The sequence below is a fragment of the Acidovorax sacchari genome, assembly GCF_042847045.1.
GTDB classification, from domain to species: Bacteria; Pseudomonadota; Gammaproteobacteria; order Burkholderiales; family Burkholderiaceae_C; genus Paracidovorax; species Paracidovorax sacchari.
Map to the genome: position 1 here is coordinate 2,325,427 of NZ_AP035783.1, position 56,935 is coordinate 2,382,361.

Consider the following 56,935-nt stretch of genomic DNA (forward strand, 5'->3'; position numbering starts at 1 on the left):
TGGAAGCTGGATGACCGCACGGCCAATGGGCTGCGCATGGAGACCGCCATCCAGACGTTTCCTTCCGAGCCGCACACGGCCAGGATCATCGTGATCGCGCTGGGCGCCAACGATGCTTTCGGCATGGTGCCTGCCGATACCTATCGGGCGAATCTCGAAGAGGCGGTGAGCGTGATACGCGCGGCCCGCGCGCGGCCGGTTTTCACGGGGCTGGCGCGCATGCCCGCCGACCGTTTTCCGGCGGAATGGATCGCCAACTGGGAAGCGCTCAACGCCGTGATGCACGATATCGCGCAGCGTGACGGCATCGAGCATGCAGGCTGGGATGCCGACTACCGGGGGGAACAGGATCTCCAGCCCGATTTCGTCCATCGCTCGCAGGAGGCCAGCGACCGTTTCGCTGAATTGCTGATCGCCGCCATCGAGCGCGCGGCGTAGTCAGCCCGCTTCCGCCCGTGCCGAGGTGGGCAGGTACACGCGGGCCGTGAGGCCGCCCCCCGGAGTCTGCTCCATCTGCACGCGGCCTTTCATCAGTTCCACATAGCGGGCCACGATGGCCAGGCCCAACCCGGCGCCCTGGCCGAGCCGCTGGGCCTGCTCGCCCCGGGTCCAGCGCTGGGGCTGGCGCAGGTCCAGGCCGGTGTCCACGCCCGGGCCGTTGTCAGCCACGCGCAGCACGGCCCATGGGGCCGACTGCTCCAGGGTGACGGTGATGCGTGGCGGCTGGCCGCGGCCGTAGCGCAGGGCGTTGTCCAGCAGGTTGTTCAGGATGCCTTCGATCAGCCCGGCCTCGCCACGCACGGCCACGGGCTGGTCCAGGCCCTCGGCGCCCAGGTCCACGCCGAGTTCGTCGGCGCGCGGCAGGTAGCGCAGCAGCACCTTGCGCACGAGGGCTTCCAGCGCAACGGTCTGCAGGGGCAGGGCGATCTCGCCTTCGGCCGCGCGCGCCAGGGCGAGCAACTGGTTCACGGTGCGGCTCGCGCGCTGTTCCGCGTCGGCAATGCCCTGCAGTTCGCTGCGCCAGACGGCAGGGTCGTCCTGGGCCAGTGCGTTGGCGGCCTGCGCCCGGATGCCGGCCAGTGGCGTGCGCAGTTCGTGGGCCACGTTGCCGGCGAATTCGCGCTGGGCCTGCAGACCCAGGCGCACGCGGGCCAGCAGGCCGTCCAGGGCCTCGCCCAGGCGTTGTACATCGCTGGTGCGCGCCTGCGCGGTCAGCGTGCCGGGCAGGGGCTGCAGGTCGGCCGCGTCGCGCTGTGCCATGGCGTCCTGCAGGTCGGCGAGCGGCCGCAGGTCGCGCTCGATGCCGCGCAGCAGCCACGAACCCAGCGCCACGAGCAGCCACAGCTGCGCCAGCACCGAGAACAGCAGCAACCGGCCCAGCAATTGGGCACGCTGCGACGTGGTCTGGGCCATCACCACGGTATAGGCCGGCGGGCCTTCGATATGCAGCGTGGCGCGCCGCAGTTCGCGGCCGTCCAGCACGATGTCGGAGAAGCCGTAGCGGTGGTCTCCGCCCCGGATGCCTCCGCTGGTGCCGCCTGGCAGGCGGTCCGCGGGCAGGCTGTCATCGCCGCCCACGAACTTGCCATTGCCGTCCCACACGGCGAAGCGCACGGATTCATGCTGGTCGAAGCGCAGCAGTTCCGCTTCGCGGGGCGTCAGGTCGAGGTGCAGCGGGCCCTGCGCGCTGCCACGCACGTGCACCGCCAGTGCGTGCGCGTCGTCGAGCAGTGCGCGGTCGAAGGCTTCGGCCACGAAGTGGCCGCCGACCACGAGCACGACAGCGCTGCCCAGGCCCCAGATGAGCAGCAGCGACAGCAGCACGTGGCGGCCGATGCGCTGGCGCAGCGCCGGTTTGCCGGCGGTGCGCGCGTCAGGAGGCATCTTCCTCGAGGGTGTAGCCCAGGCCCCGCAGCGTGCGGATGGCCGCGCCGCTGCCGGCCAGCTTGCGGCGCAGGCGCGAGACGAAGGATTCCAGCGCGTTGTCGCCCAGCGCCTCGCCCGCGTCGGACAGGCGCTGCGACAGGTCGCTCTTGCTCAGCACGCGCCCCGGCGGCGTCATCAGCTCCCAGAGCAGCTCGAACTCGCGCGCCGGCAGCTCCAGCGCCTGCCCCTCCACGCTGCAGCGCCGCGCCTGCCGGTCCAGCTGCAGCCGGCCGACGGTGACGAGGTCGCCGGAGCCGGTGGCACGGCGCGCCAGCGCGCGCAGGCGGGCTTCCACTTCCTTGAGTTCGTACGGCTTGCCCAGGTAGTCGTCGGCGCCCGCGTCCAGGCCGGCGATGCGTTCTTCGGTGCTGTCGCGGGCGCTGAGTACCAGCACCGGCGTGCGGTCCCCACGCGCGCGCGCATTGCGCAGCGCGGCCAGGCCGTTGCCCAGGCCGCTGCGCGCCTGCGGGCCATGGGGCAGGTTGAGGTCCAGCAGCACGGCATCGAAAGGCTGCACCGCCCACCAGTGCTGGGCATCTTCCACGTTCTGGGCGAGTTCGACGCGGTGGCCCGCGCGTTCGAGTCCCTGGGCCATGGTGCGGCTCAGGACGGGATCGTCTTCCACCAGGAGGATGCGCATCGCGGGAACAGGGCAGGGCTACGTGGAAATACGCACGGGCAGGGTCAGCCGGCGATCAGGTTGGGTGGCAATAGTGCCATTGCCAGCATACCCCAGCCACCGGTGCCGCCGCGTGGAAGGAAGGGCGCGGCAGAACCACAGGAGACCGTTTCGATCATGAACAACCGCAATCTCGTCCGGGGCTTCGTCCTCATGGCGCTGGCGCTGGCCTTCGGCCTGCCGTCGGTGCATTACTCGCTGGGCTCGCTCAGCCACGCGGGGCCGGGACTGTTCCCGTTCATCGTCAGCTGCATGCTGTTCGTGATCGGCGGCATCACGGTGCTGCGCGCGCGGCTGGTGGCGCCCGTGCCGCTGAATTTCAACCCGCGCAACATCGCCATCATCCTGACGAGCCTGTGCGGTTTCGCGCTCATCTCGCATTTCGTGAACATGATCGCGGGCATCGTCTTCCTGGTGTTCTGTTCCGGATTCGCCGGCACGTCGTACTCGGTGGCGCGCAACGTGAAGATCGCGGCGGTGCTGATCGCCATCGCCTTCGCGTTCCAGAAGCTGCTGGGCCTGAGCCTGCCGCTGTACTGAGCCGAAGGGAGCACCGACATGGACGTCCTGCACAACCTCGCGTTCGGCTTCGGCCACGCGCTCACGATCCAGAACCTGATGTTCTGCGCCCTGGGCTGCACGGTGGGTACCCTGGTGGGGCTGCTGCCCGGCCTGGGCCCGCTGGCCACCATCAGCCTGCTGTTGCCGCTGACCTATTCGATGGACACGACCGGCGCGCTCATCATGCTCGCCGGCATCTACTATGGCGCGCAATACGGCGACAGCGTGAGCGCGATCACGATGAAGATACCGCACGCCAGCAGCATCGTGGCCTGCATCGACGGCTACCAGATGACGCTCAAAGGCAAGACCGGGCTGGCACTGTTCACTGCGGGGGTGTCGAGCTTCATCGGCGGAACGGTGGCGATCGTGGTGCTGGCCTTCCTGGCGCCCAGCCTGGGCGAGGTGGCGTTCCTCTTCGGGCCGCCCGACTACTGCGCGCTGATGCTCGTGGGCTTCGTGTGCGTGAGCTTCGTGACCACGGGCAGCCTGCTGAACGGCCTGGCCATGTGCCTGGTGGGCGTGTTGCTGGGATCGGTGGGCACCGACGTGAACAGCGGTACGGAGCGCTTCACGCTGGGCCTGCCGTTCCTGGCCGATGGCGTGGGTATCGTGAGCATTGCTCTGGGCTGCTTCGGCATCGCGGAGATCACGAAGAACCTGGATTCGCGCGAGGAGCGCTCGCCCTTCAACGGCAAGATCAAGCTGATTCCGACCTGGGCGGAGTTCAAGCGCATCGTCCCGAGCGCGCTGCGCGGCAGCGTCGTGGGCTCGGCCCTCGGCATCCTGCCCGGCGGAGGCCCGGTGATCGCGCAGTTCGCCGCCTACGCGCTGGACAAGAAGGTCAGCAAGTACAAGCACGAGATCGGCACCGGCTGCATCGAGGGCGTGGCCGGGCAGGCCGCCGCCGACGAGGCCGCGGCGCGCACCAGCTTCATCCCGTTGATGAGCATCGGCATTCCCGAGAACGCCGTGATGGCGCTGATGATGGCCGCGTTCATCATCAAGGGCATCCAGCCCGGTCCCAACATGATCGCCGGCCACCCCGAGCTGTTCTGGGGGCTGGTGGCCAGCATGTGGATCGGCAACTGCTTCCTGCTCATCCTGAACGTGCCGCTGGTGCGCTACTGGCTGTCGGTGTTCAAGATCCCGTACAACGTGCTGTTCCCGGCGATCCTGTTCTTCTGCTGCATCGGTACCTTCAGCATCAACAACAACCTGGACGACATCTACATCACCGTCGTGTTCGGCGTGCTGGGCTACCTGTTCATGCGGCTGGAGCTGGACCCGTCGCCGCTGATGCTGGGCTTCATCCTGGGGCCCATGCTGGAGGAGAACTTCCGCCGTGCCATGCTGCTGTCGCGCGGCAGCTTCGGCGTGTTCATGTCGCGGCCGATCAGCGGCACGCTGCTCAGCCTGGTGGGTGCCTTCATCCTCTGGCAGGTCGTGGCCTTCTTCCGGCAGCGCAAGCAGCCGCAGGCACTACCCGTGCCCGTGGCGGAGCCGGGGGCCTGAACCTCCGGCGGGTGTCCGTTGGCGCCTGCCTCGCGGTGGGCGTCCATCAGGGTAAACAGGGGGCAGCGGAGCGGTGCCGCCTGCACGTGGCGGCGGCATGATCGGCGCTTTCGACAACGCGCAGGATTGCCCATGACCTCCTTCCATTCCAAGGCGGAGTCCCGCCCTTTTGTTGCCGGGCGCCGGCAATTGCTGGTCGCCGGGGCGGCAGCCGGCGGCCTGGGCCTGTGGCCCGGCCTCGCGGGGGCGCAGGCAGCGTGGCCTTCGAAGTCCTTGCGGTTCGTGGTGCCGTTCGCGCCGGGCGGCAGTTCAGAGATCGTCGCTCGCTCCACCGCCGCGGAGCTGTCCAGGACGCTGGGCCAGAACGTGTATGTGGACAACAAGCCCGGCGCCGCCGGCAACATCGCCATGTCCGAGGTGGCGCGTGCGGACGACCAGCACACGATCATCCTGGGGCACATCGGCACGCTGGCCGTCAACCCCTACATCTTCGACAGGCTGCCCTGGTCGCCGAAGGACTTCAAGCCCGTGAGCCTGCTGGCCAAGGTGCCCAGCCTCTACGTGGTGCACCCGGACGTGCCGGCGAAGAACCTGCGCGAGTTCATCGCCCACGCCAAGCGCAATCCCGGCAAGCTGAGCTACGGCTCCGCGGGCAACGGGAGCGCCGGGCATCTGGCGTTCGAGTACCTCAAGATGACCTCCGAGGTTTTCATGCTGCACGTGCCCTACAAGGGGACCGGCCCGATGCTCACCGACCTGCTTTCGGGCCGCGTGGATGCGTCCGCCATCGGTGCCGCCGCCATCATTCCCTTCATCAAGTCCGGCAAGGTCCGCTGCATCGCCACCGGGTCGGCGCAGCGCCTGCCGCAGCTGCCGGACGTACCCACCGTGGCCGAGCAGGGCTTCCCGGGTTTCGAGATGACCCAGTGGTACGGCATGCTCGCGCCCGCCAGCATGTCGCAGGACCATATCGACAAGCTCGCCGCGGAGACCATGAAGGCCGTCAAGGCACCCGAGTCGCAGCGCAGGCTGTCCGGCGACGCGGCCGAGGCGATCGGCGGCACGCCGGCGCAGTTCGCGCAGTTCATCGCGGCCGAGCAGGAGCGCTGGAAGAAAGTCATCGCGCGGGCGCAGATCAAGCCCGACTGAGCGATGCAGCCGGTGCGGGCGCGTGCCAGGGTCAGAACGTATGCATCACGCCGGCCGTGACGCCGGTCGCCGCGCTCTTGTTGGCCGCGCCCTGGTAGCCGCTGCGCCAGTTCGTGCGGTCCAGCTCGGCGTACAGCCGGCTGCGGCGCGACAGCTTGTATTCCGCGAACAGGATGGCGCGGGTATAGCCGTCGCCCTGCAGGCCGCTGCGGTCGCGATCGAGGCGGTACACCGACGCCGTCAGGTCGATGGCCGGGGTCGCGGCCCAGGTGCCGCCGACCGAATGCACGCGCTGCACGGTGCGTGCGGTGGCAGACGTTTCCGCCTTGCTTCGGCCGGTGTTCGCCGTGAGCTTGACGCTGCCGAACTGGTAGGCGACGCCCAGTGTGGCCGCGTCCAGCGCGAGCCCGGCGGGCGACTTGAAGTTCTGGTAGGCCCCGGACACGGTCAGGCCTCCCGCCGCATAGGCCAGGCCTGCGCCGCGGGAGGATTGCAGGCTGGCGCCCGCGGCGTTCTCGCCAAAGCCGTACATGGCCCGTGCAGTCACCGGGCCGAAGCGACCGACGTACTTGAGCGCGTTGTCGAGCCGGTAGGAGCCGTTGGTGGCGCCCGCGGGGCCGTACTCGGTGCCCAGGCCGTGGCTGCTGAGCGCGGTGGTGGCGATGTTCGGGTTGAAGGACGCGAAGCGCATGCCCACCGGATCGACGGGGCTGATGGCATCGGCCAGCAGGTTGGTCTGGCGGCCGGCGGTGACCGTGCCCCAGCCGCCTCCCAGCCCGACGATGGCCGCGCGGTCGAAAAACTTCGTGGCATTGGCCTGGGTGCCGGTATCGAGGTTCAGCCCGGTTTCCAGGTTGAACACGGCATGCAGGCCACCGCCCAGATCCTCGCGGCCGCGCAGGCCGAAGCGGCTGGTGTTGTCCACGCCGCTCGCGATGCCCGTGGCCGAGGTGGGGCTGGGCGCATAGGTCGCCGTCATGCCGGAGGTATGCCGTATGCCGAGATCGGCGATACCGTAGAGGGTGACGCTGCTTTGCGCGGAGGCCAGGAACGGCGCGCAGGCGGCTGCCGCCATCGCGATGCGGTGGAGTTTCATGGTGTGCTTTCAGGAAAACGGGCCGCGCAGCAACGCATCGCCGCCTGCGTGCATGCGCGGCGATGCATCCTGCGATGCCCCGCAGGCTCTTGGAGAAGGACAGGAGGCCGGAAGGGAAGGGCCGGGCACACCGGAAGTGCCCTCGATGCCCCGGGTTCCGTCAGGGCGCGATCAGCGGGCCGCAGCGGGCTCCATGCCGGTGCTGCGCACGATGGCCGCGGCCGCGGGGGCCGCCAGGAAGCGGATCAGGTGGCGCGCCGCCTCCGGCTCCGGCGAGCCGGTCGCCACGCCCGCCGAGAAGAACACGCGCTGCTGCACTTCGTCCGGCAGCGGGCCCACGAAATCCAGCTCCTTGAAGGGCAGCAGTTCGCTCACCTGCTGGAAGCCGATCTCGGCATCGCCGCGCAGCACGACGGCGCCGACCCGTTCGCTGTAGATCTTCTTGGCCTTGTCCTTGATCTGCTCGGCCACGCCCAGGCGCTGGAATAGCTCGGTGGACAGGTAGGTGCCGCTGGCGCTGGCCGAGTAGGCGATCGACCTGGCGTTCAGCAGGGTCTGCCGGAGGGCATCCACGGTGCTGATGTCTGGGCGGGGCGTGCCCTTGCGCACGCTCATGCCGATCATGGAGCGCGCGAGGTCCACGCGGCTGCCCGCCTGCACCTTGCCCTGCTCGATCAGCTTGTCCAGTGCCGAGTCGGCCAGGATCACGATGTCGAACTGCTCGCCCCGCGCCATGCGGCTGGGGATCGAGTCCGGCGCGTTGCCGATGGAGGCGCCGCGCGCCGTGGTGACCTTGTTGCCCGTGGCCTGCTCGTAGAGCGGCACGAGCTGGTCGTAGGCGGCCGAGAAGCCGCCGGAGGTGACGACGCGGATTTCCGCCGCCTGCACGGCCGACGGGGTCGCTGCGCCCAGGGCCAGGCTCAGCGTGAGGGCCGCGGCGCCCAGCAGCGAGCCCAGGGTGCGGCGGCGCAGGCCGGAGGCGGGCAGGGGTTTCGGAAGGGGGGCTTGCATGGTTTGTCTCCTTTTATGGTCTGTTCGAATCCGTCGTGCCAGCCGGCGTCAGTCCGCGGTGATGTTGCGCTCGCGGATGATGCGGGCCCATTTCTCGTTTTCCGCGGCGATGAACTTGCCCAGTTCCTCGCGGCTGCCGGGGGCGGCGGTCTGGCCGTGCTTGAGCAGGTTGTCGCGCACGTCGGGCGCGTTCAGCACCTTCACGAGTTCGGTGTTCCAGCGGTCCAGCAGCGCCTTGGGCGTCTTGCCGGGCGCCACGAAGGCGTACCAGTTGGTGGCGTTGAAGCCGGGGTAGGTCTCGGCGACGGTGGGCACGTTGGGCAGGTAGGCCGGGCGGGTCAGCCCGGTGGTCGCCAGGGCGACCAGCCTGCCGGATTCCAGGTGGGGCAGGGCCGTGGGCGGCGCCGCGTAGAACGAGGTGACGCGGTCGCCCAGCACGTCCTGCAGGGCCGGGGCGCCGCCCTTGTACGGCACGTGCACGGTGTTGATCTTCGCGATGTCGTTGAGCAGCTCACCCGCCAGGTGGGAGGCCGATCCCGGGCCGGTGGAGGCGAAATCCAGCTTGCCCGGCTCCCGCTTGGCGCGGGCCACGAATTCGCCCAGGGTCTTGATGCCGGTGCTGGCCGGCACGACCAGCACGTTGGGGAAGGTCACGCCCATGGTGATGGGGGCGAGGTCCTTGAGCGGGTCGTAGCCGACCTTCATGAAGTGGGGAGAGATGCTCAGCGGCCCGATGGAGCCGAACAGCAGCATGGAGCCATCGGTGGGACCCTTGGCCACCTGGGCATGGGCAAGGTTGCCACCAGCGCCCGGCTTGTTGTCCACCACCACGGTCTGGCCGATGTTTTCGCCGAGCTTCTTGGCGATCACGCGCGCTGCGATGTCGGCGGAGCCCCCTGCAGCGAAGCCGACCACCAGCGTCACCGGCTTCTTCGGGGGGAAATCCTGGGCGCTCGCTGTGGAGGCGATGAGGGAAAGTCCGGCGGCCAATGCGGCGGCCACGGTCACGGTGCGTCTTTGCATGTTGTCTCCTGGTATCTGTCTCTGGGGCCGCTCAACTCGGCAAGACCGCCATGCTAGGGAGTCGGTAATATTCTGTGAATTGCAATTTACAGAGTGACTGTTGCATGCGACGCATCAAATTCGACATGGGCGAACTGATGGCCTTCGTGGCCACGGCTGAAAAGCAAAGCTTCCGGCTCGCGGCCGATGCGCTGTTCGTATCGCCTTCCGCGCTCAGCCGGCGCGTCGAGCGGCTGGAGGCGGCCGTGGGCGCCCAGCTGCTGGAGCGCACCACGCGCCACGTCGATCTGACCGCCGTGGGCCACGACTTCCTGCGCGAGGCCCAGGCCGCGCTGGCGGGGCTGGACGACGCGGTGCAGCGCGTGGGAGACCAACTGCAACGCCGCCGGGGGCGGGTGGCCATCGCCTGCATCCCGTCCGTCGCATCGAACCTGCTGCCTCCGATCCTGCGGGAGTTCGCGGCCGGCGAGCCGGAAGTCCAGGTGCATCTCGTGGAAGACAGCGCCCGGCAGGTGCTGGATGCCGTGGTGCGGGGCGACGTGGACTTCGGCCTGGGCTTCATGGGCAGCCAGGAGCCTGCGTTGCGGTTCGAGGCCCTGGTGCGGGAGCGCTATGTGCTGGCCATGCCGAGAAGCCACCCGTGGGCGGCGCGCGAGGCGATCGGCTGGCCGGAGCTGGCGGGGCAGCGCCTGGTGTCGGTGTCGCAGCAGAGCGGCAACCGGCTGCTGCTGGACCAGGCCGTGGCCGACCTGCCGGAAAAGCCCGTGGCCTGGCACGAATGCAACCACCTGTCCGGCACGCTGTCTCTGGTGGAGGCCGGGATGGGGCTCGCCGCCATTCCGCAACTGGCGCTGCGGCCGACCCATCCGGAACTCTGCGGCGTGCCGCTCACCGATCCCGCGGTGTGGCGTACGCTGGGGCTGCTGCAGCGGCGGGACCGCGTGCTGGGGACCGTGGCGGAAGCGTTGCGGAGAAGGTTGGTGCAGGCGCACCGCGTGGCGTGAACCGGGACCGATGGCAGCGGGCATCGTGCATTGCCTCGCGCCGTGGAAACAGGAGCAGGCCCGGCACAACGAAAAAAGCCCAAGTAGTCGGACTACTTGGGCTTTGCATCTGGCGGAGAGGGCGGGATTCGAACCCGCGGTGGGGATTAGCCCACACACGCTTTCCAGGCGTGCGACTTAAACCGCTCATCCACCTCTCCGGAAGCCCGCAAGTATAGCAGTGATTCCGATGGCTACCCGCGAACTGGCGCAGGAATTTTTCGAGCAGTCGGTGGTGTCGTGCCTCGCCGCGGTCCGCGCTCAGGGCCGCTGCGTGCCCTGGACCATCTTCATGGCGGAGGCGATGAGGGTGGAGACCTCGGTCATGTTGCTGGGCACGACCAGGGTGGTGGTGGCGTCCGCGGCCACGCGGCTGTAGGCGTCCACGGCGCGCTCGGCCACCTTGAGCTGCACGGCCTGCTCGCCGCCTGGCTGGCGGATGGCGGCGGCCACGCGCTCGATGGCCTGGGCCGTGGCCTCGGCCACGGCGGTGATGGACGCGGCCTCGCCCTGGGCGTTGTTGATCTGCGCCTGCTTCTCGCCCTCGGAACGGGCGATGAAGGCCTCGCGCTCGCCGGTGGCGATGTTGATCTGCTCCTGGCGGCGGCCTTCCGATGCGGCGATGAGGGCGCGCTTCTCGCGTTCGGCGGTGATCTGCTGCTGCATGGCGCGCAGGATTTCGTTGGGCGGGGTCAGGTCCTTGATCTCGTAGCGCAGCACCTTCACGCCCCAGTTGAGGGCAGCCTCGTCGATGGCGGCCACGACCTGGGCGTTGATCATGTCGCGCTCCTCGAAGGTCTTGTCGAGCTCCAGCTTGCCGATCACGCTGCGCAGGGACGTCTGCGCGAGCTGCGTGACGGCCATGATGTAGTTGCTCGATCCGTAGCTCGCGCGCATGGGATCGGTGACCTGGAAGTAGAGGATGCCGTCCACCTGGAGCTGGGTGTTGTCGCGCGTGATGCAGACCTGGCTGGGGACATCCAGCGGGATTTCCTTGAGGCTGTGCTTGTAGGCGACGCGATCGACGAAGGGCACCAGGAAGTTGAGCCCGGGCGTGAGCGTGCCGGCGTACTTGCCCAGCCGCTCCTTGACCCAGGCGTTCTGCTGGGGCACGACCTTGATGGAGCGTGCGACGAAGATGCCGGCGATGATGAAGAGGATGAGGGCGATTTCCATGGAGTCCTTTGCTGCCCTGGAGCCGGGCGGAGAACGGGATTGAAGGAACCCTGCGCCGGGGCGCAGGCGGAAGGAAAAAAACGCGGGTGTGGCAATGCGGCCGCGTGGCCGGGCCGGAGGGCGTGGCGCGTGCCGCTCAGGCGGCCGCGTCCACCACCAGCCGGTTTCCGACCACCTCCGCCACGCGGTAGGTGCCGGGCAGGGCGGTGGCCGCGCCCGCCGGGCCGCTGCGCAGCACCACCGTCCACTGCGCGCCGCGGTAGCGCACCTGGGCCGTGCCGTCAGGGTTCCAGGCGGGCACCTGCACGGTTTCGCCGACGTCGAGGTTCACGTCGCGGTTGCTCGCGGCGGGCTGCACGGCGGCCATGCGGCGGCGGCGCAGCTGGTGGCAGGCAACGACGCCGCCCGCGCCCACGCAGGCGGCTGCCACGAGCTGCGTGGTGATCGGCAGGCCGGCGTGGGCCGCCAGTGCGCCGGCCACGAGGCCGACGGCCAGCATGAGCAGGTAGAAGGTGCCCGTCACGAGTTCGGCGGCGACCATCGCGCCGGCCATCAGCCACCAGAGGGTGGAATGCTGCATCACGGGTGTCCTCCTCGCATGTCCGTGCCCGGCGGAGCCGGTGCTTTCCCGTCCATTCTGGGTCAAATGCCGATGTCTTCAAAGGTATGACATCGTTATTCCTTACACTTCGCGCCTATTTCGTTTTTTGGGCCCGCTTGCTCGGAGGCTGTGCATGAAATTCCGCTTTCCCATCGTCATCATCGACGAGGACTACCGTTCCGAGAACACTTCGGGCCTGGGTATCCGGGCCCTGGCGCAGGCGATCGAGGCCGAGGGGTTCGAGGTGCTCGGCGTGACGAGCTATGGTGACCTGTCGCAGTTCGCGCAGCAGCAGAGCCGGGCGAGCGCCTTCATCCTGTCGATCGACGACGAGGAGTTCACGCTGGGCTCGGGGCTGGACCCGATCGTGCTGAGCCTGCGCAACTTCATCACCCAGGTGCGCCGCAAGAACGCGGACGTGCCGATCTACGTGCACGGCGAGACCAAGACCGCGCGCCACCTGCCCAACGACATCCTGCGCGAACTGCACGGTTTCATCCACATGTTCGAGGACACGCCGGAGTTCGTGGCCAAGCACATCATCCGCGAGGCCAAGAGCTACCTGGAGAGCGTGCAGCCGCCGTTCTTCAAGGCGCTGCTGGACTATGCGGAAGACGGTTCCTATTCGTGGCACTGCCCGGGCCACTCCGGCGGCGTGGCGTTCCTCAAGAGCCCCGTGGGCCAGATGTTCCACCAGTTCTTCGGCGAGAACATGCTGCGAGCGGACGTGTGCAATGCCGTGGAGGAACTGGGCCAGCTGCTGGACCACAACGGGGCCATCGGCGAATCCGAGCGCAACGCGGCGCGCATCTTCAACGCCGACCACTGCTTCTTCGTGACCAACGGCACGAGCACCTCGAACAAGATGGTGTGGCACCACACGGTGGCGCCGGGCGACGTGGTGGTGGTGGACCGCAACTGCCACAAGTCCATCCTGCACTCGATCATCATGACCGGGGCGATCCCCGTGTTCCTGAAGCCCACGCGCAACCACTTCGGCATCATCGGCCCGATCCCGCAGGCCGAGTTCGAGAAGGACGCGATCCAGGCGAAGATCCGCGCCAACCCGCTGCTCAAGGGCGTGGACGCCACGACGGTGAAGCCGCGCGTGATGACGATCACGCAGTCCACCTACGACGGCGTGCTCTACAACACCGAGACCATCAAGTCGATGATGGACGGCTACGTGGACAACCTGCACTTCGACGAGGCCTGGCTGCCGCATGCGGCATTCCACCCGTTCTACGGCAGCTACCACGCCATGGGTAAGAAGCGTGCGCGCCCGAAGCATTCCGTGGTGTATGCGACGCAGTCCATCCACAAGCTGCTGGCCGGCATCAGCCAGGCGAGCCACGTGCTGGTGCAGGATTCGCAGACGGTGAAGCTGGACCGCCCGCTCTTCAACGAGGCGTACCTGATGCACACCTCGACCAGCCCGCAATACAGCATCATCGCCAGCTGCGACGTGGCCGCGGCCATGATGGAGCCGCCCGGCGGCACCGCGCTCGTTGAAGAGAGCCTGCTCGAAGCCCTGGACTTCCGCCGTGCCATGCGCAAGGTGGAAGAGGAGTTCGGCAAGGACGACTGGTGGTTCAAGGTCTGGGGCCCCGAGAAGATGGCTGACGAGGGCGTGGGCCGCGCCGAGGACTGGATCATTCGCAGCGACGGCAAGGGCAAAAAGAACGGCAGCAAGTGGCACGGCTTCGGCCAGCTGGCCGACGGCTTCAACATGCTGGACCCGATCAAGTCCACCATCGTCACGCCCGGGCTGAACCTGGACGGCAAGTTCGACAAGACCGGCATTCCCGCGTCCATCGTGACGAAGTACCTGGCCGAGCACGGCGTGGTGGTGGAGAAGACGGGGCTCTACAGCTTCTTCATCATGTTCACCATCGGCATCACCAAGGGCCGCTGGAACACGCTGCTGGCCGCGCTGCAGCAGTTCAAGGACGACTACGAGAAGAACCAGCCGATGTGGCGGATCCTCCCGGAGTTCTGCCAGCAGCACAAGCGCTACGAACGCATGGGCCTGAAGGACCTGTGCCAGCACGTGCATGCGCTCTACGCCAAGTACGACATCGCGCGGCTGACGACCGAGATGTACCTGTCGGACCTGACGCCGGCCATGAAGCCCAGCGACGCCTATGCCCACATCGCGCACCGCAAGACCGAGCGCGTGGAGATCGACCACCTGGAAGGCCGCATCACCACCAGCCTGATCACGCCGTACCCGCCGGGCATCCCGCTGCTGATCCCGGGCGAGGTCTTCAACAAGAAGATCGTGGATTACCTCAAGTTCGCGCGCGAGTTCGCCAAGCTCTGCCCGGGCTTCGAGACCGATATCCACGGCCTGGTGGAGATCGAGGACGACAACGGCCACGTGCGCTACTACGCCGACTGCGTGACGCGGGTGGAGCAACCCAAGCCTGGCCGCCGCGGTGGCCGCAAGGACGCGCCCGACGCCGAGGACATCGTGCAGGTGGGCAGCGACGGGCCGTTCGGCCGGACGATCTGACGCCACGCACGGCGGATCGTCCCGCTCACGGAAGCCCGGTGGCGTGAAAGCGCCTCCGGGCTTTCTTGCATGGAATGGGCACAGGGCTTGATCCGGGCGGCGCCATGGCCCGTATGAGTGTGCAGCCGCACGAATCGTCGGGCGGCAGTCCACCCCAATGATCCAACGGAGACTTCCATGACCTTCCGCCTGAATGCCCGCCTCGCAGCCGCCAGCCTCACGCTCGCCCTGTCCGCAGCCGCACTGCCCGCTTTCGCTCAGGTGACCGTCGGCGGCGCGCCGATGTTCCCCACCAAGGACATCATCGACAACGCGGTGAACTCCAAGGACCACACCACGCTGGTCGCTGCCGTGAAGGCCGCGGGTCTGGTGGATACGCTCAAGGGCCCGGGTCCGTTCACGGTGTTCGCGCCCACCAACGCGGCCTTCGCCGCGCTGCCGGCGGGTACGGTGGATACGCTGCTCAAGCCGGAGAACAAGGCCACGCTGACCAAGGTGCTGACCTACCACGTCGTGCCGGGCAAGATCGACGCGGCCGCCCTGTCGAAAATGATCGCCGACGGCAAGGGCTCGGCCAGCCTGAAGACCGTGGCTGGCGGCACGCTGACGGCCAGGGCCAGCGGTTCGTCGATCGCGCTGACGGATGAAAAGGGTGGCATGTCCACCGTCACCATCCCTGATGTCTACCAGTCCAACGGCGTGATCCACGTCGTGGACAAGGTGCTGCTGCCCAAGTAAGCCCGCAGGGCTGTCCGCAACTGCCGGCACCCCATGCCGGCCGCCGCGCAGGGGCGTGCTCAGGCCAGGTTGGCGCTGTCGCGGCTGATGCCGCCGGTCTGGCTGAAGCCGCCGTCCACATACATGATTTCCGCCGTCACGCCGCTGGCGAGGTCGGACAGCAGGAAGGCCGCAGCATTGCCTACGTCCTCGATGGTCACGTTGCGGCGCAGGGGCGACGCGTCGGCCACCGTGCCCAGCAGCTTGCCGAAGTCCTTGATGCCGCTGGCGGCCAGCGTCTTGATCGGGCCGGCGCTGATGCCGTTGGCGCGCATGCCCTTCGGGCCCAGCGATTCGGCCAGGTAGCGCACGCTGGCTTCCAGGCTGGCCTTGGCCAGGCCCATGGTGTTGTAGTTGGGCACGGCGCGCAAGGCGCCCAGGTAGCTCAGGGTGAGCACGGCGGCCTTGTCGTTCAGGTAGGGCAGGGCGGCCTTGGCCATGGCGGGGAAGCTGTAGGCGCTGATGTCGTGCGCGATGCGGAACGATTCGCGCGACAGGCCCTCGAGGAAGTCTCCGGCGATCGCCTCGCGCGGCGCGAAGCCGATGCTGTGCACGAAGCCGTCGAACTTCGGCCAGGTGGTGGAGAGGTCGGCGAACATGCGATCGATCTGCTCGTCGCTCGCCACGTCGCAATCGAAGACCAGCCTGGAACCGAACTCGGCAGCGAATTCGGTGATGCGGTCCTTGAAACGCTCGCCCACGTAGCTGAAAGCCAGCTCGGCGCCCTGGGCGTGGCAGGCCCTGGCGATGCCGTAGGCGATGGAACGATTGGACAGCACGCCGGTGATGAGCAGCTTCTTGCCGGTCAGGAAACCCATGGGTTGTTCTCCAGTGAATGCGGGTAGGGGTGGCGGTCGGAAGGCTGCGCGGCGCAGCCTGTGCCAGGATGGGACGGTGGGGTGGCGAGGCGCCGCCCCCGTAGTGCAGAATTGTCGCATGCGGTTCTGGAAGATCTGTCTGCTGTGGGGAAGCTGCCTGTGCGCGGTGCCGGCGTGGGCTGCGCATGGCTATGCGCTGTGGGACGATCTCAAGTACCCGCCGGGTTTCGCCCATTTCGACTACGTCAATCCCGAGGCACCCAAGGGCGGCGAACTGCGCATGGTGAGCAACCTGCGCTATTCCACCTTCGACAAGTACAACCCGTTCACGATGAAGGGGTCGCCGCCAGCCTACCTGTCGGACCTGCTGTTCGAGAGCCTGCTCACGGGCTCCATGGACGAGACGGCCTCGGGCTACGGGCTGCTGGCCGAGGACGTTCAGGTGGCGGAAGACCGTCTCAGCGCCACCTTCCGCCTGCGGGCCGAGGCGCGGTTCCACGACGGCAGCCCGGTCGAGGCCGCCGACGTGAAGTACACCTACGAAACCCTGATCGGGCCCCATGCGTCGCCGAGCTACGCGACGCTGCTGCAGGAGGTGGCGGGGGCCGACGTGATTGACCGGCGCACGGTGCGCTTCCGCTTCAAGCACCCCAACCGCGAGCTGCCGCTCACCGTGGGTGCCCTGCCGATCTTCAGCCGCGCCTGGGGGCGCCAGGCGGACGGCAAGGCGAAGCGGTTCGACGAGATCGTGACCGACATCCCCATCGGCAGCGGCCCGTACCGCATCGGCCCGGTGGCGTTCGGCCGCGACATCACCTACGTGCGCGACCCGCAGTACTGGGGCCGCGACCTGAACGTGAACCGGGGCGCCTACAACTTCGATCGCATCACGGTCAAGATCTACAAGGACAACACTGCGCGGCTGGAGGCCGTGAAGGCCGGCGAGTTCGATTTCATGACCGTGTATTCGGCCGGCGACTGGGCGCGCCGCATCGACGGCAAGCTGTTCCGGCAGGGCGTGCTGGTGAAGACGGAGCTCAAGCACCGCCTGCCCGCGGGGTTCCAGAGCTACGTGCTCAATACGCGGCGGCCGATGCTGAAGGACCCGCGGGTACGGGAGGCGCTGGGGCTGGCGCTGGACTACGACTGGATGAACCGGCAGATGTTCTACGGCGGCTACCCGCGCGTGGTGGATCTGTTCGGGAATACCGACTGCCAGGCCACCGGCACGCCGGGACCGGAGGAACTGGCCCTGCTGGAGCCGTGGCGCGGCAAGGTGCCGGACAGCGTGTTCGGACCGATGTACACGCCGCCGTCCACCGAAGGGGAGGGGCATTCCCTGCGCGACAACCTGCGCCGCGCCCGCCAGTTGCTGGCCGATGCCGGCTGGACCTACCGCGACGGCGCACTGCGCAACGCGCAGGGCGAGCCCATGGTGATCGACTATCTCGACAGCAAGGAGGTCGGCGCGCGCACGGTGACGCCCTGGATGCGCAACCTCGAGAAGCTGGGCATCACGCTGCGCTTCACCTCGGTGGATTTCGCGCTGTACCTGCAGCGGCTGGACAAGTTCGATTTCGACATGATCACTCTCGCCTATCCCGGCACCTACAACCCGGGCCAGGACATGCTGGAGCTGTTCGGCAGCCAGCGCGCCGACGTGGAGGGCAGCAGCAACCATGCGGGCGTGAAGAGCCCGGCGGTCGATGCGCTCGCGACCGCGCTGACGCGGGCGAAATCCAAGGCCGAACTGCTGCCCGCCTGCCGCGCGCTGGACCGCGTGATCATGCACAGCCACTACCTCATCCCGCAGTGGCTGCTGTCGGCGCACCGCATCGTGTACAACCAGCAGCGCCTGGCCTACCACGCGCCCATGCCGCCCTATGCGAAAGCCGAGGAGTGGGCGATGTTTTCCTGGTGGAGCAAGTGAGGGATCACCCCCCTGAGGCGCTGCGCGCCTTCCCCCCGCTCTCGCCGTGCTGCGCACGGCGGGCAGGGGGACGACGCCGGTGGCCTGGCGAAGCCAGTTCCACGGCGCCTGCTGGCATGGCCTGCTCCGCGGCCATCGGATGGGTGATGCCGTGCCGGTTTCAGCGGGCGTGGGTGGCGCGCAGCGCCGTCGATCACTGAAGCTTTGGATTACACCGCGCGCCACCATGTTCGCCTACATCGCCAAACGCCTCCTGTTGATGCTGCCCACGCTGCTGGGCGTGCTGCTGCTCACCTTCGTCGTGATCCAGTTCGTGCCCGGCGGGCCGGTGGAACAGTACCTCGCCGAAGCCCGCACCGCGGCCGGCAAGGGCGGGGCGGGCGGGCTGGAGTCCGGCGGCATGCGCTACCGCGGCGACCAGGGCGTGGACCCGAAGCGGCTGGAGCAGATCAAGGCGCTGTACGGATTCGACAAGCCGGCGCACGAGCGGTTCTTACAGATGCTGGGACAGTTCGCCCGCTTCGACCTGGGGCGGAGCTTCTTCCAGAACAAGGAGGTGTGGGCGCTGGTGAAGGAAAAGCTGCCGGTCTCCATCAGCCTGGGGCTGTGGACCTTCTTCATCAGCTACCTGGTGGCGGTGCCGCTGGGCGTGGCCAAGGCCGTGCGTGCAGGTTCGCGCTTCGACCTGGTGACCACGCTGCTCGTCCTCGTGGGTTATGCCATCCCGGGCTTCGTGCTGGGCGTGGCGCTGCTGGTGGTCTTCGGCGGGCAACTGCAGTGGTTCCCGCTGCGCGGGCTGGTGTCGTCCAACTGGGAACAGATGGACTGGGGTGCGCGCATCGTGGACTACCTCTGGCACATCACGCTGCCGGTGACGGCGATGGTGGCGGGCAGCTTCGCGGTGACGGCCATGCTCACCAAGAACGCCTTCCTGGAGGAGATCCGCAAGCAGTACGTGCTCACGGCGCGCGCCAAGGGCCTGTCGGAAAGGCAGGTGCTGTGGAAGCATGTCTTCCGCAATGCGCTGATTCCCATCATCACGGGCTTTCCCGCGGCGTTCATCGGCGCGTTCTTCACGGGCTCGCTGCTGATCGAGACGCTGTTCTCGCTCGACGGCCTGGGCCTGCTGAGCTACGAGAGCGTGATCCGCCGCGACTACCCCGTGGTGCTGGGCACGCTCTACCTGTTCACGCTGATCGGGCTGGTCACCAAGCTCGTCAGCGACCTTTGCTATGTGTGGGTCGATCCCCGCGTGAAGTTCGACTGAGCGCATGAGTACTCCATCCCCCGACCTTTCCGCTCCGGCCGCCATGCCGTCCACGGCGGCGCCCCCGCCCGCGCCGGTGTCGCTGTCGCCCTCCCGCCGCGCGTGGATGCGCTTCAAGCGCAACCGGCTGGGCTTCTGGAGCCTGGTGGTCTTCTGCGTCCTGGTGGCCATCAGCCTGGCGGCGGAACTGGTGAGCAACGACAAGCCGCTCATCGTGCACTACGAGGGCCAGACGTATTTCCCGCTGTTCAAGACCTACCCCGAGACGACCTTCGGCGGGGACTTCGACACGCCGACCGACTACCTGGACCCGTTCATCCAGGAGCGCCTGAGCGCGGGCGGCAACTGGGCGCTCTACACGATCAACCGGTACGGCCCCAACACGCTGAACTATTTCGCGAAATCGCCCAACCCGTCCGCGCCGACTGCCGACAACTGGCTGGGCACGGACGACCGGGGCCGCGACATGCTCGCGCAACTGCTCTATGGTTTCCGCGTGAGCGTGCTGTTCGGCCTGGCGCTCACCATCACCGGGGTGGTGCTGGGGCTGGTGACGGGTGCGATCCAGGGGTTCTTCGGGGGGCGGACGGACCTGGCCTTCCAGCGCTTCATCGAGATCTGGAGTTCGATGCCCGAGCTCTACCTGCTGATCATCTTCAGCGCGCTGTTCTCCCCGAGCCTGGCGCTGCTGCTGATCCTGCTCAGCCTGTTCGGCTGGATGGGGCTGTCGGACTACGTGCGCGCGGAGTTCCTGCGCAACCGGCAGCTGGACTATGTGAAGGCCGCGCGCGCCCTGGGTGTGCCCGACCGGCAGATCATCTGGCGCCATATCCTGCCCAACAGCATGACGCCGGTCGTCACCTTCCTGCCGTTCCGCATGAGCGCGGCCATCCTTTCGCTCACGTCGCTGGACTTCCTCGGCCTGGGCGTGCCGCCCGGCACCCCCTCGCTCGGCGAGCTGCTGAACCAGGGCAAGAACAACATCGACGCCTGGTGGATTTCCATCTTCACGTTTGCCGTGCTGGTGAGCACCCTGCTGCTGCTGACCTTCATGGGCGATGCGCTGCGCGACGCCCTCGATCCGAGGAAGCAATGAGCACCACCCTGAGTCGCTGCGCGCCTCCGTGCAGCCGCCAGACGCGTCAGCCCTTCGGGCACGTCCGACCCTGCGCAGGCAGGCTCGGAGCCGCGGCCCTCAGCCCCCTCTCCCGGATTGGCCGGGAGGGGGGACACCTCCAGCGCGGCGGGGCGGCCCTTGCGCGGCGGTTGCTGGCCGAGGCCCCGCCCTGTTTGCACGCCGCGGGATATGTTGGGGAACAGAAAGCTACCCGGTCATGAGCACTGCACCTACTCGTCCATCCTCCGCTGTGCCGCTGCTGCGCGTGGAGGACCTGCGCGTGGCCTTCGGCGGCAAGGCGGTCGTGCATGGCGTGGGCTTCGACATCGGCGCGGGAGAGAAGCTGGCGCTGGTGGGCGAATCGGGATCGGGCAAGACCATCACGGCGCTGTCCCTGCTGCGCCTCGCCGCGGACGCGGAGGTGTCCGGCCGGGCCCTGCTGCAGGGGCGCGGCGGTGCGCCCGCGCAGGATCTGCTGGCGCTGCCGGAGCGCGAGATGCGCGGCCTGCGCGGCGGCGACATCGCGATGGTGTTCCAGGAGCCGATGACGGCATTGAACCCGCTGATGTCCGTGGGCCGGCAGATCGCCGAGGTGCTGCAGCTCAAGCAGGGGCTGTCGCGGGCGCAAAGCGCCGTCCAGGCGGTTGAACTGCTGGCCGCGACGGGCGTGCCGGAGCCGGCGCGGCGCGCGGGCGCCTACCCGCATCAGCTCTCCGGGGGGCAGCGCCAGCGCGCGATGATCGCCATGGCGCTGGCCAGCCGGCCGCGCCTGCTGCTGGCGGACGAACCCACCACCGCGCTCGATGTGACGCTGCGCGGCCAGATTCTGGAGCTGCTCTCGGACTTGCAGCGCCAGACCGGCATGGCGGTGCTGCTCATCACACACGACCTGCACCTGGTGCGGCGCTTCGCGGACCGGGTGGCGGTGATGGAGCGCGGTGTGATCGTGGAGCAGGGGAGCGTGGCGGAGGTGTTCTCCGCGCCCGCCCATGCCTACACCCGGCGCCTGCTGGGCAGCGTGCCGCGGCGCGACGTGGCCGAGGACGTGGGGTCCGGCGCGGTCCCGGACCCGGCCACCGGCGCCGCGCGGGCGGCGGTGCCGGCCGCGAGTGCCCGGGGCCTGCGCGTGGCCTATGCCACGCCGCTGCCCGGCCTGCGGGGATGGTTCCGGCGCGGCGAATTCGTGGCGGTGAAAGGTGCCGACCTGGTGGTCCATCCCGGCCGCACGCTGGGCGTGGTCGGCGAGTCGGGGTCGGGCAAGTCCACCCTCGCGCAGGCGCTGCTCGGCCTGCTGCCGTTCAACGGTGACCTCCAGATCGCCGGCCGGGCATGGGAGCTTCCGGTGCAGCGCAACAGCGCGGCCAACCAGGCGCTGCGCCGCAGCGTGCAGGTCGTGTTCCAGGATCCGTTCTCGTCGCTGTCCCCCCGGCTCACGGTGGAGGAGATCGTCGGGGAGGGCCTGCGGGTGCATGCGCCGCAGGAGAGCGAGGCCGGGCGGCGTGCCCGCGTGGAGGCGGCATTGGCGGACGTGGGGCTGACGCATGCGCAGTTCCCGGGGCTGCTGGGGCGCTATCCCCATGAGTTTTCCGGCGGCCAGCGCCAGCGGATCGCGATCGCGCGGGCGCTGATCCTGGAGCCGCGCCTGCTGGTGCTCGACGAGCCCACGAGCGCCCTCGACGTGACCATCCAGCAGCAGGTGCTGGTGCTGCTGCAGCGCCTGCAGAAGGAGCGCGGACTGAGCTACCTGCTGATCACCCACGACGTGGCCGTGATCCGCGCGATGGCGCACGACGTGCTCGTCATGAAGGATGGCGACGTGGTCGAATCCGGCCGGATGGCCCAGGTGCTCGATGCGCCGCGGCACCCCTACACGCAACGGCTGGTGGCGGCAGCGGGGGACGTCGGCACGGCCTGAGCCGCTGCGCCGCGGTGGAACGGACGCAGGCCCCGGAGCCGGGGCCGCACGGCGTTCAATGGGGTGGCTGTGCGTTGCCGGAGGGGGCGGGCGGGATCGCTTCGGGTTCCTGCTCGGGGCCGGAGTACATGCGGAAATGCTGCTTGCCGGCCCGCTTGGCAGTGTAGAGCGCCACGTCGGCGCTGCGGGCCAGCTCCTCGAACGTGGAGCCGTGCTGCGGGAACAGCGCGATGCCGCCGCTGAGGCCGATCTGCCGCGACTCGGCCCCCAGGTCGAAGGGGGCGTCGCACGCCGCCATGACCTTGCGGGCGACGTGGCATGCCTGCCCGGGATGTTCCACGATGGGCAGGAGCACGATGAATTCGTCGCCGCCCTGGCGGCACACGGTGTCCGAGCGGCGCACGCAGCGGGTGAAGCGCCGCGCGACCTGGACCAGCAGCAGGTCGCCCGCGTCGTGGCCCAGGGTGTCGTTCACCTGCTTGAAACCGTCGAGGTCGATGTACATCAGGGCGAGGCCGTGCCCGTCGCGGCGTGCCTGGGCGATGGCCTGCTGGGCGCGGTCCTGCAGCAGCACGCGGTTGGGCAGGTCGGTCAGCATGTCGTGCTGGGCCAGGTGGGCCATGCGGCGCGCCAGCGCCATGGCCTCGGTCACGTCCCGCAGCACCATCACCGCGCCGGTGATCTGCCCGTGCCGGTCGGTGATGGGGCTGACGCTGTTTTCCACGTCCATGCGGCGGCCGTCGCGGCAGAACAGCACGAGGCCACGCCCCGGCGGCTGGGCCTGTGCGCCGGACAGCGAGCTGCGGGCCGGATGCTCCGCATGCACGCCGTTGGCGTTGTAGAGGGGGGCGACCTCGTCGATGTCCCGGCCGGCGGCGTGGAAGGCCTGCCAGCCCGTCATCTTCTCGGCGACGGGATTGATGTAGGTCACGTGGCCCGAGGCATCCGTGCAGAGTACGGCGTCGCCGATGGACTGCAGCGTGAGGCGGACCAGTTCCTTCTCCTCGAAGAGCAGGTCTTCCATGCGCTTGCGTTCCGTGAGGTCGTCGATCTGCACGAAGATGCCCTGGGCCTGCGCTCCGTCCATGTCCGGAATGCAGGACACCATCATGTGCCGCACTTCGCCCGACGATATCGGTACCGACCGCTCGTATACCTGCCTGCGGCCCTGCAGCGCACGCTGCAGGTAAGGCCGCGCCGCCTCGCAGGCCTCGGCGGTCAGCAGGTCCTCGATGGGCCGGCCCTGGATTTCCTCCTGGGTCATGCCGAGCCAGTCGAGGTAGGCCTGGTTGGCGAAGCGGTTGCGCAGGTTGCGGTCCCAGTAGGCGACCAGCGAGGGCAGGTTGTCGAGGATGGTGCGCATGTCGTGCTGCGCGCGCTGCAGCTGCGCGGCCACGTTCTGCCGGCGCGCCAGCTCGCGTGCGAACAGCAGGGCGAGGCCGATGCATGCCGCCATGAGCAGGGCGGCGAAGGTCCCCAGGATCACCGCGTTGCGCTGCCACTTCGAGAGGATGCTGTCCACCGACTGCGCCACGGACACCACGAGCGGATAGTCACCCACCCGGCGGAAGGCGTAGAGCCTGGAGATGCCGTCCTGCGCCTCATCCTGCGGCTCGGTGAAGTGCCCTTCGCGGCCCTGCGCGAGGTGCTCCAGGTGATGGGGGGCCACCGGTTCGCCGATGCCCTGGGCCTGCGCGGGGAAGCGCGAGACCTCGGTGCCGTCCGTGCGTACGATCTCGGCCAGGCTCTGGGGCCCCAGGCCGAGCGACGCGAACAGCTCGTTGAAGTAGCTCAGCCGGATCGTGCCGACGACCACGCCGCCGAAGCTCCCGTCCCGGTTGAAGTAGGCGCGGCTCATCGCCAGGCTGTACTCGCCCGTCACCCGCCCCTGGATCGGCCGGCCGATGTATACGCCGCGGTCCTTTTCCCGCATGTGGAACTGGAAATAGTCCCGGTCGGCCAGGTTGGGCATCTTCTTCGCGGGCGTGACGCCGGCCGACACCACCACGTTGCCTCCGGGGTCTATCACCGCCACGGAACCCAGGCCCCGGGTGCGCAGCGAGTGGTCGAACAGCATGGCGTGCTGCACGTCCGGCGGCAGTCCGGCGAGGTCCGGCCGGGCCAGGGTTTCCACCACGCCCGCCAGAGAATGGTCGAAACTGTCGAGCGTGCGGCCGATGCTCTGCTCGAGCGTGCGCGCGAGCGCCGCATTGGCGTCGCGCGCGTAATTCCATTCATCGTCGCGGATGGTCAGAATGGCCCGCGCGAAGAGCGCCCCGATGCCGACCGACAGCGCGATCGCCAGCAGGAGCATTCGATAGTGCGGAGTCGGGCGCAGGGACATGTGCAGCGGGCGGCACGGGTCCGCGCGGAAACGGCTGGGGGAAGGGGGCCCGCGGCGCTGCGGGCTCCCCCGCTATTGTCACCGCCCGTGGGTGTGCGGCGCAAACAGGTCCCAGGTCGCGATGAACAGCGCCGCGATGACCGGCCCGATCACGAAACCCGTGAGCCCGAAGAGGGACATTCCGCCCAGCGTGGAGATCAGCACGATGTAGTCGGGCATCTTGGTGTCCTTGCCCACCAGCACCGGACGCAGCACGTTGTCCACCAGGCCGATGACGCCGATGCCGAAGGCCGCCAGGCCCGCACCCTGCCAGACGGCGCCGGTGGCCAGCAGGTAGATCGCCACCGGTGCCCAGATGAGCCCCGCGCCCACGGCGGGCAGCAGCGACAGGAAAGCCATGAGCACGCCCCAGAGCACGGGGGCCTGGATGCCCAGGAACCAGAAGGCGAGCCCGCCCAGTGCGCCCTGCGCCGCGGCCACCGCGATGTTGCCCTTGACGGTGGCGCGGATCACGGTGGTGAACTTGGTGGCGAGCTGGCGCTTGTGGCCTTCGTCGAGGGGCGTGGCCTCGCGGATGCGCGCCGCCAGGGCCGGGCCGTCGCGCAGCAGGAAGAACAGCAGGTACAGCATGATGCCGAAGCTCACCACGAACTGCAGCGTGTTCTGGCCGAAGTCGATCGCCTTGCTGCCCACGAACTGCGTGGCCTGCACGGTGACGGACGACAGCCGCGCCTGCAGTTCGGACGCCGTGGTCAGGTTGAGCCGGTCGAGGATCTGCATCGCCCAGGACGGCATGGCCTGCATGACCTGGTGGAAATAGGCGGTGAAATCCAGCTGGCCGGAGCGGATGCGCTCATAGATCAGGCTGGCTTCCTGCACCAGCGAGAGGGTGATCAGCGTCATCGGGAGGATGACGACCAGCAGGCACAGCGACAGGGTGCAGAGCGCGGCGAGGTTGGCCCGGCGGGGCATGCGCTGCAGCAGGCGGCGGTGCAGGGGCGCGAAGAGGATCGCGAGGATGATCCCCCAGAAAACCGCACCGTGGAACGGCCAGAGGATGGCCAGGAAGGCCAGGCTGACGGCGATCAGCAGGGCGATGAAAGTGCGGTTCTGCAGCAGGGTGGTCTTCATGGCAGGGCGGTGGCGAAGTTGGCGCAAATGTACGCGACAGTGGCCGCTGCGCCCTGTGGGACATGGCCGTGTAGGCGCCGTCCTGCGATCGGTGGCACAATCGTGGGCGCAAGATTCAAGGCCCTTCCCCGAGCCACAGTCGCATCCGCCAACCGGTTCAGCCGTGTCGCGGAAGGTTTTACCAACCAGCTAATGCTTCCCCCAGGGAAGCGGAGGTCAGCGGAAATGAGCGAGACGACGTCCGTCTATCAAGCCTACCAGGGCAATACCTACCTCTTCGGCGGCAATGCGCCCTATGTCGAAGAGATGTACGAGAGCTATCTCGTCAACCCGGGCAGCGTGCCCGACACGTGGCGCGAGTACTTCGATGCGCTGCAGCACGTGCCTGCCGTGGATGGCTCCAACGCCAAGGACGTCCCCCACCAGCCCGTCATCAGCGCCTTCGCGGAGCGCGCCAAGCAGGGCGGCACCCAGGTCGTGGTGGCCACCGGCGCCGACTCCGAACTCGGCCGCAAGCGCACCGCCGTCCAGCAGCTCATCTCCGCCTACCGCAACGTCGGCCAGCGCTGGGCCGATCTCGATCCCCTGAAGCGCACCGAGCGCCCCTCCATTCCCGAGCTGGAACCCTCCTTCTACGGCTTCACCGATGCCGACCAGGAGACCGTGTTCAACACGAGCAACACGTTCTTCGGCAAGGAGTCCATGCCCCTGCGCGAGCTGATCAACGCGCTGCGCGAAACCTACTGCGGCACGATCGGCGTCGAGTACATGTACGCCTCCGACCAGAACCAGAAGCGCTGGTGGCAGGAAAAGCTCGAGACCATCCGCAGCAAGCCCAGTTTCAACGCCGAGAAGAAGAAGCACATCCTCGACCGCCTGACCGCGGCCGAGGGCCTGGAACGCTTCCTGCACACGAAGTACGTCGGCCAGAAGCGCTTCTCGCTCGAAGGCGGCGAGAGCTTCATCGCCGCCATGGACGAGCTGATCCAGTCGGCCGGCTCGCGCGGCGTGCAGGAAATCGTGATCGGCATGGCCCACCGCGGCCGCCTCAACGTGCTGGTGAACACCCTGGGCAAGATGCCCAAGGACCTGTTCGCCGAGTTCGACCACACCGCCCCGGAAGACCTGCCGTCCGGCGACGTCAAGTACCACCAGGGCTTCAGCTCCGACGTGTCCACCGCGGGCGGCCCGGTCCACCTGTCGCTGGCCTTCAACCCCTCCCACCTGGAAATCGTGAACCCGGTGGTGGAAGGCTCGGTGCGTGCCCGCATGGACCGCCGCGGCGACCCGCACGGCCAGCAGGTGCTGCCGGTGCTGGTGCACGGCGACGCGGCCTTCGCAGGCCAGGGCGTGATCCAGGAAACGCTGGCGCTGGCCCAGACCCGTGGCTACTCCACGGGCGGCACGGTGCACATCGTGATCAACAACCAGATCGGCTTCACCACCTCCGACCCGCGCGACAGCCGCTCCACGCTGTATTGCACGGACGTGGTCAAGATGATCGAGTCGCCCGTGCTGCACGTGAACGGCGACGACCCGGAAGCCGTGGTGCTCGCCACCCAGCTGGCCCTCGAGTTCCGCATGGAATTCAAGAAGGATGTGGTGGTGGACATCATCTGCTACCGCAAGCTGGGCCACAACGAGCAGGACACGCCGGCGCTCACGCAGCCGCTGATGTACAAGAAGATCGGCCAGCACCCCGGCACGCGCCGCCTCTACGCCGACAAGCTGGCCGCGCAGGGCCTGGGCGAGACGCTGGGCGACGACATGGCCAAGGCCTACCGCGCCGCCATGGACGCCGGCAAGCACACGGTCGATCCGGTGCTGACCAACTTCAAGAGCAAGTACGCCGTGGACTGGAGCCCGTTCCTGGGCAAGAAGTGGACGGATGCCGGCGACACCGCGATCCCGCTCACCGAGTGGAAGCGGCTGGCCGAGCGCATCACGACCATCCCGGAAGGCGTCACGCCGCACCCGCTGGTCAAGAAGGTGTATGACGATCGCGCCGCCATGGGCCGCGGCGAGATCAACGTGGACTGGGGCATGGGCGAGCACATGGCCTTCGCGTCGCTCGTGGCCAGCGGCTTCCCGGTGCGCCTGTCGGGCGAGGACTGCGGCCGCGGCACGTTCACGCACCGCCATGCCGTGATCCACGACCAGAACCGCGAGAAGTGGAACGAGGGCACCTACGTGCCGCTGCAGAACGCCAGCGAGAACCAGGCCCCGTTCGTCGTGATCGACTCCATCCTGTCCGAAGAGGCGGTGCTGGGCTTCGAGTACGGCTATGCCTCCAACGACCCCAACACCCTGGTGATCTGGGAAGCGCAGTTCGGCGACTTCGCCAATGGTGCACAGGTGGTGATCGACCAGTTCATCGCCTCCGGCGAAGTGAAGTGGGGCCGCGTGAACGGCATCACGCTCATGCTGCCGCACGGCTACGAAGGGCAGGGCCCGGAGCACAGCTCCGCGCGCCTGGAGCGCTTCATGCAGCTGTCGGCCGACGCCAACATGCAGGTGGTGCAGCCCACGACGGCCAGCCAGATCTTCCACGTGCTGCGCCGCCAGATGGTGCGCCACCTGCGCAAGCCGCTGATCATCATGACGCCCAAGTCGCTGCTGCGGAACAAGGACGCGACCTCGCCGCTGTCCGAGTTCACGAAGGGCAGCTTCCAGACCGTGATCCCGGAGCAGAACGAGGCCATCGACAAGAAGGCCGACAAGGTCAAGCGCGTGATCGCCTGCTCGGGCAAGGTGTACTACGACCTCGTGAAGAAGCGCGAGGAGAAGGGCGCCGACGACGTCGCGATCCTGCGCGTGGAACAGCTCTATCCGTTCCCGCACAAGGCCTTCGCCGCCGAGATCAAGAAGTACCCGCACGCCACCGAGATCGTGTGGTGCCAGGACGAGCCGCAGAACCAGGGCGCCTGGTTCTTCGTGCAGCACTACATCCACGAGAACATGCTCGACGGGCAGAAGCTGGGCTACTCCGGCCGCGCGGCTTCCGCATCGCCGGCCGTGGGCTACTCGCACCTGCACCAGGAGCAGCAGAAGGCGCTGGTCGATGGCGCGTTCGGCAAGCTCAAGGGCTTCGTCCTCGCCAAGTGAGCGCGTCAACCCCGACCCCGCGAACCGCATCCCACAGCGACACAACACGTTCTGAAAGAATCGAAAGAATCGTCATGGCTATCGTAGAAGTCAAAGTCCCCCAACTGTCCGAATCCGTGGCCGAAGCCACGATGCTCACCTGGAAGAAGAAGGCCGGCGAGGCCGTCGCCATCGATGAAATCCTGATCGAGATCGAAACCGACAAGGTGGTCCTCGAAGTGCCCGCGCCGGCGGCCGGCGTGCTGGCCGAGATCGTCCAGGGCGACGGCGCGACCGTCGTGGCCGACCAGGTCATCGCGAAGATCGACACCGAAGGCAAGGCGGGTGCCGCCGCTGCGCCCGCGCAGTCGGCTCCGACCGCTGCCGCCCAGGCGCCCGCCGTGGCCGCTGCCGCGGCCGACGCTGCCCCCGCAGGCGGCTCGAAGGGCGACGTGGCCATGCCCGCCGCCGCCAAGCTGCTGGCCGACAACAACCTGTCCGTCTCGGCCGTGTCCGGCACCGGCAAGGACGGCCGCGTGACCAAGGGCGACGTGCTGGCCGCCGTGGCCGGTGGCGCCGCCGCCAAGCCCGCTGCCGCCCCGAGCGCCATCCCCACGGGCGTGCCCACCAAGGCGCTGCCCCAGGTGGCATCGCCCGCCGCGCCGAACCTGGGCGACCGCCCCGAGCAGCGCGTGCCCATGAGCCGCCTGCGCGCCCGCATCGCCGAGCGCCTGCTGCAGTCGCAGTCCACCAACGCCATCCTGACCACCTTCAACGAGGTGAACATGGCCCCGGTGATGGAACTGCGCAAGAAGTTCCAGGACAGCTTCACCAAGGAGCACGGCACCAAGCTGGGCTTCATGAGCTTCTTCGTGAAGGCGGCCGTGCACGCACTCAAGAAGTTCCCGGTGCTGAACGCCTCGGTGGACGGCAACGACATCGTCTACCACGGCTACTTCGACATCGGCATCGCCGTCGGCTCGCCCCGCGGCCTGGTGGTGCCGATCCTGCGCAACGCCGACCAGATGAGCTTCGCCGACATCGAGAAGAAGATTGCCGAGTTCGGCAAGAAGGCCCAGGAAGGCAAGCTCGGCATCGAGGAGATGACGGGCGGCACGTTCTCGATCTCCAACGGCGGCACCTTCGGCTCGATGCTGTCCACCCCCATCATCAACCCGCCCCAGTCGGCCATCCTGGGCGTGCACGCCACCAAGGACCGCGCCGTGGTGGAAAACGGCCAGATCGTGGTGCGCCCGATGAACTACCTGGCCATGTCGTACGACCACCGCATCATCGACGGCCGCGAAGCCGTGCTGGGTCTGGTGGCGATGAAGGATGCGCTGGAAGATCCGGCCCGCCTGCTCTTCGATATTTGATGGACCAACCCCCTGAGGCGCTGTGCGCCTTTCCCCTTCTCCCGGCTTGCTGCGCAATCCGGGAAGGGGGACACCGCCGGCGCTGCGGGGCGGCCCTTGCGCGGCGGTCGCTGGCCTGGGCCGCGCGCGCTCCAAGGGCTGGTGGCGGCATTTGACGCCACAGCCATCCAAACACCTTGACTGACCCACATGTGTGGCTGGCCCATCAGCCAGCCGGCAGTGGGTCTTTCTCCAACCGACACAGTGAGAACGACATGAGCAAACAATTCGACGTGATCGTCATCGGCGGCGGCCCCGGCGGCTACATCGCCGCCATCCGCGCCGCCCAGCTGGGCTTCAACGTGGCCTGCATCGACGAGTGGAAGAATGAGAAGGGCGGCCCCGCACCCGGCGGCACCTGCACGAACGTGGGCTGCATCCCCTCCAAGGCGCTGCTGCAGTCCTCGGAGCATTTCGAGCATGCCAACAAGCATTTCGCCGAGCACGGCATCACGGCCACCGACGTGAAGATCGACGTGGCCAGGATGATCGGCCGCAAGGACGCCGTCGTGAAGCAGAACAACGACGGCATCCTGTACCTGTTCAAGAAGAACAAGGTCAGCTTCTTCCATGGCCGCGGCTCCTTCGTGAAGGCAGCCGAGGGCGGCTACGAGATCCAGGTGGCCGGCGCTGCGCAGGAAACCCTGGTGGGCAAGCAGATCATCGTGGCCACGGGCTCCAACCCCCGCGCGCTGCCCGGCGTGCCCTTCGACGAAGAGAAGGTGCTCTCCAACGACGGCGCGCTGCGCATCGGTGCCACGCCGAAGAAGCTGGGCCTGATCGGCGCCGGCGTGATCGGCCTGGAGATGGGCTCCGTGTGGCGCCGCGTGGGTGCCGACGTGACGGTCCTCGAAGGCCTGCCCACGTTCCTGGGCGCGGTCGATGAGCAGATCGCCAAGGAAGCCAAGAAGGCCTTCGACAAGCAGGGCCTGAAGGTCGAGCTGGGCGTGAAGATCGGCGAAGTGAAGACGGGCGGCGAGGGCGTCACGGTGGCCTACACCGATGCCAAGGGCGAGGCCCGCGAACTGGCGGTGGACAAGCTCATCGTCTCCATCGGCCGCGTGCCCAACACCATCGGCCTGAACCCGGAAGCCGTGGGCCTGCAGCTCGACGAGCGCGGCGCCATCGTGGTCGATGCCGACTGCAAGACCAACCTGCCAAGCGTGTGGGCGGTGGGCGACGTGGTGCGCGGCCCGATGCTGGCGCACAAGGCCGAGGAAGAGGGCGTGGCGGTGGCCGAGCGCATCGCCGGCCAGCACGGCCACGTGAACTTCAACACCATCCCCTGGGTCATCTACACCAGCCCCGAGATCGCGTGGGTGGGCCGTACCGAGCAGCAGCTCAAGGCCGATGGCGTGCAGTACAAGGCCGGCACCTTCCCGTTCCTGGCGAACGGCCGTGCCCGCGCGCTGGGCGACACGACCGGCATGGTCAAGTTCCTGGCCGATGCGGCCACGGACGAGATCCTGGGCGTGCACATCGTGGGACCGATGGCCAGCGAGCTGATCTCCGAAGCCGTGGTGGCCATGGAGTTCAAGGCCAGCGCCGAAGACATCGCGCGCATCTGCCACGCGCACCCCTCGCTGTCCGAGGCGACCAAGGAAGCGGCCCTGGCCGTGGACAAGCGCACGCTCAACTTCTGATCGCGCGCCGATCGGGAGCGCGCCGCGCTCCCCCGGGCTGCCGGCGCGCGCATCCGCGTGCCGGCAGCCGTTGTTTTTTCATGTGGATGCGTGGTCGATGATTGCGTGGGAGAGACGTCCGTGAACGTGAAGCAGGCGTATGAGGCCGAGCTGGCCGCCAAGGGTTTCCGCAGCGACCCGGCCCAGCTGAGGGCCGTCGAGGCGCTGCAGCGCTGCGCGGACGACTGGGCGGCTTACAAGGAAAAGCGCTCCAACGCACTGAAGAAGCTCATCAACCGCCCGGACGTTCCGCGCGGCGTGTACATGTACGGCGGCGTGGGCCGCGGCAAGAGCTTCCTGATGGACTGCTTCTTCAACGCGGTGCCCATCCGCCGCAAGGTGCGCCTGCATTTCCACGAGTTCATGCGCGAGGTGCACCGCGAACTGGCGGGCCTGCAAGGCACCGTGAACCCGCTGGACGTGCTGGGCGAGCGCATCGCCAAGCGCTACAAGCTCATCTGCTTCGACGAGTTCCACGTGGCGGACATCACGGACGCCATGATCCTGCACCGCCTGCTGGCGGCGCTGTTCGACAACGGCGTGGGCTTCGTCACCACGTCCAACTTCAAGCCCGACGACCTGTACCCGGGCGGCCTGCACCGCGACCGCATCCTGCCGGCCATCGACCTGCTCAACGAGAAGCTGGAGGTGGTGAACGTGGACAACGGCACAGACTACCGGCGCCGCACGCTGGAGCAGGTCCGGCTCTACCACTGCCCGCTGGGCCCGCAGGCCGAGGCCGAGATGGAGGCCGCCTTCGACCAGCTCGCCGAAAGCCGCGACGAGGATCCGGTGCTGCACATCGAGGCGCGCGAGATCCGGGCGCGCCGCAAGGCCGGCGGGGTGGTATGGTTCGATTTCGACGTGCTGTGCGGCGGCCCGCGTTCGCAGAACGACTACCTGGAAATCGCGTCGCAGTTCCATACCGTGCTGCTGTCCAACGTGCCCTACATGCCCGTGGCGATGGCCTCCCCGGCCCGGCGCTTCACGTGGCTGGTGGATGTGCTCTACGACCGGCGCGTCAAGCTCATCCTGTCGGCCGCCGTGCCGCCCGAGCAGCTCTACACCGAGGGACCGCTCGCGCACGAGTTTCCCCGCACCGTGTCCCGCCTCAATGAAATGCAGTCCAAGGAATTCCTGGCGCTCGAGCGCCGGGTGGTGGACACGGGGCTGACCTGAAGTCGCCCGCAAAAGGATTCCCGCATGCCGAACTCTTTCCCGTCCTCCCTTCTCCGCCCCCTCGCACTGGCGGTCGCCTGGGCGCTGTGGGCCGTGGCCGGTCCCGCCGCTGCCGCCGCTGCACAGGGCGATGCCGAGCAGGCCAAGTCAGCGTTCGAGACGGCCCAGGCAGCCAGGACCGCGGAGCGCAAGCGCATCCAGGAGGAGCGCTCCGCCCTCGAAGCGCGCAAGAAGAAGGAAGAGGCGGTCTGCTACCAGCGCTTCTCCGTGGAGGACTGCCTGGAGACGGTGCGCTCCCAGGTGCGCGATGCGGAGGCGGTGCTGCGCAAGCGGGAGGTGGAACTGAACAATGCGGAGCGGCGCGAGAAGGCCGCGCTGCGGATGCAGTCCATCGAGCAGAAACAGGCCGAGCAGCGGCAGAAGATCGAAAGCGGGGAACGCCCCGCGCCCATGCGCGCCGAATCGCGCTCCCAGGCCCAGGCCGAGGACCGTGCGCGGCGCGAGGAGGAGGCGCGCACCCGTGCGGCGCAGCAGCGCGCACGGGAGGAGTCCCACCGCAACAGCGAGGCCGAACGCACCGCCTCGCAGCCGTCACGCTCCGCCGAGGCGCGGGCACGCTACGAGGCCAAGCAGCAGGCCGCGCGGGAGCGCCGGGAAAAGCGCGAGCGTGCCAATGCCGAAGCGGCGGCCTCCGGCCGCAAACCGGCGGCCCCCTTGCCGGAGCCGGCCGATCCCGCTCCGCCGCCGGCGCCAGCCGGTTCCGCGCCGGCCCGCTGACCGGCCGCCAGCCTTCACCCGGTCCGGCTCAGCGCTGGGCGGGCAGGGGCCGGGTGCCCGCCGGTCCGGCGGCGTCCGCGAGTGCCTCGATCTTCACGATGGCGAGCGACAGGTTGTCGCCGCCTCCGCGTGCGCGGCTGCGTGCCTTCTCGATGAGGAATTCGGTCGCTTCGCGCGGGGTGAGCGAATCCACGACGGAGCCGAGTTCCGCGGGCGAGAAGTAATGCCACACCCCGTCGCTGCAGGCCATGAGCGTGTCGCCGGGCATGAGCTGGGCGATGGTGTGGATGGCCACGGGCGGGTCGCTCTCGGTGCCCAGGCACCCCACCAAGATGTTGGAGTGCGGATGGGTGTTGGCCTCGGCCTCGGTGATCTCGCCGCGGTCCACCAGCGCCTGGACGTAGGAGTGGTCGCTGGTGCGGTGGACAAGCTGGGAGCCCCGGAAGTGGTAGATGCGCGAGTCGCCCGCATGCGCCCAGTAGCAGTCGCCGCGGGGATGGATGAGGAAGGCCGCCACGGTGCTGTGGGGCTCCTGCTCCGAGGAAATGGCCGTCAGGCGGATCACGATGTGCGCCTCTTCCACCATGTGCCGGAGCATGGCCACCGGGTCGTCGCTGTCGGGCGCGTAGCGCTCGAAGAGCTGGCGCGCGGTCATCATGACCTGGTCGGAGGCCTTGCGCCCCCCGCTGCGCCCGCCCATGCCGTCGGCCACCACGCCGAGCACGCAGCCGTTGTGCCGGGGATGCGCGATCAGCGCCACCTGGTCCTGCTGGTAGTCGCGGTCGCCTTTGTGGATACCGGTCGACGCAGTGAGACGAAACGGTTTGGTCATGGCGGTATCGGAAGGGCGGGAAAAAGCCGGCAATGGGCCGCATGCGGCCGGGGAGCCCTATTATCGAGGGATGGACCGCGTTTTCTGTGAACTGTCTCGCGCCTGCCGCGTCCCGCGGAGCCGCGGTTGAGCGCCGGCGCGGAACACCCCGGCACGCTCCTGCAGGCGGTGTCGGCCGCTTTCGCCGAAGACGGGCCTCTGGCGATCGCGCAGGCGCGCTTCCAGCCGCGGGCGGGGCAGGCCGCCATGGCCGCGGCTGTCGCGGAAACCATCGAGCGGGGCGGGGCGCTGGTCGTGGAGGCCGGCACGGGCGTCGGGAAGACCTTCGCCTATCTGGTGCCGGCGCTGCTGAGCGGGGAGCGCGTGCTGATCTCCACCGCCACCAAGGCGCTGCAGGACCAGCTCCACAGCCGCGATCTGCCCCGGTTGCTCCAGGCCCTGGCATTGCCCGCGCGCACGGCCCTGCTCAAGGGGCGCGGCAGCTACCTGTGCCTGCACCGGCTCGGCATCGCGCGCCAGCACCCCTCGGCGGCCGATGCGGCCGTCGCCCGCGTGCTCGCGCGCGCGGAAGCGTGGGCGCACGCCACCGCCACCGGCGATCTCGCGGAACTGCCGGGCTGGGACGAACGGTCGGCCGCGACGCCGCTGTTCACCTCCACCCGCGACAACTGCCTGGGCTCGTCCTGTCCGCGCTTTCGCGAGTGCCATGTGTACCAGGCCCGGCGCGAGGCGATGGCGGCCGATGTGGTGGTCATCAACCACCATCTTTTCTTCGCGGACCACGCCATCCGCGGATCGGGCGTGGCGGAACTGCTGCCCAGCGTGCGCGTGGTGGTGTTCGACGAGGCCCACCAGCTCAACGAGACGGGCGTGCAGTTCATGGGCACGCAGATGGGCTCCTCGCACTGGCTGGACCTTGCACGCGACGTGCTGGCCGCGGGCCTGCAGTTCGCTCGCGGCCTGGCGGACTGGCAGGGCGCCGCCGCCGCGCTGGAGCGGGCCGCGCGCGACTGGCGCATGGCCACGGGAGCGCGTGCACCGGGAACGCGCCTGCGCTGGTCGGGGCCGGTGCCCGACGGCGTGGAGCGCGCGGCCTGGGACGACGCCCTCGGCCGGCTGTCGGCCGCGGCGCGGGAGGCGCTGGCGGCGCTCGACACGGTCAGCGAGATCGCACCCGATTTCGTGCGGCTGCACGAGCGTTGCGTGGAGGTGATGGAGCGGCTCGCCCTGTTCCTGGACCCGGCCCCGCCGGATGCGGTGCGCTGGGTGGAGGTCGGGCAGCACCAGGTGCGCGCCTGTCTGGTGCCCCTGGACATCGCGCAGCCGCTGCGCAGGTTGTGGTTTCCGCACGAGGAGGTGACCGCGGAGCCGTCCGCCGATGCCGGCAAGGACGCCGACCCCGGCGCGCCGGACGACCTGCCCTGGAGCGATGAGGGCGGCGACCCCGATCCGTGGGCCGCACCCGGCCCCGGCTCCCCGCTGCCGGCTCCGGGGGCTGCCGCGCAGCCTGGTGCGGGCTCCGGCGAGTGGGGAGGGCGCCCGCGTGCCTGGGTATTCACCTCGGCCACGCTGGGCGACGACGCCTCGCTGAAATGGTTCACGGCAGCCTGCGGGCTGGAGGGTGCCCGGGTACTGCAGGTGCCCAGCCCCTTCGACTATGCGGCCCAGGCCGCGCTCTACGTGCCGCGCCAGCTGCCTTCCCCGTCCGATCCGGGCCACGGGGCCGCGGTGGCACGCTGGACGGGCGATGCCGCGCGCGTGCTGGGCGGGCGCACGCTGGTGCTGACCACTACGTTGAAGGCCCTGCGCACGATCGGCGACGCGCTGCGGGAGCGCTTTCCCGATGGTTCCGGCATCGAGGTGCTGGTGCAGGGCGACTGGCCCAAGCGCCGGCTGATGGAGCGCTTCCGCGAGGCCGATGCCGGCGGGGACCGCCCGGGGTGCGTGCTGGTGGCGTCCGCCTCGTTCTGGGAGGGGTTCGACGTGCCCGGCGATGCGCTGCAACTGGTGGTGATCGACAAGCTGCCGTTTCCGCCGCCGGGCGATCCGGTGGTCGAGGCGCGGTCGCAGCGCCTGGAGCAGGAGGGAAGGAGTGCCTTCCGGCATTTCGCGCTGCCGGATGCGGCCATCGCGCTCAAGCAGGGCGCCGGGCGGCTGATCCGCAACGAGCAGGACCGCGGCCTGCTGGCGGTGGCCGACGCCCGGCTGGTGACCATGGGCTACGGCAAGCGGTTGCTGGCCGCGTTGCCGCCCATGCGCCGGATTCAGGACGAGGCGGAGTGGGGAGAGGCGCTGCGCGGCCTGGCGGCCGTCACCAGACCTTCCACCACGGCTCCTCCTTCGCCTTGAACCCGTTGCGCATGTATTCGCTCTGCGGGTAGGAGGCGGCCATCACGCGCTGCGCATCGTCGCGCAGCTGCGTCATGCCGAGCGCGTCGTAGGACTTGATGAGGATGTAGAGCGCTTCCTCGAGCGCGGGCACGTCCTTGTAGTCGGCCAGGGCGATCTGCGCGCGGTTGATGGCGGCCACGTAGGCGCCCCGCTGGTAGTAGTAGCGGGCCACGTGGACCTCGTACTGCGCGAGGGAGTTGACGATGTACGTCATGCGCTGCTGCGCGTCGCGCGCGTAGCGCGAATCGGGGAAGCGGGTGACGAGCTCGCGGAAGGATTCGAATGAATCCTTGGCAGCCTTCTGGTCGCGTTCGGAAAGATCCTGGCGCGAGAGCCACGAGAACAGCCCGAGGTTGTCGTTGAAGTTGACCAGGCCCTTCAGGTAGAGCGCATAGTCGTAGGCCGGGCTCGCGGGGTGCAGCTTCATGAAGCGGTCGAGCGTGGCGATCGCCTGGGCCTTCTCGCCGCCCTTGTATTGGGCGTAGGCCTTTTCCAGCTGGGCCTGCTGCGCGAGCGGGGTGCCTGCGGCACGGCCCTCGAGCTTCTCGAACAGCGGGACGGCCTTGTCGTAGGAGTTGCTGTTCAGCTCGTCCCGCGCCTCGGAATAGATGCGGTTGGGGCTCCAGCCCGCGGTCTTGTCTTCGGTAGTGCTGGAGCAGCCCGCGAGCACGCCCGCGGCGAGCAGGGTGGTCAAGAGCGGCAGGGAAAAACGCGGCATGGCAGCGGCTTTCTGACAATCGGATAAAGGGAGGCCGGCGCACGCCCGGCGCGGTGCGGCGGGCTGCGGACAACGGGCCATTGTACCGGCCGGCCAGCACCCCACTCCGGGCCCGGGATGGGGCGGATTCCTACAATAGCCCCATGTTTGTCCATTTGCGCCTGCACACCGAGTTTTCCGTCGTCGACGGCACCGCCCGCATCGACGAAGTGGCCAAGGCGGCCTCGAAAGACGGCCAGCCCGCCCTCGCGATCACCGATCTCCACAACCTTTTCGGCGCCATCAAGTTCTACAAGGAAGCCCGCGGCAAAGGCGTCAAGCCCGTGCTGGGCGCGGAAGTCAGCATCGAGCCCGAGACCGCCGGCAACCCGCCCGGCCGCATCCTCCTGCTGGCCCAGGGCCGGCAGGGCTACCTGAACCTGTGCGAGATGCTGGCGCGCGCCTGGACGCGCAATGTCGTGAAGAACGTGCCGCTGTGCACCTGGGAGTGGCTGGAAGAGCTGGGCGGCGACCTCATCGCGCTGTCCGGCGCGCAGGCGGGCCCCGTGGGCCAGGCCTTCACGCGCGGCGACGACGCCGGCGCGGCGCGCGTGGCGCTGCGGCTGGCCGGGCTGTTCCCGCACCGCTTCTACCTGGAGCTGCAGCGGGCCGGGCGGCCGGAGGACGAGCCCCAGGTGGTGGCGGCCGTGCAGCTGGCGGCGCGCCTCAACCTGCCCGTGGTGGCGACCCAGCCCACCCAGTTCCTCACCGCCGACGACTACGAGGCCCACGAGGCCCGGGTCTGCATCGCGGAAGGGGAGATCCTCGCGAACCCGCGCCGGGTACGCCGCTTCACCCGGGAGCAGTACTTCAAGTCGAGCGCCCAGATGGAGGCACTGTTCGCGGACGTGCCCACGGCCATCGCCAACACGCTGGAGATCGCCAGGCGCTGCAGCCTGACGCTGGTGCTCGGCAAGCCGCGCCTGCCGGACTTCCCCACGCCCAACGGCATGCCGATCGACGAGTATTTCCGCTATGCGTCGTTTGAAGGGCTGGAAGAGCGCCTGAAGCACCTCTTCCGCAACGAGGCCGAGCGCGACAGGCAGCGCCCGCGCTACGTGGAGCGGCTGGAGTTCGAGCTGGCCACCATCCTGAAGATGGGGTTCCCCGGCTACTTCCTCATCGTGGGCGACTTCATCCAGTGGGCCAAGGAGAACGGCTGCCCGGTGGGCCCGGGCCGGGGGTCCGGCGCCGGCTCGCTCGTGGCCTATGCGCTCAAGATCACCGACCTGGACCCGCTGCAGTACAACCTGCTGTTCGAGCGCTTCCTGAACCCGGAGCGGGTGTCCATGCCCGACTTCGACATCGATTTCTGCCAGTCCAACCGCGACCGGGTGATCGACTACGTGAAGGACAAGTACGGCAAGAACGCCGTGAGCCAGATCGCCACCTTCGGCACCATGGCAGCCAAGGCCGCCATCCGCGACGTGGGCCGCGTCATGGACATGAGCTACACCTTCTGCGACGGCATCTCCAAGCTCGTGCCGGGCAAGCCCGGCATGTCCTACACGCTGGCCTATCCGCCCGAAGTGAAGAAGGAAGGCGACAAGAACAACTACGCGCTGGAACTGGAGCCCATGCTCTACGAGCGCGTGCGCAAGGAAGAGGACGTCAAGACCGTCATCGAGATGGCGCAGAAGCTCGAGGGCATGACCCGCAACATCGGCATGCACGCCGGGGGCGTGCTGATCGCACCGGGCAAGCTCACCGATTTCTGCCCGCTCTACCAGCAGCCGGGCAGCGAGTCGGCCGTGAGCCAGTACGACAAGGACGACGTGGAGGCCATCGGCCTCGTGAAGTTCGACTTCCTGGGCCTGGCCACGCTGACGATCCTGGAGATCGCGCGCGAGTTCATCATGAAGCGCCACAAGGGGCAGGAGAACTTCGCGTTCGAGAACATCCCGCTCGACGACGCGCCGACCTACCGGCTGTTCTCCGAAGGCAAGACGGAAGCCGTGTTCCAGTTCGAATCGCGTGGCATGCAGGGCATGCTGAAGGAAGCGCGCCCGAGCCGGCTGGAAGACCTGATCGCCCTGAACGCGCTCTACCGCCCGGGCCCGATGGACCTGATCCCCACCTTCGTGAACCGCAAGCACGGCAAGGAACCGGTGGAGTATCCGCACCCGCTGGTGGAACCCGTGCTGGCCGAGACCTACGGGATCATGGTCTACCAGGAGCAGGTGATGCAGACCGCCCAGGTGCTGGGCGGCTACAGCCTCGGCGGCGCCGACATGCTGCGCCGGGCCATGGGCAAGAAGAAGGCCGAGGAGATGGCCGAGCACCGCGAGATCTTCCGCAAGGGCGCGGCCGAGAAGGGCATCGGCCAGGACAAGGCCGACGAGGTGTTCGACCTGATGGAGAAGTTCGCGGGCTACGGCTTCAACAAGTCGCACGCCGCCGCCTACTCCCTGCTGGCCTACCACACCGGCTGGCTCAAGGTGCACTACACGGCCGAGTTCTTCTGCGCCAACATGACGGTGGAAATGGACGACACCGACAAGCTGAAGGTGCTGTACGAAGACGCCATGAAGATGGGGCTGACCTTCGAGCCGCCGGACGTGAACCGCGGCATGTACCGCTTCGAGCCGGTGACGGACAAGGTGATCCGCTACGGGCTGGGCGCGGTCAAGGGCACCGGCCAGCAGGCGATCGAGGCGATCATCGCCGCGCGCGAGGGCCGCGGCGTGGGCCCGCGCGGCGAAACGAAGGGACCTTTCGCCAGCCTGTTCGACTTCTGCGCGCGGGTGGACCGCACCCGGCTCAACAAGCGCACGCTGGAGGCGCTGATCAAGGCGGGCGCGTTCGACGCCATCGAGATGAACCGCGCGTCGCTCGTGGCGTCGATCGACCGGGCCTTCGACTTCGCCAACTCCCTGATCGCCAACGCCAACCAGGGCGGCCTGTTCGACATGATGGGCGACGACTCGCACGGCTCCAGCACCCAGGATCCGGCCCTGGTGGAGATGCTTCCCTGGGGCGTGAAGGAGCGGCTCACGCAGGAGAAGACCGCCGTCGGCTTCTACCTGTCGGGCCACCTGTTCGACGAGGTGGAAAAGGAGGTCCGCCGCTTCATCCGCACCCCGATCGAGGAGCTGGCCGACAGCCGGGAGCCGCAGATCATGGCGGGCATCGTGAGCGACTTCCGGGTGATCAACGGGCAGCGGGGGCGCCTGGCGCTGTTCAAGCTGGACGACAAGTCCGCCATGATCGAGGCCTCGGCCGACGAGAACGTGATCAATGCCCACCGCGACCTGCTCAAGGAGGATGAATTCGTGGTGCTGCTGGGGCGCCTGCAGCTCGACCATTTCAGCGGCGGCCTGCGCGTCAAGGTGATGCAGGGCTGGGATCTCGCCAGCGCGCGGGCCAAGTTCGGCCGCTACCTGCAGGTGGCGGTGGGCGACTGCGCGCCGGACGTGCAGCGCCTGGTGCGCGAGTTCCCCCCGAAGCGCCAGGAAACGCCCGAGGGCGAGGTGCTGGTGCACGGCCTGCGCGTGCGCATGGGCGTGCGCTGCCGCTCCGAGGGGCAGGAGGCCGTGGCGGAACTGCAACTCGGGGAGGGCAGCCGGTTCTTCCCCTCGGACGCGGCCCTGGCGGCCTGGAGCGCGGAGGCCGGCAGCGGGGTGGTGAACGTCGTGTACGACGCCGGCTGAGATGCCCCGCGGGCACGTTCCACGGTGCGGGCTTGAAATCCCGGCGGGCGCCGGCAAATGGAACGGCGCGTCTCCCTCCGGCGGATTCCCGCCCATGCCGCGCGGCATGCGAAACCGTGTCGCAAGACCGGAATTTGCACCCCCGCAATGGGCTTTTTCGCTCTGGGGCAAACTGTCCCGGACGCTCTAGAATGGTCCGCATGGCAACTAAACCACCTTCCATGACCCCGACGCTTCCCACGGGAGTGCCGTCGCGGGACGATGGCGGCTCGGTCGTGCTCGAGAGGCGCACGCAAAGGACCCAGCCGCCCCAGATGTACCAGGTGGTGATGCTGAACGACGACTACACGCCCATGGAGTTCGTGATCGTCGTGCTGCAGGAGTTCTTTGGCAAGGACCGCGAAGCGGCCACGCAGATCATGCTGAAGATCCACCTGGACGGTAAAGGCGTATGTGGTGTGTATTCGCGCGACGTCGCCGCCACCAAGGTCGAACAGGTGCGCGAAGCCGCACACAAGGCGGGCCACCCGCTGCAATGCCTGAGCGAGCCGGTTGAATAACCGGTCCCGGGTCCCGATCTATCGTTATCCCTTCCCCCGCAAGCACAAAGGAGTTCACATGATTGCCCAGGAACTGGAAGTCAGCTTGCACATGGCCTTTGTCGAGGCCCGCCAGCAGCGCCACGAGTTCATCACCGTGGAGCATCTGTTGCTTGCACTGCTTGATAACCCCAGCGCAGCCGAGGTGCTGCGCGCATGCTCTGCCAACGTCGAGGACCTTCGCTCGTCGCTGGCGAATTTCATCAAGGACAACACGCCCCAGGTGGCAGGCACCGACGAGGTGGACACGCAGCCCACGCTGGGATTCCAGCGGGTGATCCAGCGCGCCATCATGCACGTGCAGTCCACCGGCAACGGCAAGAAGGAAGTGACCGGCGCGAACGTGCTGGTCGCGATCTTCGGCGAGAAGGATTCGCACGCCGTGTACTACCTGCACCAGCAGGGCGTCACCCGCCTGGACGTGGTCAACTTCATCGCCCACGGCATCAAGAAGGGCGAGCCGCCGGAGCCCGCGAAGGCCGAGAACCCCTCGGAAGCCGAAGAGGGCGCTGGCGGCGAGCGCAGCGAGAAGGCCTCTCCGCTGGAGCAGTACACCCAGAACCTGAACGTCGCTGCCAAGGAGGGCAAGATCGATCCGCTGATCGGCCGCCATTACGAGGTCGAGCGCACGATCCAGATCCTCTGCCGCCGCCGCAAGAACAACCCGCTGCTGGTCGGCGAGGCCGGCGTGGGCAAGACCGCGATCGCCGAGGGCCTGGCCTGGCGCATCACGCAGAACGACGTGCCCGAGATCCTGGCCGAGGCCTCGGTCTATTCGCTGGACATGGGCGCGCTGCTGGCCGGCACCAAGTACCGCGGCGATTTCGAGCAGCGCCTGAAGGGCGTACTCAAGTCGCTCAAGGACAAGCCAAACGCGATCCTGTTCATCGACGAGATCCACACGCTGATCGGCGCCGGCGCGGCCTCGGGCGGTACGCTGGACGCGTCCAACCTGCTCAAGCCGGCGCTCTCCAGCGGCCAGCTCAAGTGCATCGGCGCGACCACGTTCACCGAGTACCGCGGCATCTTCGAGAAGGACGCGGCCCTGTCGCGGCGCTTCCAGAAGGTCGACGTGGTCGAGCCGACGGTGGCCGAGACGGTGGACATCCTCAAGGGCCTCAAGAGCCGCTTCGAGGAGCACCACAGCGTGAAGTACGCCACCGCGGCCCTGCAGGCGGCGGCGGAGCTGTCGGCCAAGTACATCAACGACCGGCACCTGCCCGACAAGGCCATCGACGTGATCGACGAGGCCGGCGCTGCCCAGCGCATCCTGGTGGCCAGCAAGCGCAAGAAGACCATCGGCAAGGCCGAGATCGAGGAAATCGTGGCGAAGATCGCGCGCATCCCGCCCGCGAACGTCTCCAACGACGACCGCAGCAAGCTGCAGACCATCGAGCGTGACTTGAAAAGCGTGGTCTTCGGCCAGGACAAGGCGCTGGAAGTGCTCGCCTCCGCGGTCAAGATGGCGCGCTCGGGCCTGGGCAAGGGCGACAAGCCGATCGGCTCGTTCCTCTTCAGCGGCCCGACCGGCGTCGGCAAGACCGAAGCGGCCAAGCAGCTGGCCTACATCCTGGGCATCGAGCTGATCCGCTTCGACATGTCGGAGTACATGGAGCGCCATGCCGTGAGCCGCCTGATCGGCGCGCCCCCCGGCTACGTCGGCTTCGACCAGGGCGGCCTGCTGACCGAGGCCATCACGAAGAAGCCGCACGCGGTGCTGCTGCTCGACGAGATCGAGAAGGCGCACCCGGACATCTTCAACGTGCTGCTGCAGGTGATGGACCACGGCACGCTGACGGACAACAACGGGCGCAAGGCCGACTTCCGCAACGTCATCATCATCATGACGACGAACGCGGGTGCCGAGACCATGAACAAGGCCACCATCGGGTTCACCAACCCGCGGCAGGCCGGCGACGAGATGGCCGACATCAAGCGCCTGTTCACGCCCGAGTTCCGCAACCGCCTGGACGCGATCGTCAACTTCAAGGCGCTGGACGAGCAGATCATCCTGCGCGTGGTGGACAAGTTCCTGCTGCAGCTGGAGACCCAGCTCGCCGAGAAGAAGGTGGAAGTCACCTTCACCGACGCGCTGCGCAAGCACCTGGCCAAGAAGGGCTTCGATCCGCTGATGGGCGCGCGCCCGATGCAGCGCCTGATCCAGGACACCATCCGCCGCGCGCTGGCCGACGAACTGTTGTTCGGACGCCTGACCGAAGGTGGCCGCCTGACGGTGGACATCGAGGTCAAGACCGACGAGAAGGGTGTGGAAACGCCCGACGTGCTGCTGGACATCCAGCCGCTGCCGAAGAAGGACCGCTCGGCCAAGTCCGAGCCCGCGGAACCCGAAGAGGCGACGGCGGACTGACGGTCCCGCGTCCGCCAGGCACCGGTGCCCCGCGGCACCGCGCCGAGCCCGCAGTCCCTTCCGGGGCCTGCGGGCTTTTTTCATTTCCCGGGTGTGTGAGCGTGGCGATGAGCACTGACCAGTGACGAGAGTTGCACGCGTAAAGCAGCGCCGCGTACCAGATGGGGCGCCACCTGCAAGCGGTATGCGCTGTCGGTGGTCACCACGTGCAGGCCGCGTGCCAGCAGTTCACGTTGCATGTGCGGCCAAGCGTGCTCGCCGCCCAACTGCTCGTGGATGGCGCGGCCGTGGTCGAGGCGGCGTGGCCGGTCTCGAACTGCTGCACGGCGTTCCTGCTTAAACTCCAACGCTTACTTCGTTCTCGTTCAATTCATGCTCCCGCCCGGTATTCTCCGGGTTGGGTGTATGCGCTCTAGGTCAACCTCACTTTGCCCGGGTAAGCGAGCAATGGATCGCAAGCTCCCTCCACCGCTTGGTCAGCGAGGAAGTGAGCCAGCGTGAAAAGCGCTCCGGGCTGCGACGCGCGTTTACCGTGAAGTCATCTGCGCAAGTCACCTGTAGCTCAGGTCTTGATCTTCAGTTTTGAGGTTGTGCTCCTTGACTTTTGATAGGATTTTCTTGATTTTCAGATAGGAAATTTTTCAAATAATTAAACTCATTCCTTTGCATAAATCGTTTGAAACTCAGTGGGAGGCTTTTGCTGATGGAAACTTCATGCAATCCTTTTTCCGGGGGGGTGAGTGCTTTCATTACAAGTGATTCGTTGGTTTCTGCATATTTGTGAATTTCCTCGATTGCTGGGTCATTCATATTCGTGTCTTTGTATATAAAAAATGCAGTCTTTATTTTTTTATTCTCGGTTTCCTGAAGCCAGCTAAACTCTTGAAGGCAATAGGGCGATGCGATCCATTCCGGGGTGATGAAAAAGATCATCTTTTTGGCATGCTCAATACCATTTTTGTACCCAATATCCCAAAATGGATTTTGCATCTTATAAACATCAAGCCCATCAAGCTTCTTTTTCTCAGTGTACGAGTGTTCCTCCAGGCTTATCGCATCCAGATAATTTGATGCAGAAGAATTGTCTAGTCCTTTCCGTGACTCATTCAGATTGATATCATGCCGGAATTGCATGGCGAGTTCGAATCCACCTGATCGAGCACCAAACGAAAAGATGTTTTTGACTTCATCCGTTTTTTGTAAGATTTCGTGAATTCCCTGAAAGTCTCTTGGACTCAAACTTGATAATGGGCCTATCGCTTTTTCAAAAAACCAACCCTCTGCGGGTCTTTTAATTCGCTCAAGTCGGTCCTCGACAAATGCCCGCAAATTTCTGTCGGGACTGGGTGTGAGTTGAGCCAAAGGTTTATTGCGGAGAATATTTGTGTTTGTTTCGGTTTTGCTTCGTGGCGCTAGTCCAGCAAGCACACCCGCTCCTGAGAGGCGTGATGTGGACGGACTGTGAATTCCACTTCGAGAAGAACTATGATGATCTTCTCGCATTGCCTGGTGGAATTCTTGGGGAATGTTATTGCTTCTTTCTGATGTGCGCATAATTGCGGATAAGTGCTAATAATTTTTATATGATAGATAGTTCATTCGATGGGTGATTTTATTTCTGCGAAGCAATGCATCACATTCAGAACCAGAGTGGGGGCCTCTTACAGGCTCCGTGCAGGGTATCAAGGTCATCCAAGAAGCTCTCCAAATCTCCCAAATTCAAGAGGGCTCCATCCGCGCATATTCCCGCGCCTTTGCGCGGGAGCGCCTGCTCAGGGAGCCGAGCCCCCTCCGTGCCCCGGGTCCTCGCGGCCACAGTAGCTCACGCTTTCGCTGTTTGCGAGCGCATCCGTGCTTTGCAGGTGCCGGTTTCGGACTTGAAGAACGCATCCACGTACCGCCGCAGGAACGACACTAGTGGCGTGAGTCAGAAGTTGGCATCGCCCAAGTGCTGCGCCATGCTGTTCGCTCGACCCAGCCCAGGAGCACACCATGGCCCCGGCCTCACGCAGTTGCCATCGAGTTGAACGATGTGGATCGCACAGCGTTGCAAAGCTGGACGAGTCGGCACAAGACCGCCCGGGCGCTGGCGCTGCGAGCGCGCATAGTGCTGGCCTGCGCTGAGCCCTCGACGACGAACAGGGCGGTGGCCGCTGCCCTGGGAGTTAGCCCGCTGACCGTGGCCAAGTGGCGTAGGCGCTTCGCCGAGGACGGTCATCGCAGAAGGGCACCTCTCACAACCGCCGCCAGGCAGTTTTTCCGGCGTGTCGTCAAGATTCCAGCGCCCAGAATGCGCTCGGACACCTGCGCGGTGGGTGGGCCGCAGCCCATGCCCCGGGGCCTTTGCCCCCGCAAGGCTCACGCTTTTGTCGGTTGCAGGCGCACCCGTGCCTTGGCAGCCGATGGCTTGAAGAACGCATCCACTCCCCGGTCCAGGAAGGACGCCAGCCGCTTCATGTTGTAGCAGGCGGCCATCATCGTCATGCCCACCGTGGCGCGGGTCTGCCCGATGGTGCGTAGCAATTTGCCCCCCAGGTGCCGGATGCCGGCGAACACGTGTTCCACCTTGGCACGCTTCTTTGCGATGCGCTGGTTGCGCCGCTGCTGGCACTCGCTCAGGGGCTTGCCCGGCCGGGCCCGGCGTTGCATCGCGTCCACGAAGCCCAGCACCTTGAGTAGCTGCTGGCGTTGCCGGCTCGCGTAGGCCTTGTCCGTGTGCACGCCCCGTCCGGTGTTGTGCAGGTCCAGCACCTCGTCGAAGTGGTGTCCGTCGTGCTCGCTGGCCGTGCCCGTGGCGATCCTGCGGATGAAGCCGTGCTTGAGGTCCACGCTCACGCTCCGCTTGTAGCCGAAGTAGCTCTTGCCGTGCTTCTTCGTGTGCGTGGCATCCACATCTTTTTGCCTGCGCCGGGCGTCGCTCCAGCCCGGCTGCTGGCCCTGCTGCAAAGCCTGCCTGTCCTGCCGGCCGATGTGCTGGCGCGGCGCGGGTATCAGCGTCGCATCGATGGCCTGCCCGCCCCGGGCGATATAGCCATGGCGGTGCAGTTGCGCATCCACTCCCTGGAACAACGCCGTGGCGCCATCCACGCCCAGCCGCTCGCCGAAGCGCCAGATCGTGTTGCGGTCCGGCACGTTCATCGCATCCTGCAGCAGGCAAAAACGCTGGTAGCTTGCGCGGTCCAGCAACTGGTACTCCATCTGCTCGTCCGAGAGGTTGTACAGCCGCTTCAAGACCAGGATGCGCACCATCACCTCGGTGGGATAGGCCGGCCGGCCACCCTTGCGGCCATCGCTGCGCTCGATGAGTGCATCCACCAGCCGGGCCAGCTCGGCAAAGTCGATGTGCCGGGCAATGACCTGCAACGGATCGCCCATCTCGTCGCGTTTGTGCTGGCGCGAAGCATCTGCGAACAGGTCGAACTTCAGGGCGCTACGCGGTGTGATCATGGCTGTGTGAGGCTCACTCGGTCTTGGTCAGGGACAGACTGGCTAGGTTTTGAGAGGTTCCCAGAAGTGCACAGGCGCCATCGCAGCGTGGAGTTCCGCCACTTCCTCCAGACGGTGGAGCGAGCGACTCCCGCTCAGTTGGACCTGCACCTTGTGCTCGATAACGCGAGCACGCACAAGAGTCCGATCCAGCGCTGGCTGCTCAGGCACCCGCGCGTACATCTGCACTTCAGGCCCATATCGGCCTCTTGGATCAACTTGGTCGAGTGCTGGTTCTCGATCCTCACGGTCCGCCAGATCAAGCGCGGGTGCTTCTGCTCTACCCGTGCGCTGGAGAATGCGATCTGGGCATACGTCGCAATGAACAACGCCGCGCCCAAGCCATTCATCTGGACCAAGACAGCGGACGAGATCCTGCAATCTGTCGCGGAATTTTGTTTGCGCACTTCCGACTCACACCACTAGTCGAGTTTGCGCAAATCACCCGGCGGAGACCACCGCGGCCGGTGCGCTGATTGCCGGCCGGCCAGGCATCAGGGCGCCTGCAGCTTCTGCAGCAGCTCCAGCGTCGGGTACCCGTCGGCCACCTGCCCGATGCTCAGCTGGAAGCGGCGCAGGCCGGCGCGCGTGGCGGGGCCCATGACCCCGTCAGCGGTGCCGGCCGCGAAGCCGCGGGCGTTGAGGGCGTTCTGCAGGTCGCGGGTCTGGGTGCGCGTCAGCGGCTGCAGGTCGCGGGGCCAGGGGGCCGTGACGCCGGGGCCGCCTGCGATCTGGCGCGCGAGCAGGCCCACGCCCAGGGCGTAGTTGGTGGAGTTGTTGTAGCGCAGGATCACCCGGAAGTTCGGCCCCACCATGAAGGCCGGCCCGCGGGCGCCTGCAGGCACGAGGATGGAGGCACCGTCCAGCGCGGGCAGCGGCTGGCCATCGATGGCCTGCACGCCCTCGGCCGCCCACTGGGTGGACGGGTGGCGCACGGCGAGTTCCGCGCGCTCGTAGTCGAAGCCCTGCGGCAGGCGCACTTCGACGCCCCAGGGCTGGCCGGGCTGCCAGCCCATGCGCGACAGGAAGTTGGCGGTGGATGCGGCGACATCCGGGACGCTGCCCCAGATGTCGCGGTGGCCGTCGCCGTCGGCGTCCACCGCGTAGCCGAGGAACACGGACGGCAGGAACTGGGTGTGGCCCATGGCGCCGGCCCAGGAGCCGATCATGCGGTCGGCGGCGATGTCGCCCTGGTCGATGATGCGCAGCGCGGCCAGCAGTTCACCGCGCGCCCAGTCGCGGCGGCGGCCCTCGTAGGCCAGCGTGGCGAGCGCATCGACGGTGCGGAAGCTCCCGAAGTTCGACCCGTAGTTGCTTTCCATGCCCCAGATGGCGGTAATGACCTCGGCAGGCACGCCGTAGCGCGCGGCGGCGGAGTCCAGGGCGGCGCGCTGCTCGGCCAGCACCTCGCGGCCGCGCTGGATGCGCGCGGGCGACACGGCGCTGTCCAGGTAGGCCCAGGGCGTGCGCGTGAACTCGGGCTGGGAGCGGTCGAGCTCGATCACCTGGGGCAGCCACTGCGCGCCGTCCAGGGCGGCGGCGATCGTCTCCGGACGGATGCCGGCCTGCAGGGCTTCCTGGCGGAAGCCTGCGATCCACTGCGCGAAGCCGGCCTGTTCGGCTTCTGCGGAAAGCGGGGCGGCATCGGCTGCCGGCGTGGCGGGCTGGGTGGCTGGGGCCATGGTGGCCGGCGTGTCCGGGGCGGGCCCCGGCGGCACCGCAGGGGTGGCGGCCGGTGCAGGCGGGGCGGCGGGCACGGCCGCCGCGGGAGGTGGGGCGGCGCAGCCGGCCAGCAGGGCGCCGAGCAGGCCTGCCCCGGCGGCGGCGGGCCACCACGGCCTGGCGGGAGCAGCGTGGACGCTGAAGGACGGACGGAGGGCGGAGGCGGGCGTCGTGTTTCTTCGTTGCATGCCCCATTGTCCATGGCCGCGGCGGTGCCGGCATACTTGCGGGCTGGAGTTTTACGCATCGCTGCGCTTCATCGATCCATGCATACTTTTTTTTGGCACGACTACGAAACCTTCGGCGCGGACCCGCGGCGCGACCGCCCCGCGCAGTTCGCGGGCATCCGCACGGACGCGGACCTGAACGAGATCGGCGAGCCGGTGATGATCTACTGCCGCCCGGCGCCGGACTACCTGCCCGATCCGGAGTCGTGCCTGCTCACCGGTATCACGCCGCAGCTGTGCCTGGAGCGCGGCCTGCCGGAGCACGAATTCGCCGCGCGCATCCAGGCGGAGCTGGCCCGGCCCGGCACCATCGGCGTGGGCTACAACACGATCCGCTTCGACGACGAGATCACGCGCTTCATGTTCTGGCGCAACCTGATCGATCCCTATGCGCGGGAATGGCAGAACGAATGCGGCCGCTGGGACCTGCTGGACGTGGTGCGGCTGACCTGCGCGCTGCGCCCCGACGGCATCGAGTGGCCGCGCAAGGAGGACGGGTCTCCCAGCCTGAAGCTCGAACACCTGTCGCGTGCCAACGGCCTGCTGCACGAGGCCGCCCACGATGCACTGTCGGACGTGCGCGCCACGATCGCGCTGGCGCGGCTGATCCGCGAGCGCCAGCCGCGGCTGTTCGATTTCGCGCTCGGCCTGCGCCGCAAGGACCGCGTGGCCGCGGAACTGCGCCTGCCGGCCACGGTCGATACCGCGCGCCCCTTCCTGCACGTGTCGGGCATGTTCCCGGCGGACCGCGGCTGCCTGGGTATCCTGTGGCCGCTCGCCAGCCACCCGACCAACCGCAACGAGCTGATCGCGTGGGACCTGGCGCACGACCCGTCCGAACTGGCCGGCCTGGACGCCGCGCGCATCCGCGAGCGAATGTTCACGCGCACGGCCGATCTGCCCGAAGGCATGGTGCGGCTGCCCGTCAAGAGTGTGCACCTGAACAAGTCGCCGATGGTGGTGGGCAACGTCAACACCCTCACACCGGCCATGGCGCAGCGCTGGGGCATCGACATGGAGCGTGCCGCCGCCCATGCCGAGATCGCGCGGGCGCTGCCGGACATGAGCGCGATCTGGTCGGAGGTGTTCGCGCGGCCCAAGGAAGGGCCGGCCGACGTGGACCAGGACCTGTACGGCGGCTTTGTCGGCAACGAGGACCGGCGGCGCCTGGAGCGGCTGCGCACGCTGCCGCCGCAGGAACTGGCGCTGGCCCGGCCTGGCTTCGACGACGAGCGCCTGGAGGAGCTGGCGTGGCGGTACCGTGCGCGCAATTTTCCCGAAACGCTGGATGAGGCGGACCGCGAGCGCTGGGAGGCCCTGCGCGTGGCGCGCCTCATGGAAGGCGAGGGCGGCGGCCTGACGTTCGACGCGCTCTTTGCGCGGCTGGACACGCTGGGCGAAACGGCGGACGAGCGTGGCGAGGCGATCCTGGGAGCGCTGTACGAATATGCAGAAAGCATCGCTCCCGAATTCTGACGGGCCTGTGCCTCTGCCGGCCTCTGCCGGCGGGTTGGATGCCCTGCTGGCCTGGGCGCGCGCCTGCCCGCGGCTCTTCGTGCTCACCGGCGCGGGCTGCAGCACGGCGTCCGGCATCCCGGACTACCGTGACGAGGGCGGCGCCTGGAAGCGCTCCCCGCCGGTCACCTACCAGGCCTTCATGGGCGACGAGGCGGTGCGCCGGCGCTACTGGGCGCGCAGCATGATCGGCTGGCGCGTCATGGGCGGCGCCGCGCCCGGGGCCGCGCACCATGCCCTGGCCGCGCTGGAGGCGATGGGCCGCGTGGAGATGCTGCTCACGCAGAACGTGGACGGCCTGCACACGGCCGCGGGGCAGCAGCGGGTGATCGACCTGCACGGGCGCATCGACACGGTGCGCTGCATGGCCTGCGAGGCGCGCATGCCGCGTGCGGACCTGCAATCCTGGCTGGAGGCCCGCAACCCGGCCTGGGCGGTGCTGGAGGCGGCCGCTGCGCCGGACGGCGATGCCGACCTGGACTGCCGCGACTTTTCCGCGTTCGAATTGCCCGTCTGTCCCCATTGCGGCGGCGGTCCCCTGAAGCCGGACGTGGTGTTTTTCGGTGAAAGCGTGCCGCGCGAGCGCGTGGAGGCCGCGCGGGCGGCGCTGGCCCGGTCCGACGGACTGCTCGTGGCGGGATCGTCCCTGATGGTGTATTCGGGTTTCCGCTTCGTGCAGGCGGCCGCGGATGCCGGGCTGCCGGTGGCGGCCGTGAACCGGGGCGTGACGCGCGCCGACGGATTGATCGCGGTCAAGGTCGAGGACGACGTGGGCCGCGTGCTGGAGGCTCTGGCGCAGGCGCTGGCACCGGTCGCAGGGATGCCGCCGGGCGCATGACCCGGTGGCACGGGCGGGTTTGCGCGACGGCGCCCGCCGATGGTGCTATGGTGGCCGGATAACGCCCGGGCCGCGCCGAGAGCGCGAGCCAGGGCCCTGAGGAGACAAACCCATGCAGAGCTCCCTCCATGGCGGGGAGGCGGCGCAGGCCGCCGCCTTCGCGCCGCTGCCTTCGGCCCGCGTGATCGCCGAGTCGCACGAGCGCTCCCGCTCCTTCGGCCTGCAACGGCACGCGTCCGCCGACCTCCAGCCCCTGGCGCCCGACGCGCTCGCCTGGGCCGTGGCGCGCAACGACGCGCTTTGCGCGCATGCGCTCCCGGTCATGGAAACCCTCTCGGCCCAGATCGCGGGCACGCAGAGCATGGTGCTGCTCACCGACGCGCAGGGCGTGGTGCTGCACGCCCTGGGCGACGAGGAATTCCTCGGGCGCGCGCACCGGGTCGCGCTGCGGCCCGGGGGCACCTGGTCCGAGCGCAGCAAGGGCACGAATGCCATCGGCACGGCCCTGGCCCTGGGCGATGCGGTGCAGGTGAACGGCGACGAGCATTTCCTGGCCGCCAACCAGTTCCTCACCTGCTCCTGCGCACCCATCTGCGATCCGCAGGGGCAGGTGATCGGCGCGCTGGACGTGAGCGGCGACCGCCACCAGCAGAGTGCCCACACGCTGGCCCTGGTGCGCATGTCCGCGCGCATGGTCGAGAACCATCTCTTCGGCAAGGTCTATGAGGACGCCGTGCGGCTGCGCTTCCATGCGCGCCCGGAGTTCCTGGGCACGCTGGTGGAGGGGCTGGCCGCGTTCACGCCGGAGGGCCGTTTCCTCGCGGCCAACCGCAGCGGGCAGTTCCAGCTCGGCATGTCGGCGAACGCATTGCAGGCGCAGACCTTCCCGTCGCTCTTCGGCATGCCGATGAGCGCGCTGCTGGCCCATGCGCGCGGCGCCATGCCCCGGCCGCTGCAGCTCGCGCTGCCCGGCGGGGTGGTGGTCAATGCGATGGTGGAATTCCGCCCGAAGGGGGCGGCGGCCCTCGGCTGGATGGTGCAGGGGCGCGACGAGGATGCGCCCACGGCCGCGCCCGCTGCACCAGCTTCCGCCACGGCCACCCGGCCGCGGCCCGTCGCCCCGGTGCCGGCCGGCGGTCCGCGGCTGTCCGGCCTGCGCTACCTGGATACGGGCGATGCGCAGCTGGCGCAGGTGATCGACCGCGTCTCGCGCGTGCTGGGCAGCGACGTGCCCATGCTCATCCTCGGCGAGACCGGCACGGGCAAGGAACTGCTGGCCCGCGCCATCCACCAGGACGGCCCGCGCGCGCGCGGGCCCTTCGTGGCGGTGAACTGCGCATCCATCCCGGAAACTCTGATCGAGGCGGAACTGTTCGGCTACGAGGAGGGCGCCTTCACGGGCGCGCGGCGCAAGGGCAGCGTGGGCAAGATCGCCCAGGCCCACGGCGGCACGCTGTTCCTGGACGAGATCGGCGACATGCCGCTGGCCATGCAGGCCCGGCTGCTGCGCGTGCTGCAGGAGCGCACCGTGGCGCCGCTCGGCTCGGCGCGGCAGATCCCGGTGGATGTGCACGTGCTTTGCGCCACCCACCGCAACCTGCGCGACATGATGGCCCGGGGGGTGTTCCGCGACGATCTCTACTACCGGCTCAACGGGCTGGTGGTGCGCCTGCCGGCGCTGCGCGAGCGCTCGGACCTGCGCGTCATCGTGCAGCGCCTCTTGCAGGCGCAGGACCGCGAGCGGGCTGCCGAAGGCTCCGCGCCCGGCTGGCCGCGACCGCGCCGGACGGCGCCCCTGCGGGTCTCGCCACGGGCCATGGAGCTGTTCCTGCGGCACTGCTGGCCCGGCAACCTCCGCCAGCTCTCGAATGCGTTGCGCACGGCGGCGCTGATGGCCGGTGATGCGGACGAGATCGACATCGGGCATCTGCCGGAGGACCTGTTCGATGAAGTTCCTCCTGCTGCCGCTTCCGCGGCCCCGGTGCCCGCAGGTCCCCAGGGCGATGCCGGTGCGTCGGTGTGGGATACCGGACCATGCCCGCCGGGCCGCAGCGCTGCACACCGGCCCGAGCCGGCCGCGGTGCGTTCATGGGATGAGACCGTGGAAGAGGCACTGCGCCATGCGCTGTCGGTGCATGGCGGCAACGTATCCGCCGTGGCGCGGGCCCTGGGGGTGTCGCGCAATACGGTGTACCGGCGGCTGAAGGCGATGGACGGGACGGCCCCTCACCATTGACGGCCGGGTTCCGGTGTCAGTCGGGCAACCGCCTGGCCTGGCGCCCAGATACTCTCTTTTTCGCGAGCGCACACCATGCCAGGCGTCCAACGGGGCAGGCCCAGAGGATGGACAAGACCCCCACGACGATCAGCGATCCGCGATCGCCCGTGCTCGCAAAAACGGCGACGGCGGCATTGAGCAGCCCCGCGATGGGCGCGATGGCGAACAGCCAGATCGCTGCCACCCCGTCGTGCTGGAGCTTTATGCAGGCGAATGGCACGAGGCAGAGCAGGGCGGGGCTGTAGATGAGCCAGGCCAGCAGTGCATTGCCTTCATCGACGTAGGACAGCCCACTCGCCGAAAGGTTCAGGACGATGCCCCATGCCACGAGCCCGACGGCCAGGCCTGCCCATCCGAGCAGATACCGCATGGGACGTCCGTCAACCCGCCCCGCGCGGCGGCGGCCCCAGGGCCTCGATGGCCGCCCACTCGTCTTCGCTGTAGAGCCGCGAGCGGGTGAGGAACCGCAGCCCCGTGGGCCGCTCCAGCGAGAACATGCCGCCGTTGCCGGGCACGGCATCGATGATCAGGTGCGTGTGTTCCCAGTAGGCGAACTGGGATTCGCTCATGTAGAAGGGTGTGCCCGCGATCTCGCCGAGCAGCACGTCGGAATCGCCGAGCATGAATTCGCCGCGGGCGAAGCACATGGGCGCGCTGCCATCGCAGCAGCCGCCGGACTGGTGGAACATGAGCGGGCCGTGTTGCACCTGCAGCCGCTCGATGAGGGCGACGGCCTCGGGCGTGGCCGAGACACGGGTTGCGGAACCGGGAGGTGCGGAAACGGGGGGCGCGGTCGTCGTCATGCGGTGTCTCCTGTCATGGGGTCTGCGCTCCGTGCAGTGTGCCTGAAGCGCAGCGGCGGCGCCCGCCCTGCGGCAGCCCACGCCGTGCGCCAGTGCGCAGGGCGTGTCCGCCGAGGTCGTCAGTGCGCCGCCATGTCCAGCACGATGCGGCCCTGGATCTGGCCCTTGTGCATGCGCGCGAACACGTCGTTGATGTTCTCCAGCTTCTCGGTCGCCACGGTGGCCTTCACCTGGCCGCGGGCCGCGAAGTCCAGCGATTCCTGCAGGTCCAGGCGCGTGCCGACGATGGAGCCGCGCACCGTCACGCCGCGCAGCACCATGTCGAAGATGGGCAGCGGGAAGTTGCCGGGTGGCAGGCCGTTGAGCGACACGGTGCCGCCCCGGCGCACCATGCCCAGCGCCTGCTCGAAGGCCTTGGGCGAGACGGCCGTGACCAGCGCGCCGTGGGCGCCGCCGATCTCCTTTTGCAGGTAGGCGGCCGGGTCGGTGGTCTTCGCGTTCACCGTCACGCTGGCGCCGAGTTTTTTCGCCAGTTCGAGCTTGTCGTCTTCCACGTCCACGGCCGCCACGTTCAGGCCCATGGCCTTGGCGTACTGCACGGCCATGTGGCCCAGGCCGCCGATGCCGGAGATGACCACCCAGTCGCCCGGCTTGGTGTCCGTCACCTTCAGGCCCTTGTACACGGTCACGCCCGCGCACAGCACGGGAGCGATGTCCACGAAGCCGACGTCCTTGGGCAGGTGGCCCACGAAGTTGGGGTCGGCCAGCGCGTAGTCGGCAAAGCCGCCGTTGACCGAATAGCCGGTGTTGCTCTGCGATTCGCACAGGGTTTCCCAGCCGCCCAGGCAGTGGGTGCAGCAGCCGCAGGCCGAATGCAGCCATGGCACGCCCACGCGGTCGCCTTCCTTGACGTGCTTCACGTTCTTTCCGATGGCGGCGACGAAGCCCACGCCCTCGTGGCCCGGGATGAAGGGCGGGTTGGGCTTGACGGGCCAGTCGCCTTCGGCGGCGTGCAGGTCGGTGTGGCAGACGCCGGAGGCCTCGATCTTCACGAGGATCTGGTCATCGGCGGGCGTCGGGACGGAGACTTCCTCGATGGCGAGGGGCTTGCCGAATTCGCGGACGACGGCGGCTTTCATGGTCTTGGGAAGCATGGAACGGGAATCCTTTCTTTTGTCGGAAGGGTTGGAACCTCGAGCAGGTTCTCAACGGGGAGGGCTGGCTTCCACCATATGCCGCCCTCCCTCGGTCGCTGCTGATGCAGGTCAAGACGTCAGAAGAAGCCCAGCTTGTTCGGGCTGTAGCTCACGAGCAGGTTCTTGGTCTGCTGGTAGTGGTCGAGCATCATCTTGTGGTTCTCGCGGCCGATGCCGGACTGCTTGTAGCCGCCGAAGGCCGCGTGCGCGGGGTAGGCGTGGTAGCAGTTGGTCCACACGCGGCCGGCCTGGATGCCGCGGCCCATGCGGAAGGCGCGCGCACCGTCGCGGCTCCACACGCCCGCGCCCAGGCCATAGAGCGTGTCGTTGGCGATCTCCAGCGCTTCCTCCTCGGTCTTGAAGGTGGTGACGGACACCACCGGGCCGAAGATTTCCTCCTGGAAGATGCGCATCTTGTTGTGGCCCTTGAACACCGTCGGCTTGACGTAGTAGCCGCCGGCCAGGTCGCCGCCGAGCATGTTGCGCTCGCCGCCGATCAGGCATTCGGCGCCTTCCTTCTTGCCCAGGTCCAGGTACGAGAG

44 protein-coding genes and 1 tRNA gene (2 of these 45 running past the window's edge) are annotated in these 56,935 nt (G+C 68.0%); 25 read left to right on the plus strand and 20 right to left on the minus strand.

Annotated elements, in window-relative coordinates; all coding sequences use genetic code 11:
• A protein-coding gene (locus ACGHC0_RS10605; protein WP_415268177.1) for an SGNH/GDSL hydrolase family protein crosses the window boundary here: on the plus strand, positions 1-438 show its 3' portion. It extends 177 nt beyond the left edge of the window; 438 of the gene's 615 nt are visible here — the last part of the coding sequence; its start codon lies beyond the left edge, outside the window; its stop codon occupies positions 436-438.
• On the opposite strand, the gene ACGHC0_RS10610 is transcribed toward ACGHC0_RS10605, so the two are convergent.
• Positions 439-1,884, minus strand: a complete 1,446-nt coding sequence (locus ACGHC0_RS10610; protein WP_415268178.1) for a sensor histidine kinase — start codon at positions 1,882-1,884, stop codon at positions 439-441.
• Positions 1,874-2,566 (minus strand): response regulator transcription factor, encoded by a 693-nt coding sequence (locus ACGHC0_RS10615; protein ID WP_368355181.1) that lies wholly within the window; start codon positions 2,564-2,566, stop codon positions 1,874-1,876. The genes ACGHC0_RS10610 and ACGHC0_RS10615 overlap by 11 nt, the downstream gene beginning before the upstream one ends.
• A gap of 156 nt (positions 2,567-2,722) precedes the next feature.
• Here ACGHC0_RS10615 and ACGHC0_RS10620 point away from each other — a divergent pair, with 156 nt between their 5' ends.
• The 3 genes from ACGHC0_RS10620 to ACGHC0_RS10630 all read left to right on the plus strand — a co-directional run bounded on the left by ACGHC0_RS10620 (position 2,723) and on the right by ACGHC0_RS10630 (position 5,830).
• Entirely contained in the window at positions 2,723-3,145 is a 423-nt protein-coding gene (locus tag ACGHC0_RS10620; RefSeq protein ID WP_368355182.1) for a tripartite tricarboxylate transporter TctB family protein, read from the plus strand.
• Positions 3,146-3,163: 18 nt separating this feature from the next.
• Positions 3,164-4,681 (plus strand): tripartite tricarboxylate transporter permease, encoded by a 1,518-nt coding sequence (locus tag ACGHC0_RS10625; protein ID WP_368355183.1) that lies wholly within the window; start codon positions 3,164-3,166, stop codon positions 4,679-4,681.
• Positions 4,682-4,813: 132 nt separating this feature from the next.
• Positions 4,814-5,830 (plus strand): Bug family tripartite tricarboxylate transporter substrate binding protein, encoded by a 1,017-nt coding sequence (locus ACGHC0_RS10630; protein ID WP_368355184.1) that lies wholly within the window; start codon positions 4,814-4,816, stop codon positions 5,828-5,830.
• Between the two features lie 31 nt (positions 5,831-5,861).
• Here the strand turns inward: ACGHC0_RS10630 and ACGHC0_RS10635 are convergent, their stop codons facing one another.
• From ACGHC0_RS10635 to ACGHC0_RS10645, 3 genes are all read right to left on the minus strand, one after another.
• On the minus strand, positions 5,862-6,926 hold the full coding sequence (locus tag ACGHC0_RS10635; protein WP_415268179.1) for a porin: 1,065 nt from the start codon (positions 6,924-6,926) through the stop codon (positions 5,862-5,864).
• A 171-nt stretch (positions 6,927-7,097) separates the two neighbouring features.
• Positions 7,098-7,937 carry a substrate-binding domain-containing protein gene (locus tag ACGHC0_RS10640; protein ID WP_415268180.1) on the minus strand — a complete coding sequence of 280 codons (840 nt, stop codon included), beginning with the start codon at positions 7,935-7,937 and terminating at the stop codon, positions 7,098-7,100.
• Between the two features lie 48 nt (positions 7,938-7,985).
• The gene (locus ACGHC0_RS10645) at positions 7,986-8,960 is read right to left on the minus strand and encodes a Bug family tripartite tricarboxylate transporter substrate binding protein (protein WP_026434154.1); all 975 of its coding nucleotides are present in this window, start codon (positions 8,958-8,960) and stop codon (positions 7,986-7,988) included.
• 104 nt (positions 8,961-9,064) lie between these two features.
• Between ACGHC0_RS10645 and ACGHC0_RS10650 the strand changes: the two genes are divergently transcribed.
• Positions 9,065-9,964, plus strand: coding sequence for a LysR family transcriptional regulator (locus ACGHC0_RS10650; protein ID WP_368355188.1), 900 nt, complete (start codon positions 9,065-9,067; stop codon positions 9,962-9,964).
• A gap of 110 nt (positions 9,965-10,074) precedes the next feature.
• Here the strand turns inward: ACGHC0_RS10650 and ACGHC0_RS10655 are convergent.
• The 3 genes from ACGHC0_RS10655 to ACGHC0_RS10665 all read right to left on the minus strand — a co-directional run bounded on the left by ACGHC0_RS10655 (position 10,075) and on the right by ACGHC0_RS10665 (position 11,759).
• Positions 10,075-10,164: transfer RNA gene (locus ACGHC0_RS10655), tRNA-Ser, on the minus strand.
• A gap of 100 nt (positions 10,165-10,264) precedes the next feature.
• Positions 10,265-11,179: an SPFH domain-containing protein gene (locus ACGHC0_RS10660; RefSeq protein WP_368355189.1), complete on the minus strand. Its 915-nt coding sequence runs from the start codon at positions 11,177-11,179 to the stop codon at positions 10,265-10,267.
• Between the two features lie 136 nt (positions 11,180-11,315).
• Positions 11,316-11,759: an NfeD family protein gene (locus ACGHC0_RS10665; protein ID WP_368355190.1), complete on the minus strand. Its 444-nt coding sequence runs from the start codon at positions 11,757-11,759 to the stop codon at positions 11,316-11,318.
• 154 nt (positions 11,760-11,913) lie between these two features.
• Here ACGHC0_RS10665 and ACGHC0_RS10670 point away from each other — a divergent pair, with 154 nt between their 5' ends.
• Positions 11,914-14,295 (plus strand): Orn/Lys/Arg decarboxylase N-terminal domain-containing protein, encoded by a 2,382-nt coding sequence (locus ACGHC0_RS10670; RefSeq protein WP_368355191.1) that lies wholly within the window; start codon positions 11,914-11,916, stop codon positions 14,293-14,295.
• Between the two features lie 177 nt (positions 14,296-14,472).
• Positions 14,473-15,033 (plus strand): fasciclin domain-containing protein, encoded by a 561-nt coding sequence (locus tag ACGHC0_RS10675; RefSeq protein WP_368355192.1) that lies wholly within the window; start codon positions 14,473-14,475, stop codon positions 15,031-15,033.
• 59 nt (positions 15,034-15,092) lie between these two features.
• Here the strand turns inward: ACGHC0_RS10675 and fabI are convergent, their stop codons facing one another.
• Positions 15,093-15,890: an enoyl-ACP reductase FabI gene (gene fabI / locus ACGHC0_RS10680; RefSeq protein ID WP_208942354.1), complete on the minus strand. Its 798-nt coding sequence runs from the start codon at positions 15,888-15,890 to the stop codon at positions 15,093-15,095.
• A 118-nt stretch (positions 15,891-16,008) separates the two neighbouring features.
• Here fabI and ACGHC0_RS10685 point away from each other — a divergent pair, with 118 nt between their 5' ends.
• The 4 genes from ACGHC0_RS10685 to ACGHC0_RS10700 all read left to right on the plus strand — a co-directional run bounded on the left by ACGHC0_RS10685 (position 16,009) and on the right by ACGHC0_RS10700 (position 22,119).
• Positions 16,009-17,820, plus strand: a complete 1,812-nt coding sequence (locus ACGHC0_RS10685; protein WP_368355193.1) for an extracellular solute-binding protein — start codon at positions 16,009-16,011, stop codon at positions 17,818-17,820.
• Between the two features lie 226 nt (positions 17,821-18,046).
• Positions 18,047-19,087 (plus strand): microcin C ABC transporter permease YejB, encoded by a 1,041-nt coding sequence (locus ACGHC0_RS10690; RefSeq protein ID WP_368355194.1) that lies wholly within the window; start codon positions 18,047-18,049, stop codon positions 19,085-19,087.
• A 4-nt stretch (positions 19,088-19,091) separates the two neighbouring features.
• Entirely contained in the window at positions 19,092-20,183 is a 1,092-nt protein-coding gene (locus tag ACGHC0_RS10695; protein WP_368355195.1) for an ABC transporter permease, read from the plus strand.
• 238 nt (positions 20,184-20,421) lie between these two features.
• Entirely contained in the window at positions 20,422-22,119 is a 1,698-nt protein-coding gene (locus ACGHC0_RS10700) for an ABC transporter ATP-binding protein (RefSeq protein ID WP_368355196.1), read from the plus strand.
• A gap of 55 nt (positions 22,120-22,174) precedes the next feature.
• Here the strand turns inward: ACGHC0_RS10700 and ACGHC0_RS10705 are convergent, their stop codons facing one another.
• Positions 22,175-24,463: a diguanylate cyclase domain-containing protein gene (locus ACGHC0_RS10705; RefSeq protein ID WP_415268181.1), complete on the minus strand. Its 2,289-nt coding sequence runs from the start codon at positions 24,461-24,463 to the stop codon at positions 22,175-22,177.
• 78 nt (positions 24,464-24,541) lie between these two features.
• Complete coding sequence (locus ACGHC0_RS10710; protein WP_368355198.1) at positions 24,542-25,594, minus strand: AI-2E family transporter; 1,053 nt, start codon at positions 25,592-25,594, stop codon at positions 24,542-24,544.
• Between the two features lie 225 nt (positions 25,595-25,819).
• On the opposite strand from ACGHC0_RS10710, the gene ACGHC0_RS10715 reads away from it, so the two are divergent.
• The 5 genes from ACGHC0_RS10715 (at position 25,820) to ACGHC0_RS10735 (ending at position 33,731) form a co-directional block, all read left to right on the plus strand.
• The gene (locus ACGHC0_RS10715) at positions 25,820-28,699 is read left to right on the plus strand and encodes a 2-oxoglutarate dehydrogenase E1 component (protein ID WP_415268182.1); all 2,880 of its coding nucleotides are present in this window, start codon (positions 25,820-25,822) and stop codon (positions 28,697-28,699) included.
• A 74-nt stretch (positions 28,700-28,773) separates the two neighbouring features.
• Positions 28,774-30,054: a 2-oxoglutarate dehydrogenase complex dihydrolipoyllysine-residue succinyltransferase gene (gene odhB, locus ACGHC0_RS10720; RefSeq protein WP_019703155.1), complete on the plus strand. Its 1,281-nt coding sequence runs from the start codon at positions 28,774-28,776 to the stop codon at positions 30,052-30,054.
• A 254-nt stretch (positions 30,055-30,308) separates the two neighbouring features.
• Positions 30,309-31,736, plus strand: coding sequence for a dihydrolipoyl dehydrogenase (lpdA, locus tag ACGHC0_RS10725; protein ID WP_415268183.1), 1,428 nt, complete (start codon positions 30,309-30,311; stop codon positions 31,734-31,736).
• 120 nt (positions 31,737-31,856) lie between these two features.
• Positions 31,857-32,954, plus strand: coding sequence for a cell division protein ZapE (gene zapE / locus ACGHC0_RS10730; RefSeq protein ID WP_415268184.1), 1,098 nt, complete (start codon positions 31,857-31,859; stop codon positions 32,952-32,954).
• A 24-nt stretch (positions 32,955-32,978) separates the two neighbouring features.
• A complete protein-coding gene (locus tag ACGHC0_RS10735; protein WP_415268185.1) occupies positions 32,979-33,731 on the plus strand; it encodes a hypothetical protein in 753 nt (250 codons plus the stop codon).
• A gap of 28 nt (positions 33,732-33,759) precedes the next feature.
• Here ACGHC0_RS10735 and ACGHC0_RS10740 read toward each other — a convergent pair whose 3' ends face one another.
• Positions 33,760-34,563 (minus strand): PP2C family protein-serine/threonine phosphatase, encoded by an 804-nt coding sequence (locus tag ACGHC0_RS10740; RefSeq protein ID WP_415268186.1) that lies wholly within the window; start codon positions 34,561-34,563, stop codon positions 33,760-33,762.
• 126 nt (positions 34,564-34,689) lie between these two features.
• Between ACGHC0_RS10740 and ACGHC0_RS10745 the strand changes: the two genes are divergently transcribed.
• A complete protein-coding gene (locus ACGHC0_RS10745; protein WP_415268187.1) occupies positions 34,690-36,912 on the plus strand; it encodes an ATP-dependent DNA helicase in 2,223 nt (740 codons plus the stop codon).
• Here the strand turns inward: ACGHC0_RS10745 and ACGHC0_RS10750 are convergent.
• The gene (locus tag ACGHC0_RS10750) at positions 36,875-37,672 is read right to left on the minus strand and encodes an outer membrane protein assembly factor BamD (RefSeq protein ID WP_013594438.1); all 798 of its coding nucleotides are present in this window, start codon (positions 37,670-37,672) and stop codon (positions 36,875-36,877) included. The two genes, ACGHC0_RS10745 and ACGHC0_RS10750, sit on opposite strands and share 38 nt — an antisense overlap.
• Before the next feature lie 143 nt (positions 37,673-37,815).
• Here ACGHC0_RS10750 and dnaE point away from each other — a divergent pair, with 143 nt between their 5' ends.
• The 3 genes from dnaE (at position 37,816) to clpA (ending at position 44,328) form a co-directional block, all read left to right on the plus strand.
• A complete protein-coding gene (gene dnaE, locus ACGHC0_RS10755; protein ID WP_415268188.1) occupies positions 37,816-41,361 on the plus strand; it encodes a DNA polymerase III subunit alpha in 3,546 nt (1,181 codons plus the stop codon).
• A gap of 191 nt (positions 41,362-41,552) precedes the next feature.
• Complete coding sequence (gene clpS / locus ACGHC0_RS10760) at positions 41,553-41,921, plus strand: ATP-dependent Clp protease adapter ClpS (RefSeq protein WP_368355204.1); 369 nt, start codon at positions 41,553-41,555, stop codon at positions 41,919-41,921.
• Positions 41,922-41,979: 58 nt separating this feature from the next.
• A complete protein-coding gene (gene clpA / locus ACGHC0_RS10765; RefSeq protein WP_013594441.1) occupies positions 41,980-44,328 on the plus strand; it encodes an ATP-dependent Clp protease ATP-binding subunit ClpA in 2,349 nt (782 codons plus the stop codon).
• A 576-nt stretch (positions 44,329-44,904) separates the two neighbouring features.
• On the opposite strand, the gene ACGHC0_RS10770 is transcribed toward clpA, so the two are convergent.
• Positions 44,905-45,882, minus strand: coding sequence for a hypothetical protein (locus tag ACGHC0_RS10770; protein ID WP_368355205.1), 978 nt, complete (start codon positions 45,880-45,882; stop codon positions 44,905-44,907).
• 478 nt (positions 45,883-46,360) lie between these two features.
• Here ACGHC0_RS10770 and ACGHC0_RS10775 point away from each other — a divergent pair, with 478 nt between their 5' ends.
• Positions 46,361-46,792: a helix-turn-helix domain-containing protein gene (locus tag ACGHC0_RS10775; RefSeq protein ID WP_368355624.1), complete on the plus strand. Its 432-nt coding sequence runs from the start codon at positions 46,361-46,363 to the stop codon at positions 46,790-46,792.
• Here ACGHC0_RS10775 and ACGHC0_RS10780 read toward each other — a convergent pair.
• Positions 46,687-47,772, minus strand: a complete 1,086-nt coding sequence (locus ACGHC0_RS10780) for an IS5 family transposase (protein WP_368355625.1) — start codon at positions 47,770-47,772, stop codon at positions 46,687-46,689. The genes ACGHC0_RS10775 and ACGHC0_RS10780 overlap by 106 nt on opposite strands.
• Before the next feature lie 9 nt (positions 47,773-47,781).
• On the opposite strand from ACGHC0_RS10780, the gene ACGHC0_RS10785 reads away from it, so the two are divergent.
• Positions 47,782-48,240 (plus strand): transposase, encoded by a 459-nt coding sequence (locus ACGHC0_RS10785; RefSeq protein ID WP_415268189.1) that lies wholly within the window; start codon positions 47,782-47,784, stop codon positions 48,238-48,240.
• Between the two features lie 68 nt (positions 48,241-48,308).
• Here the strand turns inward: ACGHC0_RS10785 and ACGHC0_RS10790 are convergent, their stop codons facing one another.
• A complete protein-coding gene (locus ACGHC0_RS10790; RefSeq protein WP_368355206.1) occupies positions 48,309-49,724 on the minus strand; it encodes a lytic murein transglycosylase in 1,416 nt (471 codons plus the stop codon).
• Positions 49,725-49,802: 78 nt separating this feature from the next.
• On the opposite strand from ACGHC0_RS10790, the gene sbcB reads away from it, so the two are divergent.
• The 3 genes from sbcB to ACGHC0_RS10805 all read left to right on the plus strand — a co-directional run bounded on the left by sbcB (position 49,803) and on the right by ACGHC0_RS10805 (position 54,352).
• Complete coding sequence (sbcB, locus tag ACGHC0_RS10795; protein WP_368355207.1) at positions 49,803-51,239, plus strand: exodeoxyribonuclease I; 1,437 nt, start codon at positions 49,803-49,805, stop codon at positions 51,237-51,239.
• Positions 51,211-52,116: an NAD-dependent protein deacetylase gene (locus ACGHC0_RS10800; protein ID WP_368355208.1), complete on the plus strand. Its 906-nt coding sequence runs from the start codon at positions 51,211-51,213 to the stop codon at positions 52,114-52,116. Before sbcB ends, ACGHC0_RS10800 begins: the two co-directional genes overlap by 29 nt.
• Before the next feature lie 112 nt (positions 52,117-52,228).
• On the plus strand, positions 52,229-54,352 hold the full coding sequence (locus ACGHC0_RS10805; protein ID WP_368355209.1) for a sigma-54-dependent Fis family transcriptional regulator: 2,124 nt from the start codon (positions 52,229-52,231) through the stop codon (positions 54,350-54,352).
• A 16-nt stretch (positions 54,353-54,368) separates the two neighbouring features.
• Here ACGHC0_RS10805 and ACGHC0_RS10810 read toward each other — a convergent pair whose 3' ends face one another.
• The 4 genes from ACGHC0_RS10810 to adh all read right to left on the minus strand — a co-directional run.
• The gene (locus tag ACGHC0_RS10810) at positions 54,369-54,764 is read right to left on the minus strand and encodes a hypothetical protein (RefSeq protein ID WP_368355210.1); all 396 of its coding nucleotides are present in this window, start codon (positions 54,762-54,764) and stop codon (positions 54,369-54,371) included.
• 10 nt (positions 54,765-54,774) lie between these two features.
• Positions 54,775-55,197, minus strand: coding sequence for a DUF779 domain-containing protein (locus tag ACGHC0_RS10815; protein WP_368355211.1), 423 nt, complete (start codon positions 55,195-55,197; stop codon positions 54,775-54,777).
• A 119-nt stretch (positions 55,198-55,316) separates the two neighbouring features.
• Complete coding sequence (gene adhP / locus ACGHC0_RS10820) at positions 55,317-56,351, minus strand: alcohol dehydrogenase AdhP (protein ID WP_415268190.1); 1,035 nt, start codon at positions 56,349-56,351, stop codon at positions 55,317-55,319.
• Positions 56,352-56,470: 119 nt separating this feature from the next.
• A protein-coding gene (gene adh, locus ACGHC0_RS10825; RefSeq protein WP_107159559.1) for an aldehyde dehydrogenase crosses the window boundary here: on the minus strand, positions 56,471-56,935 show its end. Its footprint extends 1,056 nt past the window's final position; 465 of the gene's 1,521 nt are visible here — the last part of the coding sequence; the start codon falls outside the window, past its right edge; its stop codon occupies positions 56,471-56,473.

Excerpts from the sequence above, each read along its gene's own strand:
- ACGHC0_RS10610 (WP_415268178.1), bottom strand. The coding sequence starts at position 1,884 with ATGCCTCCTGACGCGCGCACCGCCGGCAAACCGGCGCTGCGCCAGCGC.
- ACGHC0_RS10615 (WP_368355181.1), bottom strand. The coding sequence starts at position 2,566 with ATGCGCATCCTCCTGGTGGAAGACGATCCCGTCCTGAGCCGCACCATG.
- ACGHC0_RS10620 (WP_368355182.1), top strand. The coding sequence starts at position 2,723 with ATGAACAACCGCAATCTCGTCCGGGGCTTCGTCCTCATGGCGCTGGCG.
- ACGHC0_RS10625 (WP_368355183.1), top strand. The coding sequence starts at position 3,164 with ATGGACGTCCTGCACAACCTCGCGTTCGGCTTCGGCCACGCGCTCACG.
- ACGHC0_RS10630 (WP_368355184.1), top strand. The coding sequence starts at position 4,814 with ATGACCTCCTTCCATTCCAAGGCGGAGTCCCGCCCTTTTGTTGCCGGG.
- ACGHC0_RS10635 (WP_415268179.1), bottom strand. The coding sequence starts at position 6,926 with ATGAAACTCCACCGCATCGCGATGGCGGCAGCCGCCTGCGCGCCGTTC.
- ACGHC0_RS10640 (WP_415268180.1), bottom strand. The coding sequence starts at position 7,937 with ATGCAAGCCCCCCTTCCGAAACCCCTGCCCGCCTCCGGCCTGCGCCGC.
- ACGHC0_RS10645 (WP_026434154.1), bottom strand. The coding sequence starts at position 8,960 with ATGCAAAGACGCACCGTGACCGTGGCCGCCGCATTGGCCGCCGGACTT.
- ACGHC0_RS10650 (WP_368355188.1), top strand. The coding sequence starts at position 9,065 with ATGCGACGCATCAAATTCGACATGGGCGAACTGATGGCCTTCGTGGCC.
- ACGHC0_RS10660 (WP_368355189.1), bottom strand. The coding sequence starts at position 11,179 with ATGGAAATCGCCCTCATCCTCTTCATCATCGCCGGCATCTTCGTCGCA.
- ACGHC0_RS10665 (WP_368355190.1), bottom strand. The coding sequence starts at position 11,759 with ATGCAGCATTCCACCCTCTGGTGGCTGATGGCCGGCGCGATGGTCGCC.
- ACGHC0_RS10670 (WP_368355191.1), top strand. The coding sequence starts at position 11,914 with ATGAAATTCCGCTTTCCCATCGTCATCATCGACGAGGACTACCGTTCC.
- ACGHC0_RS10675 (WP_368355192.1), top strand. The coding sequence starts at position 14,473 with ATGACCTTCCGCCTGAATGCCCGCCTCGCAGCCGCCAGCCTCACGCTC.
- fabI (WP_208942354.1), bottom strand. The coding sequence starts at position 15,890 with ATGGGTTTCCTGACCGGCAAGAAGCTGCTCATCACCGGCGTGCTGTCC.
- ACGHC0_RS10685 (WP_368355193.1), top strand. The coding sequence starts at position 16,009 with ATGCGGTTCTGGAAGATCTGTCTGCTGTGGGGAAGCTGCCTGTGCGCG.
- ACGHC0_RS10690 (WP_368355194.1), top strand. The coding sequence starts at position 18,047 with ATGTTCGCCTACATCGCCAAACGCCTCCTGTTGATGCTGCCCACGCTG.
- ACGHC0_RS10695 (WP_368355195.1), top strand. The coding sequence starts at position 19,092 with ATGAGTACTCCATCCCCCGACCTTTCCGCTCCGGCCGCCATGCCGTCC.
- ACGHC0_RS10700 (WP_368355196.1), top strand. The coding sequence starts at position 20,422 with ATGAGCACTGCACCTACTCGTCCATCCTCCGCTGTGCCGCTGCTGCGC.
- ACGHC0_RS10705 (WP_415268181.1), bottom strand. The coding sequence starts at position 24,463 with ATGTCCCTGCGCCCGACTCCGCACTATCGAATGCTCCTGCTGGCGATC.
- ACGHC0_RS10710 (WP_368355198.1), bottom strand. The coding sequence starts at position 25,594 with ATGAAGACCACCCTGCTGCAGAACCGCACTTTCATCGCCCTGCTGATC.
- ACGHC0_RS10715 (WP_415268182.1), top strand. The coding sequence starts at position 25,820 with ATGAGCGAGACGACGTCCGTCTATCAAGCCTACCAGGGCAATACCTAC.
- odhB (WP_019703155.1), top strand. The coding sequence starts at position 28,774 with ATGGCTATCGTAGAAGTCAAAGTCCCCCAACTGTCCGAATCCGTGGCC.
- lpdA (WP_415268183.1), top strand. The coding sequence starts at position 30,309 with ATGAGCAAACAATTCGACGTGATCGTCATCGGCGGCGGCCCCGGCGGC.
- ACGHC0_RS10735 (WP_415268185.1), top strand. The coding sequence starts at position 32,979 with ATGCCGAACTCTTTCCCGTCCTCCCTTCTCCGCCCCCTCGCACTGGCG.
- ACGHC0_RS10740 (WP_415268186.1), bottom strand. The coding sequence starts at position 34,563 with ATGACCAAACCGTTTCGTCTCACTGCGTCGACCGGTATCCACAAAGGC.
- ACGHC0_RS10750 (WP_013594438.1), bottom strand. The coding sequence starts at position 37,672 with ATGCCGCGTTTTTCCCTGCCGCTCTTGACCACCCTGCTCGCCGCGGGC.
- dnaE (WP_415268188.1), top strand. The coding sequence starts at position 37,816 with ATGTTTGTCCATTTGCGCCTGCACACCGAGTTTTCCGTCGTCGACGGC.
- clpS (WP_368355204.1), top strand. The coding sequence starts at position 41,553 with ATGGTCCGCATGGCAACTAAACCACCTTCCATGACCCCGACGCTTCCC.
- clpA (WP_013594441.1), top strand. The coding sequence starts at position 41,980 with ATGATTGCCCAGGAACTGGAAGTCAGCTTGCACATGGCCTTTGTCGAG.
- ACGHC0_RS10770 (WP_368355205.1), bottom strand. The coding sequence starts at position 45,882 with ATGCGCACATCAGAAAGAAGCAATAACATTCCCCAAGAATTCCACCAG.
- ACGHC0_RS10790 (WP_368355206.1), bottom strand. The coding sequence starts at position 49,724 with ATGCAACGAAGAAACACGACGCCCGCCTCCGCCCTCCGTCCGTCCTTC.
- sbcB (WP_368355207.1), top strand. The coding sequence starts at position 49,803 with ATGCATACTTTTTTTTGGCACGACTACGAAACCTTCGGCGCGGACCCG.
- ACGHC0_RS10800 (WP_368355208.1), top strand. The coding sequence starts at position 51,211 with ATGCAGAAAGCATCGCTCCCGAATTCTGACGGGCCTGTGCCTCTGCCG.
- ACGHC0_RS10805 (WP_368355209.1), top strand. The coding sequence starts at position 52,229 with ATGCAGAGCTCCCTCCATGGCGGGGAGGCGGCGCAGGCCGCCGCCTTC.
- ACGHC0_RS10810 (WP_368355210.1), bottom strand. The coding sequence starts at position 54,764 with ATGCGGTATCTGCTCGGATGGGCAGGCCTGGCCGTCGGGCTCGTGGCA.
- ACGHC0_RS10815 (WP_368355211.1), bottom strand. The coding sequence starts at position 55,197 with ATGACGACGACCGCGCCCCCCGTTTCCGCACCTCCCGGTTCCGCAACC.
- adhP (WP_415268190.1), bottom strand. The coding sequence starts at position 56,351 with ATGCTTCCCAAGACCATGAAAGCCGCCGTCGTCCGCGAATTCGGCAAG.